This window comes from Pseudomonas sp. LS-2, from assembly GCF_003605735.1.
Lineage (GTDB): Bacteria > Pseudomonadota > Gammaproteobacteria > Pseudomonadales > Pseudomonadaceae > Aquipseudomonas.
In genome coordinates this window covers 1-57671 of the sequence record NZ_QXTJ01000041.1, presented here as the reverse complement: position 1 = coordinate 57671, position 57671 = coordinate 1, and the positions used below count along the sequence as shown (strand labels likewise).

Below are 57671 nucleotides of genomic sequence, written 5' to 3'. Positions count from 1 at the left end.
GGTGGCGGCCTTGAGAACGTCACCGCCGGCAAGCCGGACTGCTACAGAAGAGCTTTATCGGCGCTTTCCAGATGGCGCTGCTTCGAATGGAGAATCCTGCAATGAACGTTTCACTTAATAAAAACAACACGACTGTGGCCCGCGTGAAAATGCTGATCGATGGCGAATGGGTCGAGTCGCAGACCGGTGAATGGCTGGATGTGATCAATCCCGCGACTCAGGAAGTGCTGGCCAAGGTGCCGCTCGTAACCACCGCCGAAGTCGATGCTGCCGTTGCCGCCGCACAGAACGCCTTCAAGACCTGGCGCCACACCCCCATCGGCGCTCGCATGCGCATCATGCTCAAGTTGCAGGCGCTGATTCGCGAGCACTCCAAACGCATCGCAGTGGTGCTCAGCGCTGAGCAGGGCAAGACCATCGCTGATGCAGAGGGCGATATTTTTCGCGGGCTGGAAGTGGTGGAGCACGCCTGCTCCATCGGCACGTTACAGATGGGCGAGTTCGCCGAGAACGTCGCAGGCGGCGTCGATACCTACACGCTGCGCCAACCCATCGGGGTATGCGCGGGCATCACGCCTTTCAACTTCCCGGCGATGATTCCGTTGTGGATGTTCCCGATGGCCATCGCCTGTGGAAATACGTTCGTGCTGAAGCCTTCCGAGCAGGACCCGATGTCAACCATGCTGCTGGTCGAACTGGCGGTCGAAGCGGGGGTGCCTGCCGGCGTATTGAACGTGGTACACGGCGGCAAAGAGGTGGTCGACGCGATCTGCACCCACAAGGACATCAAGGCGGTTTCCTTCGTTGGTTCGACGGCAGTGGGCACTCATGTCTACGACCTGGCCGGTAAACACGGCAAGCGCGTGCAGTCGATGATGGGCGCGAAAAACCACGCGGTGGTCTTGCCGGATGCGAACCGCGAACAGACCCTCAATGCACTGGTGGGCGCGGGGTTCGGCGCTGCGGGTCAGCGCTGCATGGCGACCTCGGTGGTGGTAATGGTCGGCGCGTCGAAGCAGTGGATTCCTGAACTCAAGGCGCTGGCGCAGAAGCTCAAGGTCAACGCAGGCAATGAACCTGGCACGGATGTCGGGCCAGTCATTTCCAAGCGTGCCAGACAGCGGATTCTCGACCTGATCGAAAGCGGCGTGAAAGAAGGCGCCAGGCTCGAACTGGACGGGCGCGGCATCACGGTCGCAGGTTATGAGAACGGCAACTTTGTCGGCCCGACGCTGTTCACCGGCGTGACCACGCAGATGCAGGTCTACACTCAGGAAATTTTTGGACCGGTGCTGGTGGTGCTGGAAGTCGACACGCTGGATCAGGCCATCGAACTGGTCAACGCCAACCCCTTCGGCAATGGCGTCGGTCTGTTCACCCAGAGCGGAGCGGCGGCGCGTAAATTCCAGAATGAAATCGACGTCGGCCAGGTCGGCATCAATATCCCGATTCCTGTACCGGTTCCATTCTTCAGCTTCACCGGTTCGCGCGGTTCCAAGCTTGGCGATCTGGGGCCATACGGCAAACAAGTGGTGCAGTTCTACACTCAGACCAAGACCGTCACCAGTCGCTGGTTCGATGACGACAGCGTGAATGATGGCGTGAACACGACGATCAATCTGCGTTGAGCGTTGCCGGACTCGACCTGAATAGAGAGAACACCATGAAAATCGCATTCATTGGCCTGGGCAACATGGGCGCGCCCATGGCGCGGAACCTGATCCGGGCCGGGCATCAGTTGCACCTGTTTGACCTCAATACGCAGGTACTGGCCGAACTCGCCGAGCTGGGCAGCCGCATCAGCGAATCACCCAAACACGCTGTAGAAGGCGCGGATCTGGTGATTACCATGTTGCCGGCCGCTGCACACGTTCGCGCGGTTTACCTGAACGAAGACGGGGTACTGGCGGGAATCGCCCCCGGTGTGCCGGCTGTGGATTGCAGCACCATCGACCCACAGACCATTCGCGATGTGGCGGCGGCTGCGGCCAGGCAAGGTGTGGTGGTCGGCGATGCGCCAGTGTCGGGTGGCACCGGCGGCGCGCAGGCCGGAACACTGACGTTCATGGTGGGGGCGAGTCTGGAGCATTTCACGGTGCTCAGACCGATCCTCGCGCAGATGGGCCGTAACATCGTGCATTGCGGTGACGTCGGCACGGGGCAGATCGCCAAGATCTGCAACAACATGCTGTTGGGGATATCCATGATCGGTGTCGCCGAAGCCATGGCGTTGGGTGATCGCTTGGGCATCGACACAGCGATTCTGGCGAACATCATCAACAGCTCTACCGGCCGGTGCTGGAGTTCGGAGATGTACAACCCCTGGCCTGGCATCGTCGACACCGCGCCAGCGTCACGCGGTTATACCGGTGGGTTTGGGGCCGAGCTGATGCTCAAGGATCTGGGGCTCGCCACCGAGGCCGCCAGAGTCGCGCACCAGCCGGTGGTTCTCGGTGCCGTGGCGCAGCAGCTGTATCAGGCGATGAGTCTGCGTGGCGATGGCGGCAAAGACTTCTCGGCGGTGGTCGAGGGGTATCGGAAGAAAGATCAGGCGTGACTTTCGAGCAGGGCATTGAGTTCGCCCTTGCGCTCCAGCAAAGCCATGTCATCGAAACCGCCGACATGGCGATCACCGATGAATATCTGTGGAACGGTGCGACGACCGCTGCGCTCCATCATGATGTTGCGCTGGTCCATGGAGGTCTGGACGTTGATTTCGTTGTAGCTCACGCCTTTGGCCTTGAGCAGGTTCTTCGCGGCCACGCAGTACGGACAGGTATTAGTGGTATAGATCGTGACTTCGGACATGACACTGAACTCCGTTGGTCGGCCCTCGAATGGCGGCCCGGGATACGCTTGCGATGGCCCCACGGTTGCGGGGCATCTATGACGGCTTTCATCTTAAGGGCCTTCGCCGGTTTTATCGTGTCCGAAATACTCATTGAAGCGATAGATCGTCTCAATTTCTCAGCTGACCTTCCCCCAGCAGAGTGTTAACCATGCTGGGAGAAGATCACGCAAGATGTCACCTCCAGCAAGCCGGTCTGCTACACAAGACGACGATTGCTGGGTGGGGAGTCAGGCAAACACGAAATACTTGCGCACGGTCTCGACCACTTCCCACGTGCCTTTCATGCCCGGCTCGACGATGAATTTGTCGCCGGCTTTCAAGTGAATCGGCTCCTGACCTTCAGGGGTGATGATGCAGTAGCCTTCCTGGAAGTCGCAGTACTCCCACTTCACGTATTCCACGAGCCATTTGCCCGGGGTGCAGATCCAGGTGCCCATGATCTTGTCGCCGTCGGCGCTGGTGTACGCGTTGAGGTTGACGGTGTGCGGATCGCCGCCGATGCGCTCCCATTTGCAGGCGTCAACGACGGGCAGTGGCGTGGTGTCGCGAAGAACGGTAATTGGTTTGCTCATGACAGCTCCAGAAGAGGTTGGCGAAAATTGCGCTCGCACACCTTAGGAGGCTCAGAAGCGGGTCAGTTGTCTGGGCTCGACATCAAGGTGCCTGGAAACGCAGTTTTCTCCCTCAGATGACGCAACAGGCGTTGGCGTATTCGGCAAGCGCCCGGAAGGCTGACTCAATCCGTTGCAGGTTTCAAAGCCGGCCGCAGGGCTCAGGATAACCTCAGGCTGTTGGCCCGCACCTGTTGATTGTCGGCTAAGCCGGGGTTATCGAATGGCCGAGGACGGGCTGATCATGTCGACCCGGCGGATATCGAAATCACGCACCAGATAATCCATGCGGTTTTCGAAGAAGCTCGCCATGTGCGGCAGACCCGAGTGGACATTCAGATGGGCCGTCGATTGCCAGATCTCGTAGAAGATGAACAGCGTCGGGTCCTGCTGATCGCGCAGCATGTGGTATTCGATGCAGCCGTCTTCGCTACGACTGGCCGCGACGTAGCCGCTGAACAGCGCTTCGAACTCAGCCGCTTTTTCCGGCTTGGTCTGGGCATGAAGAATGAAACCGTGCAGATCGCTCATGGATGCCTCCTGAAATGAAAGTGAGAAAATTTTAAGTCAATAATCTCTGTTCCATTCGTGCTTGTCAGGCAAATGTTTTTTGCTTCGGGGTCGCTTATTTCATCCTCGCGTGTTCGTTATCCTGCCGTCCATTCCAGCTTCCAACCCTTTCCATCTCCAACGCTCGCTCCACGCCCTGATGGGCTGACGACGCGGGCAACGACGAGGCTTTTTATGAAAAACGTACTGTTCCTTAACGGCGGCAAACAATTCGCTCACTCCGAAGGCCGTTACAACGCAACCCTCCACGACACCGCACTGGCCTTCATGGACCGCGTTGGCTTCGACGTGAAGCAGACCTTTATCGATGGTGGCTACGATGTCGCCGAAGAAGTGCAGAAGTTTCTCTGGGCTGATGTGATCGTCTGGCAGATGCCGGGTTGGTGGATGGGCGCGCCGTGGACCGTGAAGAAGTACATCGATGAAGTCTTCACCGAAGGGCATGGCAGCCTTTACGCCAATGACGGTCGTACGCGCTCCGACAGTTCGCAGAAGTACGGCAGCGGCGGTCTCTTGCAGGGCAAGCAGTACATGATTTCAGCGACCTGGAATGCGCCGCAGCAAGCTTTCGACGACCCGACCGACTTCTTCGAAGCCAAGGGCGTGGACGCGGTCTACTTCCCGTTCCACAAGGCCAACCAGTTCTTGGGCATGACCGGATTGCCGACCTTCCTGGCGGTGGATGTGATGAAAGTGCCGAACATCGACGCTGACGTGAAGCGCTATGAAGCGCATCTGGCATCTGTATTTGGCGTCTGATCCGGCGCCTGAAAACCCGTGCGGCCTGATCGGGCCGCGCGGGTCTTGTTGCATCAGGTCCAGAAACGATCATGGCAGCGGCCCGGAAAATGGTGCAGACCCGCGGCTATAACGGCTTGAGCTTTCGAGAACCGGCGAAGGAAGACGGCGTCAAGAGCGCGAGCATTCACTCCTACCGTTTGGCCGGGCTGTTGCCGTGAGAGGACATTCGTGAACGCTCGGTCTTTTGCTCCAAACAGCGCTAATATCCAGCCTGCCTTTGAGCGGAGGACAACAGTGAAAGCCCGATCCGATGAATTGCAGGTGTTCGTTTCAGTGATCGAAAGCGGTTCGATTTCGGCCGCTGCCGAGCAGATTGGCCAGACGCCGTCGGCGATCAGTCGCACCTTGTCACGGCTTGAAGCCAAGCTCGACACCACGTTGATCAACCGCACGACCCGGCGCATGGACCTGACCGAGGAAGGCAAGTTTTTCCTTGAGCATGCAAGGCAGATTCTCGCGCAGATGGAGGAGTTGGAAGAGCGCTTGTCGTTGCGTCAGCAGACGCCGTCCGGGCGCTTGCGGATCAACGCCGCCTCGCCGTTCATGCTGCACTCCATCGTGCCCTACGTCGCTGAGTTTCGGGCGATGTACCCGGACATTCAACTGGAGCTCAACAGCAATGATCTGATCATCGATCTGCTGGAACAGAGCACCGACGTGGCAATCCGCATCGGTGCCCTCGCCGATTCGACGCTGCATGCGCGCTCGCTGGGCACCAGTCCGCTGAACATCCTGGCCAGCCCCGAATACCTGAAAAAACACGGCAGACCGAAGAACGTGGAAGCGTTGAGCGGGCATTCGCTGTTGGGCTTCACTCAGACCGAAACCCTCAATCACTGGCCGTTGCGGCATGCCGACGGCGATCGCTTGTTCATTCATCCGACGGTATCGGCTTCCAGCGGCGAGACGCTGCGTCAACTGGCGCTCGCGGGGGAGGGGATCGTCTGCCTGTCGCACTTCATGACCCATGAGGACATCCGGTCAGGGCGACTGAACGTCATCCTGCCCGAGGCCAACAGCGGCTATCGCCAGCCGATTCACGCGGTGTACTACCGCAACTCGCAGTTGGCTTTGCGGATCCAGTGTTTTCTGGATTTCATTCAGCAGAAATTGGCGAATTACGCGGCTTGAGGCGGCGTTAATCCACTAGCCTTCCGGCTTGCTGTGGAGGGTGCTCTTGATTCTGGCCAGAGGCCGTGGGAGCTTGGCTTGCCAGCGATCTGGCGCGAAGCGGCAGCAAATCCGGCGGGCGGGATACACCTGACACGGCGAAGTGTCTGATTCTACTGCCGGTGCCCGGCAGATCGCTGGCAAGCCGAACTCCCACGGCCTGCGGCCAGAAGCAGTCTGATCTACCGAACCCCACTGAACTCCGCACGCAACATCTCTACGAACGCCTCCCTCGCCGGATGGTGTTCAGCGTTTTCGTGCCAGTAGAACAGGTTGTCGATGGAGGTCAGTTCCGCAAATTCGTAACCCACCCAGCCAGAGCCTTTGTGGTACTGCTCGAACACGCCTTTGGGCACCAGCGCAACGCCCGCCCCCGCACTGACACAACCCACGATGGTGCCGTAACTGGCGATGCTGATGATGGGCTGCGTCTGGCCGTTGTTCAGCAACCAGCGTTCCAGTGCGGCGCGATACGGACAGCCTTCGGGCCACATGAAGATCGATTTGCCCTGCAGATCTGCCGCGCTGCGAATCGGCCCCAGGGATTCGGCGGCGATAAGCACCAGATCCTCGCGATACATCGACGTGCGCTTGAGTCTGGGTCGTTTGACGTCAATGGCAACAATCGCGCCGTCGAGTTTGTGATTGAGCGTGGCATCCAGCAGTTGCGGGCCGGTGCCGGTCGTCAGCTCCAGAGACACGTCTGGATAGCGCGCGTGAAAACGCGCGAGTAATCGCGGTAATCGTGACGTGGCTGACGACTCGATGGCACCAATGCGCAAGGGGCCAGAAGGGGTTGCATCGGGATGCACCGCACGCTTGGCTTCTTCCGCCAGGCTGAGCATTCGCCCGGCGTAGGTCAGAAAGATTTCTCCCGCCGGGCTGATGCGCAAACCCCGGCCATGGCGAAAGAACAATTCGGTACCGAGCTCTGCCTCCAGCGCCTTGATGCGCGCTGTGATGTTCGACGGCACGCAGTGCAGAACCTCAGCCGCACGGGCGATGCTGCCCGTGTCGGCGACGGTCTTGAACATACGGATCTGGGCCAGTTCCATGCATCACCAAAAGTGAATGGTTGCGTCATTATTGTTCGGTTGTGGTGAGCATAGGTTGTTTCGATACTCGCAGCCAAGCGCGGGTAAAACGTCTGCGAGTGGGAGCATCGATATGAGCGTGGTGAACGAACCGGTTGCGTTGACGAGCGGTTCTGAACAGCCGGGTTTGCGCTGGCATGGATTGAAGGTGGCATTGGCGACTTTCTTCGTCATTGCCTGCTGGGGCTTTTCGCCGACCGGGATCCGCATCGGCCTCCAAGGCTACGAACCCGGCCATCTGGCCTTGCTGCGCTTCATCATTGCATCGGTATTCATGGCGATCATCGCCTCTTCACTGCGTATTTCGCTGCCGCGTTTGAGGGACCTTCCGCTGCTCGGCGTGCTGGGTTTTTTCGCGGTCAGCCTGCATCACATCGCGCTGAATTTCGGCCAGGCGGGCGTCACTGCCGGGGCATCGAGCGTGCTGATTCAATCGATGCCGCTGTTCACTGCACTGCTCGCACATTTCGTGTTCAAGGAGCGCGTCAGCGGCTGGCGCTGGACCTGCGTGGCGTGGGGACTGGTCGGCGTGGCAATTGTCATCACCGGGGATCGCGGTTTCGGGCATATCGATGTGCGCGGCTTGCTGGTCTTGCTCGCGGCATTTTCCTGGAGCGTCTATTTCTCACTGCAAAAGCGCTACAGCCACCGTTACGACGGTCTGACCATGGTCTGCTACACGATCTGGGCCGGGACCTTTTTCCTGCTCATTTACTTGCCCGGACTGATGGGCGAAATCGTCAATGCACCGCTGCGGGTCAACATTGCCGTGGGTGTGCTTGGCTTTTTTCCCAGTGCGCTGGCCTATCTGGCTTGGGCATACGTGCTCAAACACATGGAAGTCAGCCGCGCCTCCATGAGCCTGTACCTGACACCACCCATGGCCATCGCCATCGCCTCGGTGCTGCTCGGGGAAATGCCCTCGGTCATGGTGGTCGTGGGTTCGGTCGTTGTGTTGAGCAGCGTGCTGGCGCTGAATCTGCGGCGTGAGCGGGTGGTGCTGTGAGCTTGTGTAGTAATCTCGTTTGCCGGCGGTAGGGGTGTCAAGCGCGCCTCCGTCGGCAAGCCGCACTGCTACAAAAAGTGGTGGTGAATCGGCTATTCGTGACCTGCACGCAATAGTCATTTGGGCTCAGCTGCCTTTTTCGTATCGAATCACACGCCGATACTGACTCCATCATTTACATCACACAGGAGTCATCCCATGAACATTTTCATTACCGGCGCCGCAGGTTTTATCGGTGGCTCCATCGCAACCGGCCTGGTCAAAAAGGGCCATCAGGTCACTGGCCTGGTGCGCAGCGCCGAGCAGGCCGATGAAATGAAAACCCTGGGTATCGTTCCGGTGATTGGCACGCTCGACGACAGGGCAATGCTGATCGAACAGGCGCGCAAGGCCGATGGCGTGATCAACGCGGCTAGCAGCGATCACAGGGGCGCAGTGGAAGCGCTGATCGAGGGGCTGAAAGGTTCGAACAAACCTCTCCTGCATACCAGCGGTTCGAGCATCGTCGGTGATGCGTCCGGCGGTAAGGGCGGCGGCCAGATTTACTATGAAGACACGTTGCCTGCCGCGACCCCTGACAAAGCCGCGCGCGTCGCCATCGACGATCTGGTTATCGCCTCTGCAAAAGACGGCGTGCGCTCCGCCGTGATCTGCAACACCTTGATCTACGGCCTGAGCCTGGGCGTGGACCGCGACAGCGTGCAGTTGCCGCGGCTGCTAAAACAGGCCCGCAAGAGCGGCATCGTGCGCCACGTCGGCCCGGGGGAAAACGTCTGGTCCAACGTCTTCATCGAGGACGTTGTCGAGCTGTATGCGCTGGCGCTGGAGAAGAACCCGGCGGGTACGTTCTACTTCGTCGAAAGCGGGGAAGCATCTTTCGTCGACATGACCAATGCCATGGCCGAAGCGATGGGGCTTGGTAAGTCTCAGGACTGGCCGCTGAAAGACGCAGAAGCAGAATGGGGCTATGAGATGGCCAACTACGGCCTGGGCTCCAACAGCCGGGTCCGCGGCAAAAACGCTCGCGAGTTGTTGGGCTGGGTGCCTAAGCGCACGTCGGTGATCGAGTGGATCAAGCACGACATGCTCAAAGGTTGATACGCCGCTGACGTGCAATGAACGGCCACCTTCGGGTGGCCATTTGCGTTTGCGGGAAGTTTCATCATTAATGAGCGACTGGACCGTTAGTCTCGTCAGCCTTCAGACAGCTTTCATACAGCACCCGCGTACCAAGCTGTCGCATCCGCTCATTAAGGAAGCCCCATGCGAGTCGTGACCCTCAAGACCCTAGCCTTGTCGGTGATCTTCGCCGCGAGTTCACCGGTGTATGCCATCGCGCTGGAAGGCGGCGCCGTTGCAGCGCCTGATCAATACGGCGCGCAAGTCGCTGCGCAGATTCTGAAGAAAGGCGGGAATGCCGTTGATGCGGCAGTCGCCACGGCATTCACATTGGCCGTGACGTACCCCGAAGCCGGCAACATTGGCGGCGGAGGGTTCATGACCCTGTTCATCAAGGGCAAGCCCTACTTTCTCGACTACCGCGAAACCGCTCCCAAGGCCGCAAGCCGCGACATGTATCTGGATGAAAAGGGCAACGTCATTCCGGGCATGAGCCTGGTGGGCGCCCGTGCTTCCGGCGTGCCCGGCACCGTCATGGGCCTGTGGGAAGCGCATCAGAAATTCGGCAAATTGCCATGGGCCGAACTGCTGACCCCGGCGATCGGCTACGCCAGGAACGGCTTCAAAGTCGCCGACAAGCAATACATGTACGGCGAAGCGGCGATCAAGCAGCTCAACGGCAAAACCAACTTTGGCGACTACTTCGGCGGCATGAAAACCGGTGAGACCTTCCGTCAGCCGGAACTGGCCAAGACCCTGGAGCGTATCGGCGACAAGGGCGCCAACGAGTTCTATCAGGGGCAGACGGCTGACTTGCTGGTGGCGCAGATGCAGCACGACAACGGCCTGATCACCAGGCAGGACCTGGCCGATTACAAGGCCGTATGGCGCAAGCCGTTGCGCGTCAACTTCGACGGCAACACCCTCTACACCGCGCCGCTGCCCAGTTCGGGCGGCGTGGCGCTGGCGCAACTGATCGGCATCAAGCAGCAGTTGAGCAGCGACTTCAAAGGCGTGCCGCTGAACTCGGCGCGCTACATTCACCTGCTGGCGGAAATTGAGAAGCGCGTGTTCGCTGACCGCGCAAACTACCTCGGCGATCCGGACTTCTCCAAAGCGCCAGTCAGCCAGCTGACAGACCACGCTTATCTCGTCCAGCGGGCTCAAGAGGTCAACCCGAATGCGATTTCACCGACCGAACATATCAAGGCCGGTCTTGAGTCGCACCAGACCACGCACTTTTCCATCGTCGACTCCAGCGGCAACGCAGTCAGCAACACCTACACCCTGAACTGGGATTACGGCAGCGGCGTGGTGGTCGAGGGAGCGGGCTTCTTGATGAATGACGAGATGGACGACTTCAGCTCAAAGCCGGGCGTTGCCAATGCGTTCGGTGTGGTCGGTGGCGATGCGAATGCCATCGAGCCGGGCAAGCGCATGCTGTCGTCGATGAGTCCTGGCCTGGTGACGCGTGACGGCGTAGTGACGCTGGTGTTGGGGACGCCCGGCGGCTCGAGGATTTTCACCACGGTCTTTCAGGTGCTGAACAATCTCTATGATTTCCACATGCCGTTGAAGGATGCCGTCGCGGCGCAGCGGGTTCATCACCAGTTGTTGCCGAAGGACACGATCTTCACCGAGAAATTCGCGCCTCTGCCGATACCGGTGGCCGAAGAACTGGAGACCATGGGCTATACGCTCAAGGATCAAGGCTGGTCGATGGGCAACGTGCAGGCGATCAAGATCGACGGCACGAAAGTCGAAACCGCGTCCGACCCGCGTGGGCGGGGAGTGGGGATGGTGGTTAAGTAACCGTGTCTTGGAGTGATCGTTCCCACGCTCTGCGTGGGAACGATCATGGATCACATCTTAATGATGCTCACGCGTCGCACGGAATTTGATATCCGGCCAGCGCTCTTCCATCAGGGCCAGATTGACCCGGGTCGGCGCCAGATAGGTCAGGTGACCGCCGCCGTCCAGGGCCAGGTTTTCCACGGCCTTGTTCTCGAATTCCTCGAGCTTCTTCTTGTCGCTGCTGTCGATCCAGCGGGCTGACCACACGGTAATCGGCTCGTAGGCGCATTCGACCTTGTATTCTTCCTTCAGGCGGCTGGCGACCACATCGAACTGCAGCACACCGACGGCGCCCAGAATGATGTCGTTGCTGCGCGTCGGGAAGAACACCTGCGTGGCGCCCTCTTCTGCGAGCTGCTGCAGACCCTGACGCAACTGCTTGGATTTCAGCGGATCCTTCAGACGCACACGACGGAACAGTTCCGGAGCGAAGTGCGGGATACCGGTAAAGCCCAGCGCTTCGCCTTCGGTGAAAGTGTCGCCGATCTGGATCGTGCCGTGGTTGTGCAGACCGATGATGTCACCGGCGTAGGCTTCTTCCAGTTGCTCACGCTCGCTGGAGAAGAACGTCAGTGCGTCACCGATGCGTACATCTTTGCCGGTACGGACATGGCGCATTTTCATGCCCTTGTCGTACTTGCCCGAGCAGATGCGCATGAACGCGATACGGTCGCGGTGCTTGGGGTCCATGTTCGCCTGAATCTTGAACACGAAGCCTGAGAACTTCTCTTCGACAGGCTCGACGGTCCGCTCGTTGGCAACACGCGGCAGCGGCAGCGGGGCCCAGTCGACCACGGCGTCGAGTACGTGATCGACACCGAAGTTACCCAGTGCAGTCCCGAAGAACACCGGGGTCAGCTGACCGTCCAGGAACTCCTGCTGATCGAAGGTGTGACAGGCGCCTTGCACCAGTTCCAGCTGCTCGACGAAGCGGTCGTACTCGTCGCCCAGATGCGCGCGGGCCTCGTCGGAATCCAGCTTCTGGATGATCTTGGTTTCGGTGCGTTCATGGCCGTGACCAGCGGTGTAGACAATGATGTAGTCGTCGGCCAGGTGGTACACGCCCTTGAAATCGCGGTAGCAACCGATCGGCCAGGTGATCGGCGCAGCCTTGATCTTCAGGACCGCTTCGATTTCGTCGAGCAGTTCGATCGGGTCGCGGATGTCGCGGTCGAGCTTGTTGATGAAGCTGACGATTGGCGTGTCACGCAGACGGCAGACGTCCATCAGGGCGATGGTGCGAGGCTCGACACCTTTACCGCCGTCGAGGACCATCAGTGCCGAGTCCACTGCGGTCAGCGTGCGGTAGGTGTCTTCGGAGAAGTCTTCGTGGCCCGGGGTGTCGAGCAGGTTGATCATGTGTTCGCGATACGGGAACTGCATGACCGATGTGGTAATGGAAATACCCCGCTGTTTCTCCATCTCCATCCAGTCGGACGTGGCATGGCGATCGGATTTGCGGGATTTGACCGTACCGGCGACGGCAATCGCCTTGCCCATCAGCAGAAGCTTTTCAGTGATGGTGGTCTTACCGGCATCGGGGTGGGAAATAATGGCGAAAGTGCGGCGTTTCGCGACTTCGGCGGCCTGTCTGGTCATGGGAAATCGCCCGAGAGGTGATTCAAAAAAGGGCGGCGATTATAGCCCAAACCAAGTCAATAACCGAACCGTTCAGTCGATCAAGGGTGGCCAAATAGCATCCTACGTGGGAACCTTTGCGGTTGTGGAGACGTCCATTCCCTGGCAACGCAAACGGCCAAGGTTTGCAAAATCAGCAAGTTAGCTTGACGAAGCTGCGCTCATGGCTTGTGTTTTCGCCGAGGTTGCACCCTTTCCGGCGACCCACCCGCTGCTCTTCGCGAACGTTCGCAAACTGGCTGAAAAGCCAATCCCCTGCGAGGCGTTCGCCGACTGAAATAAGGAGTCCGCCCGTGGCTAATCGCTATGGCAAGGGGCTAATGGGAGGTGTGATTGTCATCGCACTTCTGGCCCTGCTGGTCCAATGGATCGGCATCAGTACCATCAGGCAGTATCAGGATGATCTGCTGTTTTATCTGCAAGCGCATGTGATGCTTGTCCTGGCATCGATGCTGGCGGCACTGGTGGTCGGAATCCCGACCGGCATTGTCTTGAGCCGACCGAATATGGTTGGCCGCGCCGAACGCTTCATGCAGATTTTCAACATCGGTAACACCGTTCCTCCTCTCGCAGTACTGGCCATTGCCCTGGGTGTCCTGGGTATCGGCAGTGGACCTGCGATCTTCGCGCTGTTCCTCGCCTCGCTGTTGCCCATCGTGCGCAACACCTACGAAGGCCTGAAAAACGTTCAGGGTTCTCTCAAAGAAGCCGCCACCGGCATTGGCATGACACCGCGTCAGGTGTTGTGGCGCGTCGAGCTGCCCAATGCCGTGCCGATCATCATCGGCGGTGTACGGGTCGCGCTGGCGATCAACGTCGGGACCGCGCCGCTGGCCTTCCTGATCGGCGCCAACAGCCTCGGCAGTCTGATCTTCCCCGGCATCGCCCTGAACAATCAGCCGCAACTGGTACTGGGCGCCGCGTGTACCGCATTGCTGGCCCTGTTCCTCGATGGCGCCGTGACCCTGGCAAGCCGTCTGTGGCTGGAACGTGGCCTCGCTCGTTGAGCCGCCGCGCTGAAGAAGGAATTGTTATGAAGAAGTTATGCACATTGATACTGGGCGCCGGCCTGCTGCTGTCCGGATTCGCTCAGGCAGCCGACGCTCCGGCAGAACGACCGTTATTACGCATCGGCGCACGGGTCTTCACCGAGCAGACCATCCTCGCCGAGTTGACCGCGCAATACCTGCGTGACAAGGGCTATCAGGTTCAGATCACGGGCGGCCTGGGCAGCAACCTGGCGCGCAGTGCCCAGGAAAGCGGCCAGCTCGACATGCTCTGGGAATACACCGGCGTTTCGCTGGTGGCTTACAACCATGTCGACGAAAAGCTCGACAGTGAACAGACCTATCAGCGGGTGAAAGAGCTTGACGCGAAAAAGGGCCTGGTCTGGCTCTCGCCGTCGAAGTTCAACAACACCTATGCGTTGGCGCTGCCGGACAAGGTCGCCAAGGCATATCCGCAGATCAACAACATTTCCCAACTGACAACCTTGCTAAAGGATGAGGCCAAGGAGGGTCATATCGTCGCGCTCGACACCGAGTTCGCCAACCGTTCCGACGGCTTGGTGGGCATGGTCAAGCACTACGACATGAACCTGAGCCGTGAAAACACTCGTCAGATGGACGCAGGTCTGGTTTACACCGCACTGCGCAACGGTCAGGTATTCGCCGGGCTCGTCTACACCACCGATGGCCGCTTGAACGCGTTCAAACTCAAGGTGCTGGACGACGACAAGCACTACTTCCCGGATTACACCGCGGCCCCTGTGATCCGCAAAGAGTACCTGGACAAGCACCCGCAGTTGGCCGAGCAACTCAAGCCGCTGGCTGCGCTGCTGGATAACCAGACGATGATCGATCTGAACGCGCGCATCGATGTAGATCACGAAAGTCCTTCTGTCGTGGCCGCCGATTTCCTGCGCACACATCCGATCAATCCTTCCGCCGAAAGCGTTCCGATCAAGCAGACGCCGGTGGAAAAACAAGAGGAGAAACTATGAGCTTCCTCAGCGCGTTCTCCCATCTGGACTGGAATCAGGTCATGCACCTGACCCTGCAACACATCACGCTGGTCGGCATCGCCGTGTCGCTGGCGATTCTGGTGGGCGTGCCGTTGGGCGTGCTCATGACCCGCTTCCCGACCCTCGCCGGCCCTTTGCAGGCCAGCGCCACGGTGCTGCTGACCGTTCCGTCGATTGCCTTGTTCGGCCTGCTGCTGCCGTTCTATTCCAAGTTCGGTCAGGGTCTGGGCCCGATGCCAGCGATCACTGCGGTGTTTTTGTACTCACTGCTGCCGATCATGCGTAACACCTACCTGGCATTGACCGGCGTCGAACCCGGTATTCGCGAAGCGGCCAAGGGCATTGGCATGACCTTCGGTCAGCGTCTGCGCATGGTCGAACTGCCGATCGCTGTACCGGTGATCCTCGCCGGTGTGCGCACCGCCGTGGTCATGAACATTGGCGTCATGACCATCGCCGCCACCATCGGCGCCGGTGGTCTGGGCGTACTCATCCTCGCTTCCATCAGCCGCAGCGACATGTCGATGCTTATCGTCGGCGCCGTTCTGGTCAGCATTCTGGCCATCTTTGCCGACCTGCTTCTGCAATGGCTGCAACGCTCGCTGACTCCAAAAGGATTGCTCAAATGACTGTCAAAACCATGATCGAACTTCAAAATCTCTCCAAAACCTTCCAGAGCAACGGCAAGGAAGTGAAGGCTGTCGATTCAGTGAGCCTGACCGTCAACGAAGGCGAAATCTGTGTCTTCCTCGGCCCATCGGGCTGCGGCAAGAGCACGACGCTGAAAATGATCAACCGCCTGATCATGCCGACCTCCGGCAAGGTATTGATCAACGGTGAAGACACCACGCAACTCGATGAGGTGACCCTGCGTCGCAACATCGGCTATGTGATCCAGCAGATTGGTCTGTTCCCCAACATGACCATCGAGGAAAACATCGTGGTCGTTCCCAAGCTCCTGGGCTGGGATAAACAAAAATGCCACGACCGCGCGCGCGAACTGATGAGCATGATCAAGCTGGAACCCAAGCAGTATCTGCATCGTTACCCGCGTGAATTGTCCGGTGGTCAGCAACAGCGTATCGGCGTGATCCGTGCGCTGGCGGCCGACGCGCCGTTGCTGCTGATGGATGAACCGTTCGGCGCGGTCGACCCGATTAACCGGGAGATGATCCAGAACGAGTTCTTCGAGATGCAGCGGGCGCTGAACAAGACCGTGATCATGGTCAGCCACGACATCGACGAAGCCATCAAGCTGGGCGACAAGATCGCCATCTTCCGCGCAGGCAAGCTGCTGCAGATCGACCATCCGGACACGCTGCTGGCGCATCCGGCGGACGACTTCGTCAGCAACTTCGTCGGTCAGGACAGCACCCTCAAACGCCTGTTGCTGGTGAAGGCCGAAGACGCTGCCGACAACGCACCCTCCGTCAGCCCGGAAACCCCGGTTGCGGACGCGCTGGACATCATGGACGAACAGGACCGCCGCTACGTCGTCGTCACCGATGGCGACAACAAAGCCATGGGCTATGTTCGCCGTCGCGACCTGCACCGCCAGACCGGCACCTGCGAGCAATACCTGCGCCCGTTCAACGCTACGGCGGCCTACGACGAACACCTGCGTATCCTGCTGTCGCGCATGTACGAGTTCAACCGCGCATGGCTGCCGGTGCTGGACGCCGAAAACGTGTTCCTGGGTGAAGTGACGCAAGAGTCGATTGCGGCCTACCTGAGCTCGGGGCAATCCCGAGGCAAGAAGACCAGCATCGTTTCGCCGGCGGATGCGGCGGAGCAAGCGGCGTCGATTTGAAGTAGCTGAGTCAGGCGCTTTGATAGCGCCTGAACTGACGCGATCGCGAATGGATTCGCCCCCACAGGTGGAACGCAGTCCATCTATGGGAGCGAATTTTCTCTGTGAACGGAGTAACGTGACCCGTCAATCAGCCGCTGAGTTCTCGGCTCCTCGTAGGTCTAGTAATAGCCTACATAACTAAATGTCGTACCTGACCCAATGAGGACGACGATGACTAAAGCTCGGCTCGGTGATAGGTTGCATCTGTTTATATGGTCAGGGTGCCTTGCATCGTTCAAGATCGTCTTGTGTTTCCAGTGTGGTATCAATGCCAAGCCGATATTTGCAATAGTCTATAACTTTCTGGCGCTCTTGAATGTCGAGTTTAGAGAGTTTCTTGTCGTCGCGTAGATTGGCGAATATGTTTTCAAATTTCATCTGAAATGTTGGGCTTTTTTTAACAAATACATAAGTGTACATTTGTGCCTCTCCCGTTTCTCTGTAGTAGCCAAGTGTCAACGACGCTGCCAAGAACGGGAGTAATAGGAGAAGTGATTTTTTCATGATTTCATTGGCTTCCGGAGGCGCGTTTTTGCACGAATTTTTTTCACAAGATTCATTCCTACGTTTCCAGGGCAAATTTTTGCCTCGCCTTCATCTTGATGGGGGAATTCGCGATGTCCACCAAAGTGCTCTATGTTATAAATGTCTTTTAGAGCAGTAATGAGGTTGATGGTCGCATTAACTTGGAGGCTTGGTAGCGGGTTCGTGGTGCTGAGTCCCAAATAATCCAGTATAGTCCGAGCCAGCGTTACAAAATCTTTGCCTTCCTCTGGTGTAGTCAGGTTGTTCAAAAGGACAATGCCGAGCACGTTTGAGTTATAGGCGAGAAGGTGTCCTCCTTTAGAACGAATATCCCTGCCTTCATAGATTATCCCTGAGCAATCAATGCCGAAGTGGTAACCGATATCGTCGAACTCCTTGTTCTGTTGGAACGATTGAATATCCTGCATCTGTTCACCTCCGGCATTGCACGAATAGCTCCTACCCGCGTGATGCAAAGCGATCATGCTGTAATCCCAATCCCAATCCCGCTCCAGTGGCTTTCCAGGCGGTTTCGCATGCCATCCCGAACGCTCCACAAACCCATGCCCCAATTCCCGCACTTTCTGAATGATCGCCTCCCGCGTCGCCGCTCGATCATTCACGGTGATCGCGATAGGCCTGGGTGTTTCGCCGTGCAGCACTTGCTCGACCCGGGTAGTGGTGACGACCTCGCGAGTTGTCATTCCCGCAAGCTCGATCAATTCGCGTGCGGGGGAGTAGAAGGGGATGTGAATGGAAACGCTGGAGTTAGGTGACGCTCCTTCTATGTATGCAATCCCGTTGCTATCGGTTGCGCCATTGCGTTGCTGACCGTCTACCGTCGCGATGTATTTCCGGTTTGCCAGCGGTTGGCCGGTTTCGCTATGGGTCACGAAGAAGCTGCGCGCCCAGGTTTTTCCCACGGGCTGTATCCCCTTCGCTAAAGGGTAGGGCACCACGTTCGAGGATCCGGTGTTCGCTTTCGGCGGCGTAGACGCTTCATCCCGATTCGAACCCGAGTTTGTTCTGGATGGGGCGATCAATCGATTGGTCCCCGGCGGACATCCGCACATCACCATCGCGTTGTGCAGCGCTGTGGGAATGCCATCCCACTTGAAACTCTTTTCACCCTCGACAATTCCCCGATCTGCCCGCATAGCCCGCACGGGCTGGTTTTGTCCCCTAGCCGCAATGCGCCCCGTCCATCTTCGAGGTGCGCCTGCGCAGGGTCAGGGTTTCGCCCACCGCAGGCGCGACATCCGGCGCCAGGCGGCAGCAAACCTTGCTCTCGTTCAAAGTAACGAAGACCAGTGTGTCGGGACCGGTCGGCTCGGTGACTTGCACCTCGGCGCGAATGGTCGGCATCCCTGCAGTAGGCTGGAAAAGCAGATCGCGTTGGTCGTGGTTTTGTCCCCATCCAATCCCTGCTCACGCCCGCCAATTTTGAAATAACCCACGGCTAAGCCCTCATTATTCGCCCAGTGAGCGCATCACCGTACGGAATGAAAATGCTGCCTGACGATAGGGGGTAGGCCATCCGTCATGTAGGCCGATTCCGGCGTGGCGGTCTCCGGTAACTGACAGATATCTCCATCACTAGAACTCGCCAATGGTACGTGGGGAAAGCCCGCATCGTTTGGTGTTAGGGGAGCAGCGACAGGCGTTGCTGACACCTATTTCAGCGTCTGATTCCGGTCCCCTGCAGCAGTCCGGCTTGCCGGCGGTGGCGTCTTTCAAATCACTGCCGTCGGCAAGCCGGACTGCTACAGGGGATCAATGGCAGGGATCAAGGGGAACATCGTCCTGTCACATCGGTCGGTTACTACAGGGAGATTGAACAGAGCTGATGCCCGTCTGGCAAAAACGGGCAGAAAAGCGACATTTTTTGTTGATCTTGAACCCCTCAGGTCCTACAGTTCGCGCCGAACGTCCATGCTGGAAACGATCCATCCGGCTCAAGTACTGACGACGAGACAGCAAGGCCAAGAGAACCAGCGTTCTCATGGCCTTTTTGCTTTCGGCGACATGCCTTGGGAAGTAGGCGAACCAAAGTGGGGATACGGAGGACGTTCATTTGCACCCATTGTTTTTTACCGTTTGCCAACAGGAGTCCCCCGCATGTCGATTCAGGTCGAAGACTATTTCGAGAAGAGCACCTTCGAAAAAATGAAGGCGTTTGCCGACAAGCAAGAAACCCCGTTCGTGCTCATCGACACCGCGATGATCAGCAAGGCGTACGACGACCTGCGCGCCGGTTTCGAATTCGCCAAGGTTTACTACGCAGTCAAGGCCAACCCGGCCGTTGAAATCATCGACCTGCTCAAAGAGAAAGGTTCGAGCTTCGACATCGCTTCGATCTACGAGCTGGACAAAGTGATGGACCGTGGCGTTGGCCCGGATCGCATCAGCTATGGCAACACCATCAAGAAATCCAAAGACATTCGCTACTTCTACGACAAGGGCGTGCGTCTGTACGCGACCGACTCCGAAGCCGACCTGCGTAACATCGCCAAAGCCGCCCCTGGCTCGAAAGTCTACGTGCGGATTCTCACCGAAGGCTCGACCACCGCTGACTGGCCGTTGTCGCGCAAATTCGGCTGCCAGACCGACATGGCGATGGATCTGCTGATCCTGGCCCGTGACCTGGGCCTGGTGCCTTACGGCATTTCCTTCCACGTGGGTTCGCAGCAGCGCGACATCAGTGTCTGGGACGCCGCAATCGCCAAGGTGAAGGTGATCTTCGAACGCCTCAAAGAAGAAGACGGCATCGGACTCAAGCTGATCAACATGGGTGGCGGCTTCCCGGCCAACTACATCACCCGCACCAACAGCCTGGAAACCTACGCCGAAGAAATCATCCGCTTCCTGAAAGAAGACTTCGGTGACGATCTGCCGGAAATCATTCTGGAGCCGGGCCGTTCGTTGATCGCCAACGCCGGTATCCTGGTCAGCGAAGTAGTGCTGGTTGCGCGTAAGTCGCGTACTGCCGTCGAGCGTTGGGTCTATACCGATGTGGGCAAGTTCTCCGGCCTGATCGAAACCATGGACGAAGCCATCAAGTTCCCGATCTGGACCGAGAAGAAAGGCGAGGTTGAAGAAGTCGTCATCGCAGGCCCAACCTGCGACAGCGCCGATATCATGTACGAGAACTACAAATACGGCCTACCGTTGAACCTGGCCATCGGCGATCGCCTGTACTGGCTGTCCACCGGCGCCTACACCACCAGCTACAGTGCTGTTGAATTCAACGGCTTCCCGCCGCTGAAATCGTTCTACGTGTAAGTCAGTGCTGATTTAAATAAAACCCGCGAGTGATCGCGGGTTTTTTTGTGCCATTGCTTCTCTAGTTATTTGCTCTCAGGTCCATGAATTCTTTGCACATGCCCAGTGCCTGATTCATCTCGACCTGAATGAACCGAATGTCCGTAAGCAGTCGGTGCAGCGTCGACGTGCTCTCTAATTGAGCGACGCGTTGATTCGCCTGATTCAAGAGCGTTGTGATGCGTGAGTATTGAACCAGGTAATTGGCGGCGGCCCCGGCTGCCGACAAATAATGGTTACGCACGTCCCGGTCATGCTGTCTGGCTGCGTTTAGCCGCACGGGCGGGGGCTTACCAGTAGTGACTGCGTTCAGATGAGTAGACATGAATGTCATCACCCTTGGGAGCGTCTCGTAAATACCGGTGCGCACGGCTGCATAACCCGGATTAGCAGTCGTGAAAACTGCCGCTATGACTTCAACCCATTGCTGATGGTATCGCAGCAGCTGCAAGCAATTGGACATCGGAGCCGTGGCGTACATGGGCTGGGGGCCTGGAGGGGACGCCAGCTTTTCGAGGACAACGACGGGAGAAGCTCGCTCTGCCCGTGAATTCGTTTGTAGCATGGTTATCAGATACGTGTAAAAGACGGCGGCCTCGGTGAGAACTTTATGGGTGTGTGCAAACACCCCATAACCGCTCTTCAAACTCCACGACTTCGCTTGAGTCTCGCCCACACGTATTGCGTCCCAAGGAGGCGGGGTCTGCCCGTAATTCCAGCTACCGAGGTCGATGGCGTTACAGAAATCCCGAACCGCTGCCTCCAGGCCCTCTATGTATGACATACAGGCCTGGAGGGCATCGAATTGGGCTTGATCAATGAATGTTCCGGTCACAGGTGTCTCCGACAGGCTCACTCCGAAAAGGGGATGCCCTGTTTCTTATTGGATGGGTTCAGGAGCCGTGGCCGTTTCGTGCCACGACGCCTGAACGAGCGGGGTTAATTAGAGAGCGGACTTCAGATGCACCGACAGCGCGACGGCATCGACCGTAAGCTGGCTGATGACCTCCATGTCCTGGGCATCGACTGCTCGGTAAAGATCGAGGAACGATTGCCCGGCGATGATGAATTTTTCGAACTCTTCGACATACCGTTGTCGTTGATCGTCAAAGTCATGAGCAGCGGCGATCAAGGCATGTTTGGTATTTATGTTGTGCAAGCTTTCTTGTTTGCCGCGCTCACCGGCCATCAGGGCATCGATCTGTTTGCGAATCTCGTTGCGGGCTTCAGACAAGCCAACGTAGTTGATCATCGACTCCAGTCGTTCGAGCGCTTCCTGAGCCAGCTTGATGGCTGCATCAACGACCGCTACTTCGGGAGACGCCATCCCCATGTTTGCCATCTGCTGAGCATTGAGCATTGTGTCCTTACCGATCTCGGCGATGCCCTTGGTTTCGAGGAGCGCCATCGCATCGGTCAGCGACTTGCGTTTTGCATCCAGGGTGGCTTTTCGTTCGCGGATTTCCTGAATCTCGATGGGCAGCCGCTGCTGCTCGACTTCCAGTTGCGCGATGTAGCCAGCCGTGACTCTTCGGTCCACAGTATCGGTCATGGGGGTGAGTGCGTGTTTAAGCTCAGCGTTCGTTTCCCTGATGATTCGAACGATATTGACGGCCTGGGTGCTGATGTCTTCCAGGATTTCCTGGATGTCGGAACTTGGCGCATTCCTCAGTTCCGCCTGATAGGCCCTGAGGGTACCGGTATTTATCGCGATCTTGTGGAACAGCGAGTTAACGCTTTCCGGTAGTTTGGAGACCGCCTTATGAATGGCCCTGTTCAAGCCGCTGACTCTCTTGTCTACAGCCGGGAGGTATTCGGTCTGTACGAAACAGCGTTTAACCTCGATAGCTGCAGTGTTTGCCAAACGGGTAACCTGTTTAAGCGTGTCGGCATCTATTTGAGGGTAATTAACGGTCGAAGGAAACTGGCTTACGTTACTCATTTCTGATCTCCATATTCTTCTCGAAATTCGGCGTCTGCTTGTGCAAACACCCGCAACAGTGCTTTAGCGTCTTCTTCGATGGTTCGCCAAGGTGCGACGACCAAGTTGAACTGGTTGCGGAACCTGCGCATGCTGAGTCCATCGTTGATGCCGTCGACTTCCTGGCTGGACTCTTCGATAAAGGTGCCTAGCTTGTTCCAGACAGTGATGAGGTTCTTGGTCGCGATATCGGCATCGATGGCGATCAAGTCAAGGTCCTGCATGTCCATACGGACACGCCCCAACGACGCCAGGACCTTGTTTTTGTGGTTCATCTGAGCAATTTCGGCTTGTTGCGCCTTCTTCAGCTTATTGCGCTCTTTGCGAACTTTTTCGGCCTGAACACTGGCGTAGATCACCATGACCAAACCGCTGGTGATCCCTGAGATGGCGTCTCCCACCAGTTTCTTGTATTCCTTGTTCTTTTCTTCGATCGCCAGCGCCCGGTTATCGATACTGACTTGCAGAGCCTTGATTTCCGCACCCAAGGTGTTGTTATCGATCGTTTTGAGCCTGAGCTGGATTTCGGGAATGATCTTGCTGGCGAGCTCGAGACCAAAGGCGTCAAGTCGAGTCTTGATTCTCTGGGCGAGCGCTTCTTGCTCCCGCACTTTTTTCAGGATTTCGTCCAGGTAATAACCAAGATCGGCACGGTCGGGTTGTTCGATGCCGGGAAACTTGTGTCCCAGCTCCATTTCAATTCGCTTCAGGTCTTCAAGTGTCGAGATATTGTGTTTTTCGACAAGGCGAAGGGCTTTGATATCGTCGAACACTTCTGACATGCTTTCGCCGTAGACCTGAATGACGCCGGAAAACACGACCAGCTTGTCACTGACACTCAGCAAGTCGGTCCGTAATGGATTCCAGAGGCTGGCGTGGTCGTGCACCAGCTTGAAGGTTTTTTGGAAGTCCGCAGGTTCCAGCCCTTTGCCTGCGCCATTTCGATAACCCAGATATGCGATGACATCTTTTAATTGAACGGGCAGTGCCAGGCCGGCCATTTCATACCGTTTGAGATCTTTAATCTGGTCCTTCGTCAGGATGAGACCGCTGTCGCGCGTGTCATCATTGTCTGCCGCGGCGGCGCTAAATAGCTGTGATGCCTGAGTCGCGGCGTCGTCCAGGTTTCGTGCAAGTTGTGACATGGTCATTAATCCTTTAATGATGTCGGGTGGTGTTTTGATCACTGTCTCAACAGTGTTCAACGCTGTTCGCGTGTTTGAAGAGTAAGTACTGGTTCTTGGTGGGTCAAAGAGGAAAGAAGGGCTAGACCTGTAGGATTTTTCCAAGCCGAAATATTAATGACGTGCGCAACTACCGTAATCAAAGGAGATGCCGAGCCTGTCGAAATATGAAGTTATCTAATCCTCCCGCAAGTTGTGCAGCGCAATTACGAGCGTCCTACACGATGGAAGCGTCGGCATTCAATTGTTTGCGGTATTCGTGCTTGTCCGCATCATCGCCCAGTTCGGCCGCACGTCGGTGGTAATCGCTCGCCAGTGCGCGAACGTCAGGATGGGTCGCCTCAAGTAACGTCTTGCGGCTGACCCGAAGGAAGTTCAGGTTGCCAGTACGCAGCGCTGTTTGCAGCCAGGCAACCGCCTCTTCGATGTGCCCCTGATCGGCGAGAACGGCAGCGTGACTGAACTGGCCGCGGAAATCACCGCCGTGCGCGGAGCGGCGATACCAGTCGTGAGCTGTTGCCAGGTCCCGTTCACAACACAGGCCTTCTTCCAGATAGCGTCCCAGCAGGTTCATCGACTTGGCGTGGCCCATCTGCGCCGCCTTTCGATAACAGGCCAGGGCCCGTGCCTGATCCTTGTTCACCCCACGACCGGTCGCCAGCAGGTTTGCGTAGTTGTAGAAGCCCCAGTCGAGATCGGCTTCGGCCGCCAGTCGATAATACTCAGCCGCTTTGCTGGCGTCGGGTTCACAGCCCCAGCCATGTTCGTGACAGCGCCCGGCCATGTTGTTCGCCATCGCGTGGCCATTGCGTCCCGCGATCTGGAACCAGACCAGCGCCAGCGCTGCGTCTTGCTCGATCCCGCTGCCGTCCAGAAGGATCTGACCCAGCAAAGCCTGCGCATCGACGATGGATTCCTGCGCCGCCAAGAGAATCGCTCGTGCCGCACTCGCCGGGTTTTCCTGCAGCATGGCGCGCAGTTGTTCGCCGTCGAGCACATCCTCGCGTCGCATGGTCCAGCTCATGTCAGACCTCGACCCATTGGCGCAACAGGTTGTGATAAGTGCCAGTGAGCTGGATCAGCGAGGGATGATCAGGCACATCACGACTGAGTTGCTGAATGGCAGTGTCCATTTCGAACAGCAACGTGCGATGGCCGTCGTCGCGCACCAGGCTCTGGGTCCAGAAGAAGGAAGCGTAACGCGCGCCACGTGTGACCGCATTGACCTTGTGCAGGCTGGTGGCGGGGTAGAGCAGCAGGTCACCGGCTGGCAGCTTGATCTGCCGCGTGCCGAAGGTGTCCTGAATGACCAGCTCGCCGCCATCGTAGTCGTCCGGGTCACTGAAAAACAGCGTCGACGACAGATCGGTGCGCACCCGTTCGACGCTGCCTCTGGCCTGACGCACCGAGTTGTCGATGTGAAAATCGAAACTGCCGCCGCCGGTGTAACAGTTAACCAGAGGGGGAAACACCTTGTGTGGCAGGGCTGCCGACATGAACAGAGGGTTCTGCCAGAGCCGTTCGAGCATGGCCGCACCGATTTCTTTCGCCAGCGGATGGCCTTCGGGCAGTTGCAGATTGTGCTTGGCTTTCGCCGACTGGTGCCCGGCGGTGATCTTGCCGTCCGCCCACTCGGTCTGTTCCAGAGCTTCACGGATGCGCAGCACTTCCTCACGGGTAAACAGGCCAGGGATGTGCAGGAGCATGGCGTCGCCACTCAGGATCGAAAAGGTAGCGAATGGTAGTGATTCTTATTGGCTGTGTAAAACCCTGCGAGCGCGCGTAGACGAACGAGGGTGAAAAATCCGTAAAGCGGAATTGTAAAGAATGTAAGTTTTATGCGAATACAAATGATTCCCAACTATATTCCGCGGCCTCTACATTCCTTGGGGAAGGAAAATGTCGCGCCAATCACAACCATCATCCGCACCTTCTCAGCGCTCGATAGCTGGCGTAGTGGGCGTCGCCATCGCCGCGATGTCTGCCGCGCATTTGGCTCAAGCCGCCGAGACCGCGCAGGACAAAACCCTGAGCCTCGGAGCTACCACCATTGATGGTGAGCAGGAAACCGGTTACAAGACCGAGGAGTCCGCTTCCAAAAAGTATACCGCTCCGTTGCGTGACACGCCCAAAAGCGTCACGGTGATTCCTCAGCAAGTGATTCGCGACACCGCAGCGACCAGTCTGGCCGATGCGTTACGCACGACCCCCGGCATCACATTTGGCGCAGGCGAGGGTGGCAACCCCAACGCGGACCGCCCGATCATTCGTGGTTTCAATGCCGAGAGTGACGTCTTCATCGACGGCATGCGCGATGTCGCTGCCCAGAGCCGCGAGATTTTCAACGTCGAATCCGTCGAAATCAGCAAGGGCCCGGGCTCTGCCTTCACAGGCGCGGGTTCTACCGGCGGTAGCCTGAACCTGATTACCAAAGGCGCTCATCTGGGCGATGCCTACAACGGGGGCTATACGTTCGGCTCCGACCAGACCCAGCGCTACACGCTGGACGTCAACAAGCAGATGACCGATACCTCTGCCGTTCGCCTGAACCTGATGAAGCATGACGCCAACGTCGCTGGCCGTAACGACGTCGATGTAAGTCGCTGGGGCTTCGCGCCGTCCTTCGCTTTCGGTCTGGGCACCGACACCCGGGTGAAGCTGGATTACTATCACCTTTCCACTGACGACATGCCGGACTACGGTATTCCACTGACCAGCACTCCCGGTCGCAGCAAAGACGTCGTCGATAAGCCGGCCCACGTCAACGAGAACAATTTTTACGGCCTCACCGACCGCGACTATCGCAAGAGCATCAATGACAGTGGCACGTTCCGCATCGAGCACGATCTGAACGAAAACCTGACCATTTCCAACAGCTTCCGTATGTCCCGCTCGACGCTGGACTACATCGTCACCAATCCGGACGACAGCCGCGGCAACGTTGCCAATGGCCTGGTTTCGCGTTCGGCCAAGAGCCGTAATTCCACATCCAGTGGCTTCGTCAACCAGACTGACCTTCAGGCGAAGTTCAATACCGGTTTCGTCGAACACAGTCTGGTGACCGGCGTCGAGTTTTCATATCAGGACACTCATAACCGTGGCTATAACGTGCTGTCGGCGACGGGCGGCACAATCGGTTCGACTTGCAACGCCGCATTGTTGAGGTCTGGTGACTGCACCAGCCTGTACGATCCGACCCCGAAAGATGCGTGGAACGGCACGATCACCGACAGCCTGGCGTATACGGACACCGACACCAAAACCAGCGCGGCGTATGTATTCGATACTCTGAAGTTCAATGACCAATGGTCGCTGAATCTCGGCCTGCGTTATGACGATTACGATGTCACGTCGAGCGGGTTCAGTACGGGCGGGCGTGGCTCCGTAGCCGGGTCTTTCAAACGTGAAAACACCAGCCAGCTGTGGAACTACCAGGTCGGTCTGACCTACAAGCCATTGCCCAATGGCAGCATCTATGCAGCTTGGTCGACATCCAGCAACCCGTCGGGTGAAACCAGTGGTAACGGTGGTCTGGAACTGGCAGCGAACAACTCTGATCTCGATCCGGAAAAGAACCGTAACTACGAGATCGGCACGAAGTGGGATTTCTTCGACGACAATTTGTCGCTGACCGCAGCCCTGTTCCGCACCGAAAAGACCAATGCCCGGATCACCGATCCTGACAACGCGACTTTTCAGGTGCTTGACGGTGAGCAGCGTGTCGATGGCCTTGAGTTGACCTACAGCGGCAACATCACCAGCAAGTGGAAGGTTTACGGCGGCTACACCTATATGGAGAGCGAGATCGTCAAGGCCACCAACGCGGCTGACGAAGGCAACCATATGCCAAGCACCCCGCGGAACAACTTCAACTTCTGGTCTACGTACGAGCTGATGCCCAAGCTGACTGTCGGCGGTGGCGCAACCTTCGTCGATTCGCGTTTCGGCAACGAAGCCAACTCGGTTGAGGTGCCATCCTACTGGCGCTACGACGCGATGGCGACTTATGCATTGACCAAAAACGTCGACTTGCAACTAAACGTGCAGAACCTGACCGACAAGCGTTACTACGATCAGGTCTTCACCACTCACTATGCGCACATGGCTGCAGGCCGGACCGCGCTGATGAGTGCCAGCTTCCACTTCTGATCAGGAAGAGAAGCGAGAAGCCCCACTTACCACCGGTGAGTGGGGCTTTTGTATGTGCGCGGCGTGCGTCTCTGTGTAGCACTCCGGCTTGCCGGCGGTGGCGATTTTAATCTTGTCACCGCCGACAAGCCGGACTGCTACAGGCGTCCAGCCGACACACCACTGTGTCGGATCGGTGACCGAATACAGAATCAGATACGGATGAGAATACATGCCGTTTGTGCGCATAATGCGCGTCGCAGCGGGTTATCGAGGTGATTGAGGGTGTTGAAGAAAGTCCTGTTTCAAGTGCACTGGTTCTTCGGAATCACGGCGGGTCTGGTCTTGGCCCTGATGGGCATTACCGGCGCGCTGTATTCGTTCGAGGACGAAATCGTCGATGCGCTCAACCCTGATACTCTGTTCGTGCAGCCGCTCGAGCGTCAGTTGTCATTGCCCGAAATGGTCAGCAAGGTCGAGGCTCAAGGCAAGGACAAAGTGTCGATGTTCCGCATCGAGCCTGACAGTAACAGGGTCGCGCAGGTCTGGTTCCAGCCGCCGCCCGGCCAGCGTCGTGGCGAGATGCACAACTTCAATCCCTTCACCGGCGCGTTCACCGAGGATGCGCTCGGGCAAGACTTTTTCGGCTTCATCCTGAACCTGCACCGTTTCCTGGCAGCCGGCGAATACGGCAAACAGGTCACCGCCGCCTGCACGCTGATTCTGGTGTTCTTCTGCCTGTCCGGACTGTATCTGCGCTGGCCGCGTCAGGCATTGAACTGGCGCGTGTGGCTGACGCTGGACTGGGCGAAGAAGGGCCGCAGTTTCAATTGGGATCTGCATTCGGTGTTCGGCACCTGGTGCCTGATCGTTTACCTGCTGCTGGCCATCACTGGATTGATGTGGTCCTACGACTGGGTGAGCAACGGCATGAACAAGCTCATCGGCGATCCACCCGTGGCCGGAGAGCAGCGCCGAGGCGGCGGTGGGCCACGGCCAGGACCGGGTCCGAAAGAGGCGGTTCCGGTCCAAACCGCTGCACCGGACTATGCCTTGATCTGGGATACCATTCAGAAAACCGCAGGCCCTGACCTCAAGGCCTACAATCTGCGCATGCCGCAGGCACCCGGCCAGATGGCGACCGTTTTCTACATCCTCAAGAACGCACCGCATCCGCGCGCGCTGAACCAGATAACCCTCGATCCCGCCAGCGGACAACTCAAGGCCGTTTCACGCTACGCGGATAAAGGCTACGGCGCGAAGTTGCTGGTCAGTAATTACTCGCTGCACACCGGCAGTTACTGGGGACTTCCTGGCCGTATCGTGATCACGGTTGCGGCGCTGCTCATGCCGCTGTTCTTCATCACAGGCTGGCTGCTGTATCTGGACCGCCGCCGCAAGAAGCGTGACATTCGCAGTGCCCGTGGTGAGGTGTCCACCGCCACCAGTGGCTCCGCCAGCCAAGGACCGGCGTGGTTGATCGGTTTCGCCAGCCAGAGCGGCTTCGCCGAACAACTGGCGTGGCAGACGGCCGGGCAATTGCAATCGGCCGGGTTGCCGGTGCGCGTTCAGCGCCTGGCAGACATGACCGAGCAGGACCTGAATCAGAGTCACAATGCGCTGTTCGTCGTCAGCACGTTCGGCGATGGCGAGGCCCCGGACAGCGCTCGTGGTTTCGAACGCACATTACTGGGCCGTCCGCTGTCTCTGGAAAATCTGAATTACGCGGTGCTGGGTCTTGGCGACCGCCAATACCAGCATTTCTGCGGTTTTGCTCAGCGTCTGCATGGCTGGCTCGCCGAACGTGGAGGCAGCACCTTGTTCGCTCCGGTTGAAGTGGACAGTGGCGACAGCGCCGCGCTGCAACACTGGCAGCAGCAATTGGGCGAACTGACCGGTTCGACGCCTGCCACTGCATGGAAAGCGCCGGATTATGAAAACTGGACGCTCAATCAGCGCGATTTGCTGAACGCGGGTAGCGTTGGATCGAAAGTGTTTCTGCTGGGGCTTACTGGCGCGTCCGACACGCGCTGGGAGGCAGGCGATCTGGTCGAAGTACTGCCGCGTAATGCGCCGTCTGCCGTCGAGCATTTCCTGGCAGGGTTGGGCATCGCTGCAGACTCGCAGGTCCATGTCGATGGCTTGAGCGAAACCTTGGGTCAGGCGTTGCGCAGTCGTCAGTTACCTGCCAATCGCAGTCATCTCGTCGGTCTTCACGCACAAGCGCTGATCGATGCGCTGGTGCCGCTGGCGATGCGTGAGTATTCGATTGCGTCAATTCCCGAAGACGGCTCGCTGCAATTGATCGTGCGTCAGGAGCTTCATCCGGACGGTAGCCTTGGATTGGGTTCAGGTTGGTTGACCGAGCACGCAGCGTTGGGGGCTTCCATCAGCCTGCGCGTTCGTCGCAACAGCAGTTTCCACCTGCCGAGCGAGCCTGCGCCGATGATTCTGATCGGCAACGGCACCGGATTGGCGGGGCTGCGCAGCTTGTTGAAAGCGCGCATCACCCAGGGCGAACATCGCAACTGGCTACTGTTTGGCGAGCGCAATGCCGAGCACGATTTCCATTGCGCCGATGAGTTGAACGGCTGGCTGGCGAGTGGCGATCTGGCAAGGATGGATCTGGCGTTCTCCCGCGACCAGGCCGAGAAAATCTATGTGCAGGATCGCCTGCGCGAAGCGGCCGATGAGTTGCATCGCTGGTTGGCAGAGGGCGCCGTTATCTACATCTGCGGCAGTCTCGAAGGCATGGCCACAGGCGTCGATGAGACATTGAGAGCCCTGATCGGCGAAGAGGGTGTACAGAGCTTGATCGAGCAAGGCCGTTATCGTCGGGATGTTTACTGATACGGCTCCCATAGGGTTACAGCGAATTCTGTAGCAGCACGGCCGGGCTGCTACAGGACTCGCCGAAGCTTTACTTGTTAAACGCGCAACAAAAAAGGCCGTTGCGCTCTAAACGCAACGGCCTTCTTTTATTCACGCGTCAGCAGCCGATCACGCCACGAACTGCTCCGCGTAATGACACGCCACCTGCCGGTTATCCACAGTCCGCAACTCCGGAACCTCAGTGCTGCAGCGCTCGGTCGCATACGGGCAACGCTTGTGGAAAGCGCAACCCGACGGCGGATTCAGCGGGTTAGGCAACTCACCCACAATCTTGATCTTCGGCTTCGACGGATCCGGGTGAATCGTCGGCGTGGCCGAAAGCAATGCCTGCGTGTAAGGGTGCAGAGGCCGGTTATAAATCTCCTCCTTTGGCCCCATTTCCGCAGGACGGCCCAGGTACATCACCAACACCGTATCGGCGACATGGCGAACCACTGCCAGGTTGTGGGAGATGAACACATAGCCCGTGTTGAACTCCTGCTGCAAATCCATGAACAGGTTCAGCACCTGCGCCTGAATCGATACGTCCAGCGCCGAGGTTGGCTCATCCGCCACCAGCACTTTGGGTTGCAGCATCATGGCGCGAGCCAGCGCAATGCGCTGACGCTGCCCCCCGGAGAACATGTGCGGGTAACGTTGATAATGCTCAGGACGCAGCCCCACCTGCTTCATCATCGCCTGCACTTTCTCGCGGCGTTCGGCCGCCGACAGGTTGGTGTTGATCAGCAGCGGCTCGCCCAGTTGATCACCGATCTTCTGACGCGGGTTGAGCGACGCGTACGGGCTCTGAAACACCATCTGCACGTCTTTGCGCAGTTGCTTGCGTTGCGCCTTGGTCGCGCCGGTCACTTCCTGACCTGCGATTTTCAAGGAGCCCGAGGACGGCTCTTCGATCAGTGTCAGGGCGCGGGCGAGAGTGGACTTGCCGCAGCCGGACTCACCGACGACCGCCAGGGTTTTGCCGGCTTCGAGTTCGAACGACACGCCGTTGAGCGCGCGCACGGTGGCGTGTGGCTTGAACAGTCCACGGGATACATCGTAGTGACGAGTTAGGTCACGGGCGGTCAGTACGATTTCGCTCATTACGCCACCTCCTGATTCAGCGGAAAGAAGCAGCGCGCAAGGCTGTGGGCTTTAGGGTCCAGAGTCGGACGTTGTTCACGGCATTTGTCCTGGACGTACGGGCAGCGCGGCGACAGCAGGCAACCGCTCGGACGGTCGTAACGACCGGGGACGATGCCCGGCAGCGTCGACAGGCGTTCGGCACCCATGCTGTGCTCGGGAATCGCCGCCAGCAGTGCTTCGCTGTAAGGATGCGCAGGCACATCGAACAGACCGGGTACCTGACCGACTTCCACGGCTTGACCAGCGTACATCACGCACACCCGCTGAGCGGTTTCGGCGACGACGGCCAGGTCGTGGGTAATCAGTACCAGCGCCATGTCCTGTTCTTTCTGCAGGGCCAGCAGCAGGTCCATGATCTGCGCCTGAATGGTCACGTCCAGAGCCGTGGTCGGTTCGTCGGCAATCAGCAGTTTCGGCTCACCGGCAATCGCCATGGCGATCGCAACACGCTGACTCATACCGCCGGACAGCTGATGCGGGTAGGCATCCAGACGCTGTGCGGCGCCCGGGATCTCGACCTTCTGCAGCAGCTCCAGCGCACGTTGGTGCGCGGCTCTGCCCGACAGACCCAAGTGCTGCTTGAGCACTTCCTTGATCTGGAAGCCCACGGTGTAGCTCGGGTTCAGCGCGGTCATCGGGTCCTGGAAGACCATCGACAGGTCCTTGCCGACGATCTGGCGACGCTGGCGAGCGCTCAGCTTGAGCATGTCCTTGCCGTCGAAGGTCAGGGAGTCGGCTGTGACGATGCCGGGATGATCGATCAGGCCCATCAGCGCCATCATGGTCACGGATTTACCCGAGCCCGATTCGCCGACGATCGCCAGCACTTCGCCTTTGTCCACGGCCAGGTCCAGGCCATCGACGACCGGGGTTGCGGTGGCATCGCCGAAGCGAACGTTGAGGTTCTTGATTTGTAAGAGTGGCATTCGGACGTCCTCAGGCGGCGTTCTTGAGTTTCGGGTCCAGCGCATCGCGCAGGCCGTCGCCCATCAGGTTGATTGCCAGCACGCTGAGCAAGATGGTCAGACCGGGCAGGCTCACGACCCACCAGGCACGTTCGATGTAATCGCGAGCCGAAGCGAGCATGGTGCCCCACTCAGGCGTTGGCGGTTGCACACCCAGACCGAGGAAGCCCAGCGCCGCAGCGTCGAGGATTGCCGAGGAGAAACTCAGAGTGGCCTGAACGATCAGCGGCGCCATGCAGTTGGGCAGCACGGTGATGAACATCAGGCGCGGCAAGGTGGCGCCGGCCAGGCGGGCAGCGGTCACGTAGTCGCGGTTCAGTTCGCCCATGACGGCGGCACGGGTCAGACGCACATAGGACGGCAGCGAAACGATGGCGATAGCGATCACAGTGTTGATCAGGCCAGGGCCGAGGATCGCGACGATGGCCACTGCCAGCAGCAGCGACGGCAGGGCCAGCATGATGTCCATTAGACGCATGATGGTCGGGCCGAGGATCTTGGGGAAGAACCCGGCCAGCAGACCCATGAGGATCCCCGGAATCAGCGACATCACCACCGACGACAGACCGATCAGCAGCGACAGGCGCGAGCCCTGAATCAGACGCGACAGCAGATCGCGGCCCAGTTCGTCGGTGCCCAGCAGGAACTGCCATTGACCGCCTTCGAGCCAGACCGGCGGGGTCAGCAGGAAATCGCGGTATTGCTCGCTCGGATCATGGGGCGCGACCCAAGGGGCAAAGATGGCGCAGAAAACGATCAGCAGCATGAACGCAAGCCCTGCGACGGCGCCTTTGTTCTTGGCGAAGTGCTGCCAGAACTCTTTGTATACGGACGGGTAGAGCAGGCTTTGATCGACTGCTACTACAGGAGTAGGTGTGCTCATAAAAGTGATCTCAGCGCTGGTGACGAATGCGTGGGTTGGCAAAGCCGTAGAGGATGTCCACCACGAAGTTGACCAGAATCACCAGGCAGGCGATTAACAGGATGCCGTTCTGCACGACAGGGTAGTCACGTGCGCCAATGGCCTCGATGAGCCATTTGCCGATACCCGGCCAGGAGAAGATCGTTTCGGTCAGTACGGCGCCGGCGAGCAGCGTGCCCACTTGCAGACCGAACACGGTCAGCACGGGGATCAGCGCGTTGCGCAGGCCGTGAACGAACACCACGCGAGCCGGCGACAGGCCTTTGGCCCGTGCGGTACGCACATAGTCTTCACGCAGCACTTCGAGCATCGAAGATCGGGTCATCCGGGCGATGACCGCCAGCGGAATGGTGCCCAGCACGATAGCCGGCAGGATCAAGTGACGCAGGGCGTCCATGAACGAGCCTTCTTCATCGCTGAGCAGGGTGTCGATCAGCATGAAGCCGGTTTTCGGGGGAATGTCATACAGCAGGTCGATACGACCCGATACCGGGGTCCAGCCCAGCGATACCGAGAAGAACATGATCAGGATCAGGCCCCACCAGAAGATCGGCATCGAGTATCCCGCAAGCGAAATACCCATGACGCCATGGTCGAACAGGGATCCTCGTCGGAGCGCAGCGATGACCCCGGCCAGAAGTCCGAGGATGCCAGCGAATATCAACGCCGCGATCGACAGTTCCAGAGTCGCCGGGAACAGCGAGGTGAATTCGGTCCACACGCTCGTGCGCGTCCGCAGCGATTCGCCGAGATCGCCATGGGCGAGCTTGCCGACGTAGTCGATGTATTGCGCATAAAGCGGCTTGTTCAGGCCAAGACGTTCCATGGCTTGGGCGTGCATTTCCGGATCGACCCGGCGTTCACCCATCATGACTTCGACCGGGTCGCCCGGAATCAGGCGAATCAATGCGAAGGTCAGCAAGGTGATGCCGAAGAAGGTGGGTATCAACAACCCCACTCGGCGAGCGATAAAACTAAACATCTTCTCGTGTACCTCATCTGCCGGTTAGGCGTGTACCAGCGGGTCTCGTTTTTGCGAGCCCGCCGGATTCTTCTTCTACTTCACTTGGGTGGTAGCGAAGTTATTAGTGGTGAGAGGGCTAATGTAATAACCCTCTACGTTGTTGCGCATTGCAGTGAACATCTTGGTGTGCGCCATGCTGATCCATGGTTGATCCTGATTGAAGATCGCCTGCGCCTGCTCATAAAGCGCGGCACGTTCGGCCGGGTCGGTTTTTTCCCGAGCCTGATCGATCAACGTCTGGAACTTCTGATTGCACCAGCGCGCGTAGTTTTCGCCGTTCTTGGCGGCTTCGCAGCTCAGGTTCGGGGTCAGGAAGTTATCAGGGTCGCCATTGTCGCCTGCCCAGCCTGCCGACACCATGTCGGGCTCGCCGCTTTTGGCACGTTTGAGCATTTCGCCCCATTCCATGACGCGTATATCTAACTTAATGCCGACTTTCGCCAAATCCGCTTGCATCATTTGTGCCCCCATCACCGGATTCGGGTTGGTTGCACCGCCGCCGTTGCGGGTATAGAGAGTAAATACGGTGCCATCCGGAACGCCGGCTTCCTTGAGCAAGGCCCGTGCCTTGTCCAGATCGTGGGCCGGATTTTTCAGGGTATTGTTGTAGCCAAGCAGGGTAGGCGGGTAGGGGTTGACCGCAACGCTGGCGTTGCCAGGGCCGAACAGGGCGCTGACATAGGCTTCCTTGTCGAAGGCGATATCGATCGCTTTACGCACCCGAACGTCGCTCATGTATTTGTGGGAGGTATTCATTGCGACGTAGGCGGTGGTCATCGCCTGAAGTTCATCGATTTTCAGCGACGGGTCTTTCTTGATGCCCGGAATGTCATCGGGTTTAGGGTACAGCGCAATCTGGCATTCGTTGGCCTTGAGCTTTTGCAGGCGCACGTTGCTGTCAGTGGCAATCGCCAGAATCAGTGCGTCAGCCGGTGGTTTGCCCCGGAAGTAATCCGGATTGGCCTTGAAGCGCACCTGAGCGTCCTTGGCATAACGCTGAAAGACGAACGGGCCGGTGCCGATCGGTTTGCTGTTCAGCTCATCGGTCTTGTTGGCCTTGAGCAGTTGATCGGCGTATTCGGCGGAATAGATCGACGCGAAGGCCATGGCGATGTCGGCCAGGAACGGTGCTTCGCGGCGGGTCAGCGTGAATTTGACCGTGCTGTCGTCAACCTTCACCACGTTCTTGAGCAGTTCTTTGAAGCCCATGCTCTCGAAGTACGGATAGCCGACGGCTGACTGCTTGTGCCACGGATGGTCGGGGTTCAACTGACGCTGGAAGCTCCACACCACGTCGTCGGCGTTCATGTCGCGTGTCGGTTTGAAGTAATCAGTGGTGTGGAACTTCACGCCTTTGCGCAGGTGAAACGTGTAATTGAGGCCGTCTTCACTGATCTCCCAGGATTCGGCCAGTGCCGGCTGAATGTCAGTGGTGCCGGGCTTGAAGTCCACCAGTCGGTTGAAAATGGTTTCCGCCGAAGCGTCTGCGGTGACGGCGGTGGTGTACAGCGCCGTGTCGAACCCTTCCGGGCTGGCTTCGGTGCAGACCACCAGAGGTTTGGCCGAAACGCCGACCGCTACGCTGAACAGTGCCAGTGCGACTGCGTTGCGCAATGTTGCGAGTTTGAATGTCGATTTCAAGAAAACGCCCTCCGCTAGTGATGAAGCCAATAGTGAGTGGGGTATCGGGGCCAATAAGTTCTGGCCCCGATACCTCCGGGGTGGTGATTAGAGAATGTTGAACGGAATGGTGGTCACCAGACGGAACTCGTTGATGTTGCCGTCCGCCTGGTTGGCACTCGCCCGGTGCGTGGTGTAGGTCCCGCGCATGGTCGACGCTTTCAACGGACCGGACTGCATGGTGTACGACGCGCCGACGCCATATTCATAGTGGGTTTCGCCGTCCATGCCGCGGACGTCATAGGCGGTGCCCTTGTAGTGGGTGCCGTCGATGTCGAAACCGCGAGCCTGGTAAACGTTGAACTTGAGGCCTGGCACGCCGTAGTCGGCCATGTTCAGCAGGTAGCTCAGCTGTACCGATTTTTCGTTCGGTCCGTTGAAGTCCGAGAGCAGGGAGTTGGCCAGGAAGATCGCGTTGCTGTCATGGATGTAGTCGAAGTAGGTGTCACCCTCGACTTCCTGATACGCAATGCTGAAGCTGTGCGCTTTGTGGGTAGCGGTCAACGACAAGCTGTAGGTGTCGTTGTCGATCGGGCCCATCTTCTTCTGACCGGAATCCTTGGTCTTGTAGTAGTTCAGGTTGGTGCTCAGCCCCAACACATCGGTGTCGCCCAGCTCGTGCAGGAACGAGAAGTAGTACTGGTGCCAGAAATCTTCGACGTTCGATGCATAGAAGCTGGTGGTCAGGCTTTTGAACGGCTTGTAGTCGACACCGGCGATGTCCACGCGGTCGGCTTCGATGTTGGCGTTCGCCGTGTATTCGGAGCGGAACTTGGTCAGGCTTTGTTCGGAGCGTGGAGATACGCGATCGAAGCTACCGGCGGTGAACGACAGGTTGTTGAATTCTTCGCTGAGGATGCTCACACCCTCGAAGCTCGATGGCAGCGCGCGGTTACCGATGTAAGCCAGTACCGGGGTGTTCATCGACTGACGGCCTGCCGTCAGCGTGGTGTTGGAGATGCGCGCCTTGACGTTCGCCAGGCCCATCTTGCTCCATTGGCCGACCGCGTCGCCGTTGTTCTTGGTCAGGGTGCGGTTGGCGCCGCCCATCAGGTCGTCCTTGTCGCGGTCCAGCGCCACGGCGTTGTAGACCGCCATTTGTGTGGCGAAACCAACGGTGCCCTGAGTGAATCCCGAGCTGTAATCGACGATGGTGCCTTGCACCCAGTTGATACGACGCGGATCACGGTCAACGACGACGCCGTTTTCGCTGCGGCTGAAGGTGCCGCCACGACGCAGCAGCTCATTGGCATACCAGTTCTTGGTCGATCCGGTCAGTTTCGAATCTTCCAGGAAGCCCTTCGCTTCACTCTGGAGGTTGCTTGACGCCAGTTCAGTCGGCACGAAATCCTGACTGGTTGGCTCTGCCTGGGCCGCTACGCTCGTGGCGAGCAAGGAGAAGGCGAATACAGCAGTGCTGGCATTTTTCACGTTTTGAAGCTCCCGATTACTGCTTTTATAGAGGCCGGCTTTTATGGGTTGGCCGGCTTTGGTGGTGCGGCCCTGTGGGCCTTCGTGCTGTATCCACGGATTGCGGATAAAGCAGTGCCAAAGGTGAAAAACACCTCTGGCACGTTGCGCGAATCATTCGGCGATGGTGACGCCCGAGAAGTTGTTGCGTCCGAAAGGACTCACCTGGAAACCCTCGACGTCAGCGCGCAATGGCTGGCTGACTGTCGAATGGGCTATCGGCGTGATGGGAACCTGTTCTTTGAGGTAGTGCTGAGCTTTCTGGTACAGATCGATGCGTTGATTCTTGTCAGCGGTGGCGACGGCGGCCTTGACCAGGGCGTCGTATTTTTCGTCGCACCACATCGAGTAGTTGTTGCCGCCGATGGAGGCACAGCTGTACAGCGTCCCCAGCCAGTTGTCCGGATCACCGTTGTCGCCGGTCCAGCCGATCAATGAGATGTCGTGTTCGCCGTTTTTGCTGCGCTTGAGGTATTCACCCCACTCGTAGCTGACGATCCGGGTCTTGATCCCGACCTTTGCCCAGTCGGCCTGAAGCATCTGCGCCATCAGCTTGGCGTTGGGGTTATAGGGGCGCTGTACCGGCATGGCCCAGAGGGTCAGCTCGGTGCCTTCCTTGACGCCTGCAGCACGGAGCAACTCGCGGGCTTTCTCAGGGTTGTAGGGGGCATCCTTGACCGTTTCGTCGTAGGACCACTGGGTGGGGGGCATCGCGTTCTGCGCCAGTTGTCCTGCGCCCTGGTACACAGCCTTGATGATTTCCGGTTTGTTCACGGCCATGTCCAGCGCCCGCCGAACCTGCAGGTTGTCCAGCGGCGCGTGACGCACGTTGTAGGAGATGTAGCCGAGGTTGAAGCCCGGTTTCTGGATGACCTTCAGTTGCTTGTCTGCCTTTAGCGCTTCCACATCCGCAGGTCGGGGATTAAGCGTGACCTGACACTCGTTTTTCTTGAGTTTCTGCACACGCACCGATGCGTCGGTATTGATCGCGAAAATCAGTTGGTCGATCTTGACCCGCTCCGGATCCCAGAACTGTTTGTTGGCGACATAACGAATGTTTGAGTCTTTTTGGTAACGCCGCAATACAAATGGTCCGGTACCAATGGGCGATTGGTTTATATCGCGAACATTGCCCGATGCCATCAGTTTGTCAGCATATTCGGCCGAAAGAATGGACGCGAAGTTCATCGCGATATTCTGGATGAATGCCGCGTCCACTTTGTTCAATGAAAAAACCACGGTCATTGGGCCGGTTTTCTCGACGGACTTTATATTTTTGTCCAGGCCCATGCTGGTGAAGTACGGGAACTCGGTTGGATAGGCGACACGAAACGGATGATCCTTGTGCAGCATGCGGTTGAATGTAAACAGAACATCGTCGGCATTGAAGTCGCGACTGGGGGTAAACGACTTGTTGCTGTGGAATTTCACGCCTTCACGCAGATGGAAGGTGTAGCTCAAGCCGTCGTCGGAGACATCCCAGCGCGTAGCCAGCGCCGGAACGACGCTGGTCTGGCCGCTTTCGAATTCGGCCAGGCGGTTGTAGACAGGCTCGGCGGCGTCGTTGTCCGTGCCTGATGTGTATTGACCGATATCAAAGCCGGCCGGGCTGCCTTCTGAGCAGAACACCAGGTTTTTGGCGGCAGCATTGGCCTGAGGATTCAGGGCGAGCAGTCCAGCAGTCAGCAATGATGGCATAACAATACTTTTAAGCATGACAGTCCTTTATCGTCTGGAACGCGAATACCTGCGCCCACTGAAAAGTCCATGGCAATCGTTTGCGCAAATGGCTTCAGCAGCGAGTGAAAACCCGACCGAACAGATAGACAACAATATCAAGAGCGGCCACCTGAGACGGTATGTCCCCAGGCGCGCACAGTAAATACTTTCAACTTCCTAAAAAGTTGTAGGAAAAATGGATATCGTAAGTAGGCAAATTCTTTATGTATTGATTGGTCGTCTAACGATATTCATTTTCATTTATAAAACACGCACATAACGACACGGTCGCGTTATCCGAAGATAACGCGACCGTGAAGTCATATAGAGGAATTACTTACCGCTGACGCTCACACCATAGAACGAGCTCAGACCGAATGGGCTGATCTTGAAGTCCTGAACTTCCTTGCGCATTGGCTGGTAAACAGTCGAGTGCGCGATAGGCGTCATCGGAACCGCGTCCTTGAGCAAGTGCTGAGCCTGTTTGTAGAGCTCGGTGCGCTTGGCCTGGTCGGTGGTTTCCTTGGCCTGATGAATCAGGGTGTCGAAAGGCTTGTCGCACCACTTGGCGAAGTTGTTGCCGTTGACCGCGTCGCAGCCAAACAGCGTGCCCAGCCAGTTGTCCGGGTCACCGTTGTCGCCGCTCCAGCCGATCAGCATCGCGCCGTTTTCGCCGGCCTTGGCACGTTTGATGTACTCGCCCCACTCGTAGGAAACGATCTTGGCGTTGATGCCGATCTTCTTCCAGTCGTTCTGAAGCATTTCAGCCATCAGCTTGGCGTTCGGGTTGTACGGACGCTGAACCGGCATAGCCCACAGGGTGATTTCGGTGCCTTCGGCCACACCTGCCTTTTTCAGCAGTTCCTTGGCTTTGGCAACGTCGAACGGTGCATCCTTGATGGTGGTGTCGTAAGACCACTGGGTCGGCGGCATGGCGTTGACCGCCAGTTGACCTGCACCCTGGTATACCGCATCGATGATGGCTTTCTTGTCGACAGCCATGTCCAGCGCCTGGCGTACTTCGAGCTTGGCCAGCGGGTTCGGCTTGGTTTCACCCTTGATGGTCGGCATCACGTTGTAGGCGATGTAACCCAGGTTAAAGCCCGCCTGATCAGGCATCTTCAGTGCAGGGTCGGCCTTCAGTGGCGCGAGATCCGCAGGGCGCGGGTAAGCAGTGATCTGGCATTCGCCTTTCTTCAACTTCTGGGCACGAACCGAAGCATCGGTGGTAATGGCGAAAATCAGGTTGTCGACTTTGACGTCTTCAGGCTTCCAGTAGTCCTTGTTTCCGGTGAAACGGATGTTGGAGTCTTTCTGGTAGCTCTTGAACACGAAAGGACCAGTGCCGATAGGCTTCTGGTTGATGTCTTCAGGCTTGCCTTCCTTGAGCAGTTGCGCGGCGTATTCAGCGGACTGAATGGACGCGAAGCTCATGGCCAGGTTCTGGATGAACGCAGCGTCGACGGTGCCCAGGGTCATTTTGACGGTGTGGTCGTCGATCTTCTCGATCTTGGTGATGTTGGTGTCCATCGCCATGTCGGTGAAGTACGGGAATTCGGTCGGGTACGCCTTACGGAACGGGTCGTCCTTGTTGATCATGCGGTTGAACGTGAACAGCACGTCATCGGCATTGAACGTACGCGTCGGCTTGAAGTACGGCGTGGTGTGGAACTTGACACCTTCACGCAGGTGGAAGGTGTAGGTCAGGCCATCCGGGGAGACGTCCCAGCTGGTGGCCAAACCTGGGATAACGGCGGTGCCGCCACGTTCGAACTGGCTCAGACGGTTGAAAACAGTCTCGGCCGAAGCGTCGAAGTCGGTGCCGGTGGTGTATTGACCTGGGTCGAAACCAGCGGGGCTGCCTTCGGAGCAGAACACCAGGTTCGATGCTGCTTGAGCGAAGGGAGCGCTGGCGATCAAACCTGCGCCGAGTAGAAACGGAATGACCGCTTTTTTGAGCATGGTGGCCTCAGTTGTTGTCATTTTTTAATTGAGGGTACGACCTTGTGGGTCGGTCCCGCGGATACTTATGCAGGCGCCATACCCAAAGCAAGATGCTGGCGCCAATCAAGTGTCAAAGAGTGGCACGTACGTACACGAATGTCGCAAAACTATAATTTTCGACGTGGTTGAACGTTTGCGTGTCGCATATCGACATCTTTGCGGCTCCATTCTGGTGCATGGCTGCGTTGCGAATGCACCCGCTTGAGCCACAAGTGTTACTTCGCTGCTGCAATGTCATGTGGGCTATCCGGCCAGGCTGACGCCATAAAAGGGGGTGAGGCCAAATGGGCTGAGTTTGAAGTCCTGCACCTCCTTGCGCATGGGCTGAAATACCTTGGAATTGGCGATCGGGGTGATCGGAACGTCGTTTTTGAGGATGTTCTGCGCCTGTTGATATAGCTTGATCCGTTCGTTGCGATCACTGGTCACCTTGGCTTGGGTCACCAGTTTGTCGTAACCGGTGTTGCACCATTTGGCGTAGTTGCTGCCCTTTACCGCTGCACAGCTGTAGAGCACGCCGAGCCAGTTGTCCGGGTCGCCGTTGTCGCCTGTCCAGCCATAGATCATCACATCGTGCTCGCCCGCTTTGGCGCGCTTGATGTACTCGCCCCATTCGTAACTGACGATGTTGGTTTTGATGCCGATCTTCGCCCAGTCGGACTGAATCATCTGTGCAGACATCCGCGCGTTCGGATTGGACGCGCGCTGCACGGTCATCGCCCACAGGTTGATCTGCGTCCCTTCCTTCACCCCCGCCTCTTTAAGCAGCTGTTTCGCTTTCTCAGGGTCGTGCGGCGCGTCCTTGATGTTCGGGTCATAGCTCCATTGCGCAGGGGGAAGTGCGTTCTGAGCCAGTTGCCCGGCACCCTGATACACGGCCTTGATGATCGCCGGTTTGTCGATGGCCATGTCCAGCGCCTGGCGCACCTTGAGCTGGTCCAGCGGCGGATGCGTCACGTTATAAGCCAGAAAGCCCAGATTGAAACCGGCTTGGCTCATCACTTTCAGATTCGGATCCTTCTGCGCCTCCTCGATGTCCTGTGGACGTGGATAGCCGCTGACCTGACATTCGCCAGCCTTGAGTTTCTGCAGGCGTGTGGCAGCGTCGGTGTTGATCGAGAAAATAAGATTGTCGAGCTTCACGTCTTCAGGCTTCCAGTATTGCGTGTTGCCGACGTAACGGATCTGCGCATCCTTCTGATAGCGCTTGAATACGAACGGACCGGTGCCGATGGGCTTCTGATTGATGTCCCCGGCCTTGCCTTCCTTGAGCAGTTGAGCGGCGTACTCGGCAGACTGAATGGACGCGAAGCTCATCGCCAGATTCTGGATGAAGGCGGCGTCGATGTTGTTCAGCTCAAAGCGCACCGTCTGCTCGTCGACTTTATCGACCTGCCTGATCGTGGTGTTCATGCCCATGTCGGTGAAGTAAGGGGACTCGGAAGGGTACGCCTTGCGAAACGGATCGTCGGCATTGAGCAGGCGATTGAAGGTGAACAACACGTCGTCGGCATTGAAGTCGCGCGTCGGTTTGAAATAGTCAGTGGTGTGGAATTTCACGCCGGAGCGCAGGTGAAAGGTGTAGGTGAGGCCGTCATCGGAGACCTCCCATTTCGTTGCCAGTCCTGGCTCCACTTCAGTACCGCCGCGTTTGAACTGGGTCAGACGGTTGAATACGGTTTCCGCCGAGGCGTCGAACTCGGTGCCGCTGGTGTATTGACTGGGGTCGAAGCCAGCGGGGCTGGCCTCTGAGCAATACACCAGGGTACTCGCCGCGTGTACCGACGGCGCGCAGAGCGCAATTGCCGCAGTAAGAAGCAGGGGTTTGAACGTCATCTCCATGTGAACCTCATACCAGTGCGGCATTCATGCCGGAAGTCGTCGACTGATGATAGACCGCCAAGAATGCCTCACTGTTGAGATCGCCTGCACCTGTTCCAGGGCTTTCGCTTGCGCAATCTTTAGAAAAGGCGCTTGAAGAGCGCTACGAAATGTTCGGCGAGGTATCCCAGCGTCAATTGACTTTCCCTTACGAATTGTTGAAACGACAGCCGGCCTATGTGCTGCAGCTTGAGGTGGGTATGGTCCATCGTGGACTTGGAAGCTGCTCGCCTGATCAGATGCGGGTTTGCTGCTGCCCAGTTTTTTACGTATTCATCCAGCGACGAATGCCCGTCTTCTGGGTGAATGAAAAACGATGTCGCGATAACGGCCGGATGCGGTGCGTGCGGACCGTCTTCCCATCGGCGGACCATGCTGGTCGCAACCTGGCTGGCGGCAATCGACGCCAGCCCCGCCGCGAGACCGTGCAGGGGGTGATCCGCATGATCCTTGGCTAACTGCGAATGCGTGGGGTCGATGGTGCTGTCGGTATGAGGGTCGGCGCCCAGCAGGGTTTGGATGCTTCCTACGCTATCGCCTATCAATGTGACGACGGCTCGAAACATCGCATTGAATGCGTTGCCGACCAGTCGCGCGGGGATGCTGGTGATCCAGCGATACAGCTCGACCCATCCACTGACCGGAGTCGCCGCCCATTCGTCTCGCAATTTCAGATAGGTCGAGAACGCCTCGTACATATCCCACCGACCGCTTTCCTTCAGCAGGATCAGCATCATTTTCTCGGAATCCGAGCGATAACCCGGAGTCGTCGGAGTGAACTGCCAGTCGAAGTTGGGCTTGAGAAGGCCTGCGATAGTGCCCGCAATGCTTGCGAATGCATCAGCGGCGCCGAACGTGCCGGTCACCAGCGGTAGTCGGTTGATGCAATTGGCGGGGGCAGTCCACGGCAAAACGTCATAGCCATGTTTGATCAGACACAGCTCTACAAAATTGGAATGTGCAAAGAAGTCCTCAAGAATGTGCAGTCCGGCGCCCAGTTTGCGCAGCCCCGCCTCAGTGCGCCCCAGCGACATGGCGGCAATGAGGTCCTCACGCATGGTCTCTTCGGAGCGATGAATATAGCGTTTCATGGAGGTCGCGTAATCCACCTCCAGTAGGGGGTCGCCGGTCAGTACCCAGGGTTCGAAGTCAGGGTCCCGGGTGATCGGGTCTACTGTTGGCACGGTAAGGACTTTGGGGTTATCAATGTGCTCGCTTGGCCTGTACACGCCGAGCTTTTCATTGGTCACACTGTAGTCCGATGAATTGTTCTGGCGTACGTCACTGAATTTTCGGGCAGCCAGGACATCGACTATTTGAGTCAGCGTCTGGCGGCTCAGTACGCTCGGGAAGTTCCTGGGGGTGTCTTTTGCGCGAACCAGCTTGGGATCGACCAATTGCGAATGATCACGCATCCAGTTGCCGAAGGTAATCGCCTGCATTTCGGTTTCAGAGAATCCGATCGATACCATGTGGCTCTCGATAGATTCGTGAGTGTGGTGGCCGCTGCCTCCCGGCCCGGCTTCGAACCGCGCGCTCGGACCCGCCGGGTCGGTCAGGCTTTGCGGCAGTGCGACCTCGATCCGCTGAAGCGAAATGCGTTCGATAGCACCTCGGTAAGAGGTTCGAATCGATGCGCTGTCGCCATTGGCGAGGGTATAGGTGCCTATGCGGACGTCGTCGCGTTTGGGTAAGGCCATCTGCGCCATGGCAACTGAATACAGCGGCCCGTCTTCAAGTACCAGATCGGGCGAAATCGGGCTTTGCGCATCCGTCAGTTGCGGTACCAGATCATTGCGCAGAATGGTCGACAGGTGGTGGCTAAACGCAAGGAGCAGACTGCCCATGAGCGTCCAGCGAAATTCGGGATTGCCAATCGCTCGTGAAAGGAAGTTTCGTTGAAGGCGTATGGTGCGGCTGGTCGCGTCGTAGAGGGCGGTTTCGGTGTCATCGGCCACCAACTCGATGGTTGGCGACTGGATTTCTGCGTTGAGCACTGCGCTGTGCAGCGCCTCATAGACTCTGGGGGGCAGGTCGTAGCCCAGGATTGGCGCCATGCCCAGTGCGAATCCACCGGGATCGCTTTTGCGTACAGCGGCGATAAGTTGTTTGAGCCCAAGCTGACTGTCGAACGCGACGGGATACGGGTCATCGCTCTCGGCTAGCGCGGCCGTCTTTGCTTTGGGCTCTATAGGCCGAGGGTCTGTTGGAGGTTTCATCCTTGATCCTTCAAGAGTGCTGGCAGCCATTGTTCCATCCAGTGGCAATGGCGGTCCGGCGTGCGAGTAATCGATACAACGTGAAGAAGGTGATGCGGGTGGCAGCGCATTTGACGGCCGCCATCCATTGACCGATGGTCTCTTCGATCACATCGTCATCGTGTTTCGGTGAGGCTGCGCTGGGTAAGACTCAGCAGCACCTGTCCCCAATTTGTTTGATTAACCACGGCCATGAGGGCGCTGTATGCCAATCCCTGAAAATGCGAGGGGAGTTCGTCCGTGCTATTGAACAGGTAGTCGAAGAACTGCTCGGCATTTAGTGCCAGCTCCCTGTGTATGTCTTGCAATTCGAGGATCGCGTGCTGATGAACCTGGTCCAGATCGGTTTTCAGCGTGGCGCGTTCAATTTGCCCAGGGTTGGCGGCGGCCCATTGATTGACGATGGTGTGGTGCCAGTCGGTCGCGGCCGGATGGCAGAAAAATTCTGACGCTACGGCGACGGGATCTGCCCCGGGTTTGCCCTGTTCGAAGTCGAGCATGGCCTGAGCGACCTGGCCAACGGCAGCGCTTGCCAGCCGTGCCGCGAGATCGTGCAAGGGATGTTCGGCGTGGTCCTTGGAAAGCTGGGAATGGGTTGGCTCTATTGAAGGATCGGTATTCGGATCGTTACCCAGTGCGGTCTGGGCATCTGCAACGCTGTTGCCGATCCAGGCCAACACGCCTTGCGCTGCAACGTTATATGCGTTGATCACGATGCTGGCGGGGGTGGACAGGACCCAGCGATAGAACCGCAGCGTGTCGATGCCGAGCGTCTGCGCCGCGCTCACCAACTGATCTCGCGCCGAGAGCAGTGCGTTGAATGCCCTGTAGTAACTCTGATCGGGATGTTCGCTGAGCAGGATCAGCATGACTTTATCGCGCTCCGAGCGATATTCAGGCTCTGTGAGCTCAAATGTCAGCTCCTCGGTGGAGTAGAGAATCTTGCCCAGCGGTGCCGCGAGGCTGGCGACGACGTCACTGCCGCCGAACGTGCCGGTCACCAGCGGCAGGTCCCAGTTGACATCCATTGGTGTGGTCCAGGGAAGTACCTTGTCATGGCCGGCGTTGATGAGACTCAGCTCGACGAAGTTCGAATGGGCGAACAGGTCCTCGAGTACATGCAGGGCGGCGCCAAAGTGACGCAAGCCTCTGAGCGAGCGTGGCGCAGTCATGGACATGCGCAGTTGTTGCGCCATGTAGTCGACGGAGCGTGAAAGGTAGCGCCTCATCGATGTATCGGGATCGGTTTCCAGCAGCGGATCTCCAGCCCGTACCCAGGGTTCGAAGTCCGGGTCGCGCGTCTGCGGATCCGGGAACGGCGGCGTGACCACCAGTGGATTATCGATATGCTCGGAAGGGCGATAGACCCCCAGCTTTCGGGTCGTCACTTGCATTGCAGCGGGATAGCCCGATCGAAGATCCTGAAACTTCTTCACTGCGAGTACGTCCACAAGGTCGGTCAATGCCTTGCGAGAGAGGAAGGCCGGAAACGCCTTGGGCATGTCGGGAGCGCGGACAAGTTTGGGGTCGACGATCTGCGAGTAATCACGCAGCCAGTTGCCGAAATAAACGGCGTCTATCTCAGCGTCGTGATACCCGAACTGGCGGAGGATCCGCTCGATGGTCTGGTGGCTATGGCCGTCTGAATTATCGCTACCGGCCTCGAAGCGACACGTTATCGGTAAAGTCATCGTTATTCATCCTTGAATGGTGGAGTTGTCCTGGGTGGTAACCCATTGCGCAGAAGGCGCTCATCGCGTCCTGAATATCCTCGCGTGGAGCGGGTTCGATTGTAGGGATTGCGGGGGGGTTGAAAATCGGATGAATCGCTGGAGCGTGTAGGAGGGGGACGCCGGTTCAATACGGAAGAGGTAGTCGCGTGGGGGTAAGAAAATACTGTGGAAGACAGCGGCAGCGGTTGGCTGCCGCTGTCCGGGATCAAGGCATGGTGACTTCGATCACGCCGTCCGCGGTGACGCTGACCTGGCTGGTACCCGCTTCGACTTCAGGTGTCGGTGCTGCGTCGGCCCGTGCGGCTTTCATCATCATGACCGGGGCACGCATGTAGGGCTGTGGATAACCCGAGGTGTTGAGGTTCAGATTGACCAGTTTGTAGCCGCTGCCACCGAGCGCGTCGGTAACCAGTTGCGCACGCGTCTTGAAGGCCGTGACCGCACTCTTGAGCAGTGTGTCTTCGCTGGCCTTGCGGGCTGGGTCTGAGATGGAAAAGTCCATGCCGCCCATTTTCATGTCACTGCCCAATAGCTCGCCGGTGAGCTTGGACAAGGCGGCGAAATCCGGACTCTCCATGCGCAGTTCGGCGCGCTCGCGCCAGCCGGTGATCTTCTGGCCCTTGTCGTCATAGATCGGATAGCTGTTGCGGCTGCCTTGGCGGATGGTGACTTCCTTGACCTTGCGCGCTTCGCCCAAGGCCTTGTTCAACGTGTCGGTGATACCTGCGGCGAGTTTGGCCGGGTCCGAGTTCTGCGATTCGGTGTAGACGGTCACGGTCATCAGGTCACGCTGGACTTCCTGATTGACCTCGGCACGCACCAAGATCTGGTTGTAATGGACCTCGTCAGCCTTGGCGGCCATCGCGGCCGTGCTGGCCATAACGGCTGCGCCGAGGGTGAAGAAAGTGGCAGTGGGGCGAAGGCTGAACATAAAAACTCCTTGTTTGGCGAACCGTCGACAGCGCTCCGCGATGGGGGCGCCGGACGGATGCCAATCAGACTGTAATCCCCGGGTCTTGTTCCGGAGAGCGGCAGGCGCACGAATCTCCTGTTGGGGGACCCGGCTTGCTGGCGAAGGCGCAGTATCCGTCACCCAGCTCGGCACAGTCACAACACTTTCGCCAGCAAGTCGGTTCCCCCACTCACAATTACCTGGTTGCCGCTGTGGCGCTTTGACGCACTTTGACGGAAAGCGCTGTCGCATTGGTTATACTCGCTCCGATCCGCCTGGAGCACTCATCAGGAGAGCTCATGCTCGCCCCCGTACAATTGCTGTCCGCTACCCGCCAGAATCTCTGGCGACTGACCTTCGTCCGCACTCTGGTGCTGGGCGCCCAAGCCGGCTCGGTCGGGATCGCCTACCTGTTCGATCTGCTGCACCTGCCTTGGCTGCAACTGGACATCACCCTTGGCTTTTCCGCCATCGTCTGCCTGCTGACGGCGATCCGCCTGCGCACTTCCTGGCCGGTCACCGAACTTGAATATGCCGTACAACTGGCGTTCGATCTGTTTATCCACAGCGCGCTGCTGTACTTCTCGGGCGGGTCGACCAATCCGTTCGTTTCCTATTATCTGGTGCCACTGACCATTGCCGCAGTGACCCTGCCGTGGCGCTATTCGCTGATCCTTTCGGGTATCGCGCTGGCGCTGTATACCTTGATGCTGGCCAACTTCTACCCGGTCGAAACATTCGTCGCCCGCGAGAAGTTGCAGATCTACGGCATGTGGCTGAGCTTCGCACTGGCGGCAGGCGTCATTACTTTCTTCGCCGCGCGGATGGCTGAAGAACTGCGCCGTCAGGAGCAGATGCGCGCGCTGCGCCGGGAAGAAGGCGCACGGGACCAGCAACTGCTCGCCGTGGCCACTGAAGCCGCTGGTGCCGCTCATGAACTGGGCACGCCTTTGGCGACCATGAGCGTGTTGCTCAAGGAGATGCAGCAGGACCACAAGGATCCTGCGCTTCAGGAAGACCTGTCGGTGCTGCAGGATCAGGTCAAGCTGTGCAAGGAGACCCTGCAGCAACTGGTGCGCGCTGCCGAAGCCAATCGCCGTCTGGCCGTGCAGGAGCAGACTGTCACGCGCTGGCTGGATCAGGCGCTCAATCGCTGGCACTTGATGCGGCCCGAAGCCAGCTATCGTTTTCAGCGTCTGGGGCAAGGCGATGTACCGATGGTCGCGCCGCCTCCCGATCTGACGCAGGCGCTGCTGAACTTGCTGAACAACGCCGCCGATGCCTGCCCTGAAGGGCTGGAGGTGAACCTGGACTGGAGCGCCGCTGAAATCAGCATCACCATCCGCGATCATGGTGCAGGTGTGCCGCTGGCAGTCGCCGAACAGATCGGCAAACCCTTTTTCACCACTAAGGGTAAGGGCTTCGGCCTGGGCCTGTTTTTGAGCAAGGCCAGCGTGACCCGCGCCGGCGGCTCGGTGAAACTCTATCCTCACGAGGAAGGCGGCACGCTCACTGAGCTGCGCTTGCCCCGGAACGCAACGGGAGATGAAGCATGACAGAAGAAATCCAGGTCGAAGGCGAAGAGCTGCCGCACCTGTTGCTGGTGGACGACGACGCCACTTTTACCCGCGTGATGGCGCGCGCCATGGCCCGTCGCGGCTTTCGCGTCAGCACTGCGAGCTCTGCCGAGGAAGGTCTGACGCTGGCTCAGCAGGACATTCCCGACTACGCCGCCGTCGATTTGAAGATGGAAGGCGACTCGGGGCTGGTGCTGTTGCCCAAGCTGCTGGAACTGGACCCGGAAATGCGTGTCCTGATACTGACCGGTTATTCGAGCATCGCCACTGCTGTCGAGGCCATCAAGCGCGGCGCCTGCAACTACCTGTGCAAACCGGCCGACGCCGACGATGTGCTGGCGGCGTTGCTGTCCGAGCATGCGGATCTGGACACTCTGGTGCCTGAAAACCCGATGTCGGTGGACCGTCTGCAGTGGGAACACATTCAGCGCGTTCTGACCGAGCATGAAGGCAATATTTCCGCGACAGCTCGTGCGCTGGGGATGCATCGACGCACGTTGCAACGCAAGTTGCAGAAGCGGCCGGTCCGCCGTTAAGCAAGGACGCTATATAAAGATTTCTTCATGGAAGACCGCGCGTGGCGTCTGGCACATTGGTGCCAACGTCACTAAATGCCTGCCGTCGAGCCATCACCCATGAATTTTGATATCGATGAATCCAGGGTCAATGACTCTGTGCCGGGAAGTTTCTTTTCCCGGGTCTGGAACCTGGTCACACCGTACTGGCGCAGTGAAGAGAAGGGCATGGCCTGGGTCTTGCTGATCGCCGTGATCGCCCTGTCGCTGTTCAGTGTGTTCATCTCCGTACTGGTCAACAGTTGGTACCGGGACTTTTACAACGCGCTGCAGAACAAGGACCTGGGCGCATTCACCCACTTGATCCTGTACTTCTGCGGTATCGCCGCGATCGCCATCCTTGGCGCGGTCTATCGACTCTATCTCACGCAGATGCTGACCATTCGCTGGCGTCGCTGGCTCACCGAAAAGCATTTCACCAGGTGGCTTGCTCACAAGAATTACTATCGGCTGGAGCAGGGCGGTTACACCGATAACCCTGACCAACGTTTGTCCGAAGACCTCAACAACTTCACCTCCGACACGTTGAGCCTGAGCCTTGGCTTATTGCGCACGGTGGTCAGTCTGGTGTCGTTCTCGGTCATTCTGTGGGGCGTGTCCGGCAGCATCGAGCTGTTCGGCATCACCATCCCCGGTTACATGTTCTGGGCCGCGCTGCTGTATGCCGCCGTCGGCAGCTGGCTGACGCACCTGATCGGCCGACGCCTGATTGGCCTTAGCAACCAGCAACAACGTTATGAAGCCGACATGCGTTTCTCGCTGGTGCGGGTGCGTGAGAATGCGGAAAGCATTGCGCTGTCGGATGGCGAGGCGAACGAAAATCAGCGTCTGAGCGCGCGCTTCGGCATGGTCTGGAGCAACTTCTGGACCATCATGAAGGTGCAGAAACGCCTGACGTTCTTCACCGCCGGTTATTCGCAGATTGCCATCGTCTTCGCTTTCGTCGTGGCCGCGCCGCGCTATTTTGCCGGCAAGATCGAATTGGGCGGGCTGATGCAGATCAACTCGGCGTTCGGCAATGTGCAGGAGAATTTCAGCTGGTTCATCGACGCGTATGCCAGTCTCGCGTCCTGGCGCGCCACCTGTGACCGTCTGCTCAGCTTCCGCCAGGCCATGGACGATAACGAAGCCCGCGTGCCCGCGATCAAGGTCAGCCACGAAAACAACGAACTGCATCTGCAAGGCCTGGACCTGTCGCTGGCCGGCGGCCGTCAGTTGCTGAACAACGCCAATATCGATATCGCCGCCGGTGAGAAGGTCATGCTCAGCGGGCGCTCCGGCAGCGGCAAGAGCACATTGCTGCGAGCCATGGGCGGTTTGTGGAACGAAGGTCACGGCGCCGTCCGGCTACCGGCCAAACGCGCGTTCTTCCTGCCACAGAAACCCTATCTGCCGATTGGCACGCTGCGTGAGGCACTCAGTTATCCACAGGCGCCTGAGGTTTATCCGGCAGAGCGCTTCGCGCAGGTTCTGGACACCTGCCGCTTGAACTATCTGGTGCCGCGCCTGGACGAAAGCAATCACTGGCAACGCATGTTGTCCCCCGGCGAGCAGCAGCGTGTGGCGTTCGCCCGGGCACTGCTTTACGCACCCGACTGGCTTTACCTTGACGAGGCGACCTCGGCCATGGACGAAGAAGACGAAGCCGCGCTGTATCAAGCTCTGCTCGACGAATTGCCGGGCGTGACCCTTCTGAGTATCGGTCATCGCAGCAGTCTGAAGCGTTTCCACCGCCGTCATCTGCGTATCGAAGGCGGTCAACTTCAGGACCTGCCGCACCCGCAACCGGTGGTCTAAGGGCGCATTTCTGAGGCAGCGGTGCCAAAGTGCCGCAAAAAGCAAAGGACTCGCCGGGTTTGTTATGTGATCGTACAACCCGGTGAGCTATGATTAGCACTTCACCGATTTAGAGATGCCTGTTGGATATGGAAAATCAGAGTGCTCCGCCTCGCGCACGCAGAAAGCACCGCAGCCTCGCGCAGGAGTTGGTAACCGAACTCTCCGAGCGGATCCGCAATGGCGAGCTCAAGCGCGGGGATAAACTGCCTACCGAATCCGCCATCATGGAAGAGCAGGGCGTGAGTCGCACCGTGGTCCGTGAAGCCATTTCGCGCCTGCAGGCGTCGGGTCTGGTTGAAACCCGTCACGGGATCGGGACGTTTGTCCTCGACACACCGAGCCCAAGCGGTTTTCGCATCGATCCTGCAACGATCGTCACGCTGCGTGACGTCCTGGCCATTCTCGAATTGCGCATCAGCCTTGAAGTCGAGTCCGCCGGTCTGGCTGCTCAGCGTCGTTCGGCAGAGCAGCTGGCCGATATGCGCGCTGCACTGGACGCACTCAGTGAGAGTGCTTCCCACGCCAGCGATGCCGTCGGCGCGGACTTCCAGTTCCACATGGCGATTGCGCTGTCCACCGGCAACCGTTACTTCACCGACATCATGAATCACCTGGGCACGAGCATCATTCCTCGCACCCGGCTGAATTCCGCCCGCCTGGCCCACGACGATCAGCAGCACTACATGAATCGTCTGAGCCGCGAGCATGAAGAAATCTACGACGCCATCGCCCGTCAGGACTCGGACGCAGCCCGTGCAGCGATGCGTCTGCACCTGACCAACAGCCGCGAGCGTCTGCGTCATGCCCATGAAGAAGCCGAGTCGCAGCGGGCTTGAGGTCGTATGACCTGATCATTCGCAAAGCCGTTCACCCGTAGCAGGCCGGCTTGCCGGCGGCACCGTCCTTGAGATCGCCACCGCCGGCAAGCCGAACTGCTACAGGGCCTGCAAATGCTAGCAAAGCACCACTCATCTCCTCAGCCTATAAATAATTCCACACCCCTATTGAGAGATCTCTTTCCTAGTTGTACGATGACTTACGACATCAGCGCAGGTCTGGTGATCCATTCATACAATTAGCTTCCCAGGGTGTTCGAATAATGAATCCACAAGAACTGAAGTCCATCCTTTCCCACGGTCTGCTGTCCTTCCCGGTTACCGATTTCAATGCCCAGGGCGATTTCCACCGCGCTGGCTACATCAAACGTCTGGAGTGGCTGGCCCCTTACGGCGCCTCCGCACTGTTCGCCGCAGGCGGTACAGGTGAGTTCTTCTCCCTGACCGGCGACGAATACTCCGAAATCATCAAGACTGCCGTCGACACCTGTGAAAAAACCGTGCCTATCCTGGCCGGCGTAGGTGGTCCTACCCGTCAAGCCATCGCCATGGCTCAAGAAGCCGAGCGTCTGGGTGCCAAAGGCCTGCTGCTGCTGCCTCACTACCTGACCGAAGCCAGCCAGGACGGCGTTGCCGCCCACGTTGAAGCGGTCTGCAAATCGGTCAAGATCGGCGTTGTCGTCTACAACCGTAACGTCTGCCGCCTGACGCCAGCCCTGCTGGAACAACTGGCCGAGCGCTGCCCGAACCTGATCGGCTACAAAGACGGCCTGGGCGACATCGAACTGATGGTTTCGATCCGCCGTCGCCTGGGTGACCGTTTCTCCTACCTGGGTGGTCTGCCGACCGCTGAAGTCTACGCAGCAGCCTACAAGGCGCTGGGTGTGCCGGTTTACTCCTCGGCCGTGTTCAACTTCGTACCGAAGCTGGCGATGGACTTCTACCACGCGATCGCCAAAGACGATCACGAAACCGTTGGCAAGCTGATCGACGATTTCTTCCTGCCTTACCTGGACATCCGTAACCGCAAATCCGGCTACGCCGTCAGCATCGTCAAGGCAGGCGCGAAAATCGCCGGTTACGACGCAGGCCCAGTCCGCGCTCCGCTGACCGACCTGACCAAAGAAGAGTTCGAAATGCTCGCAGCATTGATGGACAAGCAAGGCCAGCAGTAATCGCTGACTTGACGCAAAACCGCTGAGCGATCAGCGGTTTTTTGCCGTCCGAGCATCGTTTTCCAGGCACCTGAATTTCCCGTTTCAAGCAGTTCGCGCAGGCAAGGTCGCCTTCGCGTGAGTTTTGCCCTAGGCGTCATCGTGGCTACACCTTGGAAGCACGCTTCAATCGCATCTGGATTTAGGGGCAGAGGCGAGCAGCACACACACATAAAAGATCGTTTAACCCGCGCAAAAAAATAATTAGTGGGAGTTTCGAACATGCAAAAAACCAAGCCGACTCACGTCCGCTATTTGATCTTGCTCATGCTGTTTCTGGTGACCACGATCAACTACGCAGACCGTGCAACCATCGCAATTGCCGGCTCCAGCCTGCAAAAAAGCCTCGGCATCGACGCCGTCACCCTCGGTTATATCTTCTCCGCCTTTGGCTGGGCCTACGTGGCCGGTCAGATCCCTGGCGGCTGGCTGCTTGACCGCTTCGGTTCCAAGAAAGTCTACGCACTGAGCATCTTCACCTGGTCGCTGTTCACCGTGCTGCAAGGCTATGTCGGTGAATTCGGTCTCTCCACCGCTATCGTCGCGCTGTTCATGTTGCGCTTTCTGGTGGGCCTGGCCGAAGCGCCATCCTTCCCGGGCAATGCGCGTATCGTTGCCGCCTGGTTCCCGACCTCCGAACGCGGCACCGCCTCGGCGATCTTCAACTCGGCGCAATACTTCGCCACCGTTCTGTTCGCCCCGATCATGGGCTGGATCGTCTATACCTTCGGCTGGCAGCATGTCTTCGTGGTCATGGGCGGCGTCGGTATCGTGTTCTCGCTGATCTGGCTCAAAGTCATCCACAGCCCGCGCAATCACCCAGGCATCAACAAGGCTGAGTTCGACTACATCGCCGAAAACGGTGGCATGGTCGACATGGACAACGACAAGGCCAAAGGCAAAAGCGGCGGTCCGAAATGGGACTACGTGAAGCAGTTGCTGACCAATCGCATGATGCTGGGTATCTACCTGGCGCAGTACTGCATCAACGGCATCACCTACTTCTTCCTGACCTGGTTCCCGGTGTACCTGGTTCAAGAGCGCGGCATGACCATCCTGAAGGCCGGCTTCATCGCTTCGTTGCCAGCCATCTGCGGTTTCATCGGTGGCGTACTCGGCGGGATCATCTCCGATTACCTGCTGCGCAAAGGCCACTCGCTGACCTTCGCTCGCAAGGCGCCGATCATCGGCGGTCTGCTGCTGTCGACTTCTATCGTCACCTGTAACTACGTCGATATCGAATGGGTTGTAGTGGGCTTCATGGCACTGGCCTTCTTTGGCAAGGGCGTGGGCGCACTGGGCTGGGCGGTCATGTCCGACGCTTCGCCAAAACAAATCGCCGGTTTGAGCGGCGGTCTGTTTAACATGTTCGGTAACATCGCATCGATCACCACGCCGATCGTCATCGGCTACATCATCAGCTCCACCGGCTCGTTCAAGTGGGCGCTGGTGTTCGTCGGTGCCAACGCACTGGTGGCAGTGATCAGCTACGTATTCATCGTCGGCGAGATCAAACGTGTGGAATTGAAAGACACCCCGGCGCAGGGTGGTTTGCGGGCCAGTGAAGTCGGCGAAGTCTCTCAAGCCAAAAGCTGAGCTCAAGCGAAAAACTGAGGAAAACCGTGATGAACTTGATTCAACATGCCGACTCGCCACGTTACATCCGCTTGCATGAGCGCGATAACGTTGTCGTCGTGGTCAATGACCAGGGCGTACCGGCGGGGACAGAGTTCGACAATGGTCTGGTGACCATCGATAACGTGCCACAGAGCCACAAGGTCAACACTGTGGATATCCCCGAGGGTGGGGCGGTCATTCGCTACGGGCAGACCATCGGGTATGCCCTCAGGCCGATTCCCCGCGGCAGTTGGGTCAAGGAAGATCAGTTGCGCATGCCGAGTGCGCCGCCGCTGGACAGCCTGCCGCTGTCCACCGAGGTGCCGGGCAAGGGCGAGCCGCTGGAAGGCTTCACCTTCGAGGGTTACCGCAACGCTGACGGCACGGTCGGTACACGCAATATCCTGGGCATCACCACCACCGTGCAATGCGTCACCGGCGTGCTGGATTTTGCGGTCAAGCGTATCCGCGAGGAACTGCTGCCCAAGTACCCGAACGTCGATGACGTGGTCGCCATCACCCACACCTATGGCTGTGGCGTGGCGATCACGGCCAAGGATGCCTACATCCCGATCCGTACCGTGCGCAACCTGGCACGTAACCCGAACCTGGGTGGTGAAGCGTTGGTGATCGGTCTGGGCTGCGAGAAGTTGCAGGCCGATCAGGTGATGCATGAAAACGATCCGTCGGTCGATCTTAGCGAATCGTGGATGTACCGCCTGCAGGATTCCAAACACGGCTTCAACGAAATGATCGAGCAGATCATGGAGTTGGCCGAAGTGCGTCTGAAGAAGCTCGATCAGCGTCGTCGCGAAACCGTGCCGGCGTCCGAGCTGATTCTGGGCATGCAGTGCGGTGGTAGCGATGCGTTTTCCGGCATCACCGCCAACCCGGCGCTGGGCTATGCCTCGGACCTGCTGCTGCGCGCTGGCGCAACGGTGATGTTCTCCGAAGTCACCGAAGTGCGTGATGCGATCTACCTGCTGACCTCCCGCGCCGAAACCACGCAAGTGGCCGAAGAGCTGGTGCGTGAGATGGACTGGTATGACCGTTATCTGGCCAAGGGCGAAGCGGATCGCAGCGCCAACACTACGCCGGGCAACAAGAAGGGCGGGTTGTCGAACATTGTCGAGAAGTCCCTGGGATCGATCGTCAAATCCGGCAACAGCGCGATCAACGGCGTGCTTGGCCCGGGAGAGCGGGTCAACCGCAAAGGTCTGATCTTCTGTGCCACACCGGCCAGCGATTTCGTTTGCGGCACCTTGCAGTTGGCTGCCGGTATGAACCTGCACGTGTTCACCACCGGTCGCGGCACGCCGTATGGTCTGGCGATGTCGCCGGTTGTGAAGGTCTCGACCCGCACCGAGCTGGCGCAGCGCTGGCCGGATCTGATCGACATCGATGCCGGGCGCATTGCAACAGGTCGTGCCAGCATCGAAGACCTGGGTTGGGAGCTGTTCCATTTCTATCTCGATGTCGCCAGCGGCAAGAAGAAGACCTGGACCGAACACTACCGTTTGCACAACGACATCACCCTGTTCAACCCGGCGCCGATTACCTGATCGGCAGAATGCAGCACATCCTCTTGTAGGAGCGCGCTTGCCCGCGATGGCGGTCTGTCTACAGCTAATGCGTTGTCTGACACCACGCCATCGCGGGC

Annotated in this window: 46 protein-coding genes and 1 pseudogene; 22 read left to right on the top strand and 25 right to left on the bottom strand. The window is 58.2% G+C overall.

Translation table 11 applies throughout. The features are described 5' to 3' along the window. Positions 1-101: 101 nt before the first annotated feature. Positions 102-1628: a CoA-acylating methylmalonate-semialdehyde dehydrogenase gene (locus D3M70_RS27155; protein ID WP_120128895.1), complete on the top strand. Its 1527-nt coding sequence runs from the start codon at positions 102-104 to the stop codon at positions 1626-1628. Positions 1629-1663: 35 nt separating this feature from the next. After that, complete coding sequence (mmsB, locus tag D3M70_RS27150) at positions 1664-2557, top strand: 3-hydroxyisobutyrate dehydrogenase (protein WP_120128893.1); 894 nt, start codon at positions 1664-1666, stop codon at positions 2555-2557. Here the strand turns inward: mmsB and grxC are convergent. From grxC to D3M70_RS27135, 3 genes are all read right to left on the bottom strand, one after another. Beyond that, entirely contained in the window at positions 2548-2808 is a 261-nt protein-coding gene (gene grxC / locus D3M70_RS27145; RefSeq protein ID WP_120128891.1) for a glutaredoxin 3, read from the bottom strand. The two genes, mmsB and grxC, sit on opposite strands and share 10 nt — an antisense overlap. 270 nt (positions 2809-3078) lie before the next feature. Further along, positions 3079-3423, bottom strand: coding sequence for a cupin domain-containing protein (locus D3M70_RS27140; protein WP_120128889.1), 345 nt, complete (start codon positions 3421-3423; stop codon positions 3079-3081). 255 nt (positions 3424-3678) lie between these two features. Then, on the bottom strand, positions 3679-3993 hold the full coding sequence (locus D3M70_RS27135; RefSeq protein ID WP_120128888.1) for a putative quinol monooxygenase: 315 nt from the start codon (positions 3991-3993) through the stop codon (positions 3679-3681). Between the two features lie 213 nt (positions 3994-4206). Between D3M70_RS27135 and D3M70_RS27130 the strand changes: the two genes are divergently transcribed. The 3 genes from D3M70_RS27130 to D3M70_RS27120 all read left to right on the top strand — a co-directional run bounded on the left by D3M70_RS27130 (position 4207) and on the right by D3M70_RS27120 (position 5964). Beyond that, positions 4207-4791 (top strand): NAD(P)H-dependent oxidoreductase, encoded by a 585-nt coding sequence (locus D3M70_RS27130; protein WP_120128886.1) that lies wholly within the window; start codon positions 4207-4209, stop codon positions 4789-4791. A 71-nt stretch (positions 4792-4862) separates the two neighbouring features. Beyond that, positions 4863-4991 (top strand): TetR family transcriptional regulator, encoded by a 129-nt coding sequence (locus tag D3M70_RS27125; RefSeq protein WP_256660005.1) that lies wholly within the window; start codon positions 4863-4865, stop codon positions 4989-4991. A 76-nt stretch (positions 4992-5067) separates the two neighbouring features. Then, entirely contained in the window at positions 5068-5964 is an 897-nt protein-coding gene (locus tag D3M70_RS27120) for a LysR family transcriptional regulator (protein ID WP_120128885.1), read from the top strand. A 221-nt stretch (positions 5965-6185) separates the two neighbouring features. On the opposite strand, the gene D3M70_RS27115 is transcribed toward D3M70_RS27120, so the two are convergent. After that, positions 6186-7058: a LysR family transcriptional regulator gene (locus D3M70_RS27115; protein WP_120128883.1), complete on the bottom strand. Its 873-nt coding sequence runs from the start codon at positions 7056-7058 to the stop codon at positions 6186-6188. Positions 7059-7170: 112 nt separating this feature from the next. Between D3M70_RS27115 and D3M70_RS27110 the strand changes: the two genes are divergently transcribed. The 3 genes from D3M70_RS27110 to ggt all read left to right on the top strand — a co-directional run bounded on the left by D3M70_RS27110 (position 7171) and on the right by ggt (position 11034). Beyond that, the gene (locus D3M70_RS27110) at positions 7171-8103 is read left to right on the top strand and encodes a DMT family transporter (RefSeq protein WP_120128882.1); all 933 of its coding nucleotides are present in this window, start codon (positions 7171-7173) and stop codon (positions 8101-8103) included. Positions 8104-8301: 198 nt separating this feature from the next. Continuing rightward, positions 8302-9201 (top strand): NAD-dependent epimerase/dehydratase family protein, encoded by a 900-nt coding sequence (locus tag D3M70_RS27105; RefSeq protein WP_120128880.1) that lies wholly within the window; start codon positions 8302-8304, stop codon positions 9199-9201. Positions 9202-9366: 165 nt separating this feature from the next. Next, positions 9367-11034, top strand: coding sequence for a gamma-glutamyltransferase (gene ggt, locus D3M70_RS27100; protein ID WP_120128878.1), 1668 nt, complete (start codon positions 9367-9369; stop codon positions 11032-11034). 57 nt (positions 11035-11091) lie between these two features. On the opposite strand, the gene D3M70_RS27095 is transcribed toward ggt, so the two are convergent. Beyond that, positions 11092-12675: a peptide chain release factor 3 gene (locus tag D3M70_RS27095; RefSeq protein ID WP_120128877.1), complete on the bottom strand. Its 1584-nt coding sequence runs from the start codon at positions 12673-12675 to the stop codon at positions 11092-11094. 332 nt (positions 12676-13007) lie between these two features. On the opposite strand from D3M70_RS27095, the gene D3M70_RS27085 reads away from it, so the two are divergent. The 4 genes from D3M70_RS27085 to D3M70_RS27070 are packed head-to-tail and all read left to right on the top strand — an operon-like array spanning position 13008 to position 16547. Further along, on the top strand, positions 13008-13721 hold the full coding sequence (locus D3M70_RS27085) for an ABC transporter permease (protein ID WP_074756088.1): 714 nt from the start codon (positions 13008-13010) through the stop codon (positions 13719-13721). Positions 13722-13747: 26 nt separating this feature from the next. Next, on the top strand, positions 13748-14716 hold the full coding sequence (locus D3M70_RS27080) for a glycine betaine ABC transporter substrate-binding protein (RefSeq protein WP_120128875.1): 969 nt from the start codon (positions 13748-13750) through the stop codon (positions 14714-14716). Next, entirely contained in the window at positions 14713-15366 is a 654-nt protein-coding gene (locus tag D3M70_RS27075; RefSeq protein ID WP_120128874.1) for an ABC transporter permease, read from the top strand. The genes D3M70_RS27080 and D3M70_RS27075 overlap by 4 nt, the downstream gene beginning before the upstream one ends. 11 nt (positions 15367-15377) lie before the next feature. Next, positions 15378-16547 carry a betaine/proline/choline family ABC transporter ATP-binding protein gene (locus D3M70_RS27070; RefSeq protein WP_120128915.1) on the top strand — a complete coding sequence of 390 codons (1170 nt, stop codon included), beginning with the start codon at positions 15378-15380 and terminating at the stop codon, positions 16545-16547. A 258-nt stretch (positions 16548-16805) separates the two neighbouring features. Here the strand turns inward: D3M70_RS27070 and D3M70_RS27065 are convergent, their stop codons facing one another. The 3 genes and pseudogenes from D3M70_RS27065 to D3M70_RS27055 all read right to left on the bottom strand — a co-directional run. After that, the gene (locus tag D3M70_RS27065) at positions 16806-17093 is read right to left on the bottom strand and encodes a hypothetical protein (RefSeq protein ID WP_120128872.1); all 288 of its coding nucleotides are present in this window, start codon (positions 17091-17093) and stop codon (positions 16806-16808) included. Further along, positions 17090-18037, bottom strand: coding sequence for an N-acetylmuramoyl-L-alanine amidase (locus tag D3M70_RS27060; protein ID WP_256660004.1), 948 nt, complete (start codon positions 18035-18037; stop codon positions 17090-17092). The genes D3M70_RS27065 and D3M70_RS27060 overlap by 4 nt, the downstream gene beginning before the upstream one ends. A 280-nt stretch (positions 18038-18317) precedes the next feature. Next, positions 18318-18482, bottom strand: a pseudogene (locus tag D3M70_RS27055) (TOBE domain-containing protein); the annotation flags it as partial. A 750-nt stretch (positions 18483-19232) separates the two neighbouring features. Here D3M70_RS27055 and D3M70_RS27050 point away from each other — a divergent pair. Further along, positions 19233-20396 carry a type III PLP-dependent enzyme gene (locus tag D3M70_RS27050; RefSeq protein ID WP_120128871.1) on the top strand — a complete coding sequence of 388 codons (1164 nt, stop codon included), beginning with the start codon at positions 19233-19235 and terminating at the stop codon, positions 20394-20396. 61 nt (positions 20397-20457) lie between these two features. Here the strand turns inward: D3M70_RS27050 and D3M70_RS27045 are convergent, their stop codons facing one another. From D3M70_RS27045 to D3M70_RS27025, 5 genes are all read right to left on the bottom strand, one after another. Then, the gene (locus tag D3M70_RS27045) at positions 20458-21270 is read right to left on the bottom strand and encodes a hypothetical protein (protein ID WP_120128869.1); all 813 of its coding nucleotides are present in this window, start codon (positions 21268-21270) and stop codon (positions 20458-20460) included. Positions 21271-21378: 108 nt separating this feature from the next. Beyond that, on the bottom strand, positions 21379-22377 hold the full coding sequence (locus tag D3M70_RS27040; protein WP_133306529.1) for an alpha-xenorhabdolysin family binary toxin subunit B: 999 nt from the start codon (positions 22375-22377) through the stop codon (positions 21379-21381). Then, the gene (locus D3M70_RS27035) at positions 22374-23561 is read right to left on the bottom strand and encodes an alpha-xenorhabdolysin family binary toxin subunit A (protein WP_120128866.1); all 1188 of its coding nucleotides are present in this window, start codon (positions 23559-23561) and stop codon (positions 22374-22376) included. The genes D3M70_RS27040 and D3M70_RS27035 overlap by 4 nt, the downstream gene beginning before the upstream one ends. Before the next feature lie 256 nt (positions 23562-23817). After that, positions 23818-24624, bottom strand: coding sequence for a tetratricopeptide repeat protein (locus tag D3M70_RS27030; protein ID WP_120128865.1), 807 nt, complete (start codon positions 24622-24624; stop codon positions 23818-23820). A 1-nt stretch (position 24625) separates the two neighbouring features. Next, positions 24626-25306 carry a Fe2+-dependent dioxygenase gene (locus tag D3M70_RS27025; protein ID WP_120128863.1) on the bottom strand — a complete coding sequence of 227 codons (681 nt, stop codon included), beginning with the start codon at positions 25304-25306 and terminating at the stop codon, positions 24626-24628. A 193-nt stretch (positions 25307-25499) separates the two neighbouring features. On the opposite strand from D3M70_RS27025, the gene D3M70_RS27020 reads away from it, so the two are divergent. Together D3M70_RS27020 and D3M70_RS27015 are read left to right on the top strand one after the other, a co-directional pair. Beyond that, positions 25500-27749, top strand: a complete 2250-nt coding sequence (locus tag D3M70_RS27020) for a TonB-dependent siderophore receptor (protein WP_120128861.1) — start codon at positions 25500-25502, stop codon at positions 27747-27749. Between the two features lie 267 nt (positions 27750-28016). After that, entirely contained in the window at positions 28017-30578 is a 2562-nt protein-coding gene (locus tag D3M70_RS27015; RefSeq protein WP_120128859.1) for a sulfite reductase flavoprotein subunit alpha, read from the top strand. Between the two features lie 150 nt (positions 30579-30728). Here the strand turns inward: D3M70_RS27015 and D3M70_RS27010 are convergent, their stop codons facing one another. From D3M70_RS27010 to D3M70_RS26955, 12 genes are all read right to left on the bottom strand, one after another. Beyond that, positions 30729-31703 (bottom strand): peptide ABC transporter ATP-binding protein, encoded by a 975-nt coding sequence (locus tag D3M70_RS27010; protein WP_120128858.1) that lies wholly within the window; start codon positions 31701-31703, stop codon positions 30729-30731. Next, on the bottom strand, positions 31703-32671 hold the full coding sequence (locus D3M70_RS27005; protein WP_120128856.1) for an ABC transporter ATP-binding protein: 969 nt from the start codon (positions 32669-32671) through the stop codon (positions 31703-31705). The genes D3M70_RS27010 and D3M70_RS27005 overlap by 1 nt, the downstream gene beginning before the upstream one ends. A 10-nt stretch (positions 32672-32681) precedes the next feature. Further along, positions 32682-33593 carry an ABC transporter permease subunit gene (locus tag D3M70_RS27000; RefSeq protein ID WP_062388447.1) on the bottom strand — a complete coding sequence of 304 codons (912 nt, stop codon included), beginning with the start codon at positions 33591-33593 and terminating at the stop codon, positions 32682-32684. A 10-nt stretch (positions 33594-33603) separates the two neighbouring features. Beyond that, complete coding sequence (locus tag D3M70_RS26995; RefSeq protein WP_062388449.1) at positions 33604-34614, bottom strand: ABC transporter permease subunit; 1011 nt, start codon at positions 34612-34614, stop codon at positions 33604-33606. 75 nt (positions 34615-34689) lie between these two features. Continuing rightward, a complete protein-coding gene (locus D3M70_RS26990; protein ID WP_120128854.1) occupies positions 34690-36297 on the bottom strand; it encodes an ABC transporter substrate-binding protein in 1608 nt (535 codons plus the stop codon). A gap of 87 nt (positions 36298-36384) precedes the next feature. Continuing rightward, positions 36385-37767 carry an OprD family porin gene (locus tag D3M70_RS26985; RefSeq protein WP_120128852.1) on the bottom strand — a complete coding sequence of 461 codons (1383 nt, stop codon included), beginning with the start codon at positions 37765-37767 and terminating at the stop codon, positions 36385-36387. Positions 37768-37920: 153 nt separating this feature from the next. Then, positions 37921-39504, bottom strand: a complete 1584-nt coding sequence (locus D3M70_RS26980) for an ABC transporter substrate-binding protein (protein WP_375233048.1) — start codon at positions 39502-39504, stop codon at positions 37921-37923. A 354-nt stretch (positions 39505-39858) separates the two neighbouring features. Then, positions 39859-41487, bottom strand: a complete 1629-nt coding sequence (locus D3M70_RS26975; protein WP_120128849.1) for an ABC transporter substrate-binding protein — start codon at positions 41485-41487, stop codon at positions 39859-39861. 285 nt (positions 41488-41772) lie between these two features. After that, positions 41773-43371 (bottom strand): ABC transporter substrate-binding protein, encoded by a 1599-nt coding sequence (locus D3M70_RS26970; RefSeq protein ID WP_120128847.1) that lies wholly within the window; start codon positions 43369-43371, stop codon positions 41773-41775. A 119-nt stretch (positions 43372-43490) separates the two neighbouring features. Further along, entirely contained in the window at positions 43491-45368 is a 1878-nt protein-coding gene (locus D3M70_RS26965; RefSeq protein WP_218568455.1) for an HET-C-related protein, read from the bottom strand. Positions 45369-45784: 416 nt separating this feature from the next. After that, on the bottom strand, positions 45785-47359 hold the full coding sequence (locus tag D3M70_RS26960; protein ID WP_120128844.1) for an HET-C-related protein: 1575 nt from the start codon (positions 47357-47359) through the stop codon (positions 45785-45787). Positions 47360-47606: 247 nt separating this feature from the next. Then, positions 47607-48332: an SIMPL domain-containing protein gene (locus D3M70_RS26955; RefSeq protein ID WP_120128843.1), complete on the bottom strand. Its 726-nt coding sequence runs from the start codon at positions 48330-48332 to the stop codon at positions 47607-47609. A gap of 320 nt (positions 48333-48652) precedes the next feature. Between D3M70_RS26955 and D3M70_RS26950 the strand changes: the two genes are divergently transcribed. The 7 genes from D3M70_RS26950 to garD all read left to right on the top strand — a co-directional run bounded on the left by D3M70_RS26950 (position 48653) and on the right by garD (position 57573). Next, positions 48653-49909: an ATP-binding protein gene (locus D3M70_RS26950; RefSeq protein WP_120128841.1), complete on the top strand. Its 1257-nt coding sequence runs from the start codon at positions 48653-48655 to the stop codon at positions 49907-49909. Further along, positions 49906-50466 carry a response regulator transcription factor gene (locus D3M70_RS26945; RefSeq protein WP_120128840.1) on the top strand — a complete coding sequence of 187 codons (561 nt, stop codon included), beginning with the start codon at positions 49906-49908 and terminating at the stop codon, positions 50464-50466. The genes D3M70_RS26950 and D3M70_RS26945 overlap by 4 nt, the downstream gene beginning before the upstream one ends. Positions 50467-50565: 99 nt before the next feature. Then, positions 50566-52302 carry an ABC transporter ATP-binding protein/permease gene (locus tag D3M70_RS26940; RefSeq protein WP_120128838.1) on the top strand — a complete coding sequence of 579 codons (1737 nt, stop codon included), beginning with the start codon at positions 50566-50568 and terminating at the stop codon, positions 52300-52302. A 128-nt stretch (positions 52303-52430) separates the two neighbouring features. Then, the gene (locus D3M70_RS26935; protein ID WP_120128836.1) at positions 52431-53180 is read left to right on the top strand and encodes a FadR/GntR family transcriptional regulator; all 750 of its coding nucleotides are present in this window, start codon (positions 52431-52433) and stop codon (positions 53178-53180) included. 263 nt (positions 53181-53443) lie between these two features. Beyond that, entirely contained in the window at positions 53444-54355 is a 912-nt protein-coding gene (gene kdgD, locus D3M70_RS26930; RefSeq protein ID WP_081565647.1) for a 5-dehydro-4-deoxyglucarate dehydratase, read from the top strand. 261 nt (positions 54356-54616) lie between these two features. Beyond that, complete coding sequence (locus tag D3M70_RS26925) at positions 54617-55990, top strand: MFS transporter (protein ID WP_120128835.1); 1374 nt, start codon at positions 54617-54619, stop codon at positions 55988-55990. 29 nt (positions 55991-56019) lie between these two features. Beyond that, the gene (gene garD, locus D3M70_RS26920) at positions 56020-57573 is read left to right on the top strand and encodes a galactarate dehydratase (protein WP_120128833.1); all 1554 of its coding nucleotides are present in this window, start codon (positions 56020-56022) and stop codon (positions 57571-57573) included. Positions 57574-57671 lie beyond the last annotated feature (98 nt).

What these genes read in the sequence shown, in the direction of transcription:
- D3M70_RS27025 (WP_120128863.1), bottom strand. Translation starts at nt 25,306, where the DNA reads ATGCTCCTGCACATCCCTGGCCTGTTTACCCGTGAGGAAGTGCTGCGC.
- D3M70_RS26980 (WP_375233048.1), bottom strand. Translation starts at nt 39,504, where the DNA reads ATGCCATCATTGCTGACTGCTGGACTGCTCGCCCTGAATCCTCAGGCC.
- D3M70_RS27115 (WP_120128883.1), bottom strand. Translation starts at nt 7,058, where the DNA reads ATGGAACTGGCCCAGATCCGTATGTTCAAGACCGTCGCCGACACGGGC.
- D3M70_RS27110 (WP_120128882.1), top strand. Translation starts at nt 7,171, where the DNA reads ATGAGCGTGGTGAACGAACCGGTTGCGTTGACGAGCGGTTCTGAACAG.
- ggt (WP_120128878.1), top strand. Translation starts at nt 9,367, where the DNA reads ATGCGAGTCGTGACCCTCAAGACCCTAGCCTTGTCGGTGATCTTCGCC.
- D3M70_RS26955 (WP_120128843.1), bottom strand. Translation starts at nt 48,332, where the DNA reads ATGTTCAGCCTTCGCCCCACTGCCACTTTCTTCACCCTCGGCGCAGCC.
- D3M70_RS27125 (WP_256660005.1), top strand. Translation starts at nt 4,863, where the DNA reads ATGGCAGCGGCCCGGAAAATGGTGCAGACCCGCGGCTATAACGGCTTG.
- D3M70_RS26950 (WP_120128841.1), top strand. Translation starts at nt 48,653, where the DNA reads ATGCTCGCCCCCGTACAATTGCTGTCCGCTACCCGCCAGAATCTCTGG.
- D3M70_RS26975 (WP_120128849.1), bottom strand. Translation starts at nt 41,487, where the DNA reads ATGCTCAAAAAAGCGGTCATTCCGTTTCTACTCGGCGCAGGTTTGATC.
- D3M70_RS27080 (WP_120128875.1), top strand. Translation starts at nt 13,748, where the DNA reads ATGAAGAAGTTATGCACATTGATACTGGGCGCCGGCCTGCTGCTGTCC.
- D3M70_RS27020 (WP_120128861.1), top strand. Translation starts at nt 25,500, where the DNA reads ATGTCGCGCCAATCACAACCATCATCCGCACCTTCTCAGCGCTCGATA.
- mmsB (WP_120128893.1), top strand. Translation starts at nt 1,664, where the DNA reads ATGAAAATCGCATTCATTGGCCTGGGCAACATGGGCGCGCCCATGGCG.
- D3M70_RS27140 (WP_120128889.1), bottom strand. Translation starts at nt 3,423, where the DNA reads ATGAGCAAACCAATTACCGTTCTTCGCGACACCACGCCACTGCCCGTC.
- D3M70_RS27105 (WP_120128880.1), top strand. Translation starts at nt 8,302, where the DNA reads ATGAACATTTTCATTACCGGCGCCGCAGGTTTTATCGGTGGCTCCATC.
- D3M70_RS26935 (WP_120128836.1), top strand. Translation starts at nt 52,431, where the DNA reads ATGGAAAATCAGAGTGCTCCGCCTCGCGCACGCAGAAAGCACCGCAGC.
- D3M70_RS26925 (WP_120128835.1), top strand. Translation starts at nt 54,617, where the DNA reads ATGCAAAAAACCAAGCCGACTCACGTCCGCTATTTGATCTTGCTCATG.
- D3M70_RS27000 (WP_062388447.1), bottom strand. Translation starts at nt 33,593, where the DNA reads ATGAGCACACCTACTCCTGTAGTAGCAGTCGATCAAAGCCTGCTCTAC.
- D3M70_RS27135 (WP_120128888.1), bottom strand. Translation starts at nt 3,993, where the DNA reads ATGAGCGATCTGCACGGTTTCATTCTTCATGCCCAGACCAAGCCGGAA.
- D3M70_RS27005 (WP_120128856.1), bottom strand. Translation starts at nt 32,671, where the DNA reads ATGCCACTCTTACAAATCAAGAACCTCAACGTTCGCTTCGGCGATGCC.
- D3M70_RS26995 (WP_062388449.1), bottom strand. Translation starts at nt 34,614, where the DNA reads ATGTTTAGTTTTATCGCTCGCCGAGTGGGGTTGTTGATACCCACCTTC.
- D3M70_RS26940 (WP_120128838.1), top strand. Translation starts at nt 50,566, where the DNA reads ATGAATTTTGATATCGATGAATCCAGGGTCAATGACTCTGTGCCGGGA.
- D3M70_RS27030 (WP_120128865.1), bottom strand. Translation starts at nt 24,624, where the DNA reads ATGAGCTGGACCATGCGACGCGAGGATGTGCTCGACGGCGAACAACTG.
- D3M70_RS27035 (WP_120128866.1), bottom strand. Translation starts at nt 23,561, where the DNA reads ATGTCACAACTTGCACGAAACCTGGACGACGCCGCGACTCAGGCATCA.
- D3M70_RS26945 (WP_120128840.1), top strand. Translation starts at nt 49,906, where the DNA reads ATGACAGAAGAAATCCAGGTCGAAGGCGAAGAGCTGCCGCACCTGTTG.
- D3M70_RS27040 (WP_133306529.1), bottom strand. Translation starts at nt 22,377, where the DNA reads ATGAGTAACGTAAGCCAGTTTCCTTCGACCGTTAATTACCCTCAAATA.
- D3M70_RS27065 (WP_120128872.1), bottom strand. Translation starts at nt 17,093, where the DNA reads ATGAAAAAATCACTTCTCCTATTACTCCCGTTCTTGGCAGCGTCGTTG.
- D3M70_RS27095 (WP_120128877.1), bottom strand. Translation starts at nt 12,675, where the DNA reads ATGACCAGACAGGCCGCCGAAGTCGCGAAACGCCGCACTTTCGCCATT.
- garD (WP_120128833.1), top strand. Translation starts at nt 56,020, where the DNA reads ATGAACTTGATTCAACATGCCGACTCGCCACGTTACATCCGCTTGCAT.
- D3M70_RS27130 (WP_120128886.1), top strand. Translation starts at nt 4,207, where the DNA reads ATGAAAAACGTACTGTTCCTTAACGGCGGCAAACAATTCGCTCACTCC.
- kdgD (WP_081565647.1), top strand. Translation starts at nt 53,444, where the DNA reads ATGAATCCACAAGAACTGAAGTCCATCCTTTCCCACGGTCTGCTGTCC.
- grxC (WP_120128891.1), bottom strand. Translation starts at nt 2,808, where the DNA reads ATGTCCGAAGTCACGATCTATACCACTAATACCTGTCCGTACTGCGTG.
- D3M70_RS27155 (WP_120128895.1), top strand. Translation starts at nt 102, where the DNA reads ATGAACGTTTCACTTAATAAAAACAACACGACTGTGGCCCGCGTGAAA.
- D3M70_RS27070 (WP_120128915.1), top strand. Translation starts at nt 15,378, where the DNA reads ATGATCGAACTTCAAAATCTCTCCAAAACCTTCCAGAGCAACGGCAAG.
- D3M70_RS26960 (WP_120128844.1), bottom strand. Translation starts at nt 47,359, where the DNA reads ATGACTTTACCGATAACGTGTCGCTTCGAGGCCGGTAGCGATAATTCA.
- D3M70_RS27050 (WP_120128871.1), top strand. Translation starts at nt 19,233, where the DNA reads ATGTCGATTCAGGTCGAAGACTATTTCGAGAAGAGCACCTTCGAAAAA.
- D3M70_RS26970 (WP_120128847.1), bottom strand. Translation starts at nt 43,371, where the DNA reads ATGGAGATGACGTTCAAACCCCTGCTTCTTACTGCGGCAATTGCGCTC.
- D3M70_RS27010 (WP_120128858.1), bottom strand. Translation starts at nt 31,703, where the DNA reads ATGAGCGAAATCGTACTGACCGCCCGTGACCTAACTCGTCACTACGAT.
- D3M70_RS27075 (WP_120128874.1), top strand. Translation starts at nt 14,713, where the DNA reads ATGAGCTTCCTCAGCGCGTTCTCCCATCTGGACTGGAATCAGGTCATG.